Origin of the sequence: Pyramidobacter piscolens W5455, from assembly GCF_000177335.1 — a bacterium.
Classification (GTDB): Bacteria; Synergistota; Synergistia; order Synergistales; family Dethiosulfovibrionaceae; genus Pyramidobacter; species Pyramidobacter piscolens.
In genome coordinates this window covers 1-44,589 of the sequence record NZ_ADFP01000064.1, presented here as the reverse complement: position 1 = coordinate 44,589, position 44,589 = coordinate 1, and the positions used below count along the sequence as shown (strand labels likewise).

Here is a 44,589-nt window from a genome sequence, read left to right as displayed (position 1 = left end):
TTTTCATCGAAAACCACGATCAGACGAAGTGCACGTTCTCGCCCGCTTCGGCGCGCCCGGATCTGAACTGGCCCATGGGCTGGTCTTTGGCGGGGAAGCCGAGCGCCACGGTGATCATGACGCGGCGCTCGGCGGGCAGGCGCAGGAACTCGCGGATGGCTGGCTCGACGATCAGCGTGTAGGCGATGATGCAGCTGGCAAGGCCGTGCCCGGCGGCGGACAAGCACAGGGTCTGCGTGAACATGCCGATGTCGAGGAGATGCAGGGGGCTGGGCTCGCCGTCCATGCAGACGATGGCGGCGGCCGGCGCGTCGAAGAAGCGCAGGCAGCGGCCGATGAAACTTTTCGGCTCCCAGCCCTGGCGCTCGAGAACGGGCGCCAGGGCGCCGCTCAGTTCGCGGGCGCGGGCCTGCCACGCGGGCATTTCCCGCCCGGCGTGCATGGGCACGCCCCGGCCCTGACGAAAGGCTTCGTCCATCTTCGCGCGCAGGGCGTCGAGGCGTTCTCCGGCGACGACATAGGCTTCCCACGGCTGGGCGTTTTTGGCCGAAGGCGAAAACGTGGCGTATTTCAGCACCGACGCGAGCAGCTCCGGCCCCGGCGGCGTGTTTTCGAAGGCGCGGCAGGACCGGCGCGCGGCGATGCCGGCCAGCAGTTCTGTAGATTTTTCATCGTTCATTTCGTGATTCCTCCTTGGGAAATCAATGATTCCCTTGAAAAATTATAACGCCGGCCGGGAACGCCGGCAAGCGGACGTTCGCGGCCTCCCGGCCGAAAACGGCGCCGCGAAGCCGCTCCTGCCGCGGTCTATGCCGTCGCCGCCCGCCTGCGTCCGGCAAACCACGCGCCGACGTCGTACAGGGGCACGTTGACCATCCATTCCTGCTCCCGGTACGGCGAAAGCGACGTGCGCACGCTGAGGGCGGGGCCGTATTTGGCATGGAAGGCTCTCAGGCTCTTGGCCTGAAGGTTCTCCGCCGCGAAAAGCGTAAAATATCAACAAAACTCGTCCGTAAAAGTGTAAAAAACTACATTTTTACGGACGAGTTTTTGTTGGCAGTCTGTCATGAGTTCTCGCACGAAGCCGAACGAGAGGGAGAGTTCCCTTCGCGCCGGCGTAACCGGGGCGAGGCGCGTGCATTTTTGCCCCGACGTCTTTTCGGTGTCGTTTTGCCGTGTCGCGCGGGCTGTCTTCTTGCCGCCGCCTGCCGCAGGCTATATAATCGTGGCGGAGCGTGCGGAACTGCCTGCGCGGACGGCGGGATGTCTTGCGCCGGAGCGGGCGGAAAATTTTTTCGGGGAGATGAAGCTGAATGATGCGTTTAAGATACTGGAGCGCGTTTTTGGCGGCCGCGGCGCTGGGCGCTGCCGTCCCGGCTTCGGCCGCGGCGCTGACGAAAGCGGAAGTGGAGGCCCGCTGGCAGCGGCTGACGGCGGCGCAGGAGGCCCGCGCGGCGGGCGAGGCGAAGGCGGCGGAGCTGCGCCGGACGCTCGACGGTCAGATTCTCGAGGGCTCTTTGTACTCGCTGTGGCGGCGCTGCGTCCGGGGCGAGGGGCCGCAGCGGCTGCAGGCGGCGTGGAGCGTTTTGCGCGTCCACGTGCCGGGCGGCGACCCGAGCCGCTGGGACGAGGTGGGCTCGTTCGAGCTGCCGTCGGAAACGCCGCGGGCGTTCATGGTGATCGACGCGCTCTATGCGGCGCTGATCGAACTGCCGCGCCGTGAAGGCGGCGAATGGCTGGCGGCCGGGCTGCTGCGCGATTTCGCGCGCTCGCCGCACGGGCGTTACGATTTTCTCGGCGTCTGTCCGGCCCCGGTGGCCGAAGCCGTGGCGGATATCGTGGCGCGCACGGGGCTGAGAGGAAACTGGCGGCCGCGCCGGGTGGTGGGGCGTCTGCCGATCGCCCGCCCGGTGCGCGGCACGGTCACCGACTCTTATGCGCGCGGCGAGGACATGCAGTTCCTCGACGGCGCGGGCATCCCGGCGGGCAACGGATTTTACGCCTGGGACCGGCCCTCGGGGCGGATCTACCGCATCAGTCTGCACGATCGTAAGCTGTTTTTCATTCCTGGTTTTTGAACGTCGGAGAAGATGAGAAAGGGAGTTGCGAAATGACGGAGAACGAAACGAAGGCATCGGGCATCGCCGGCGACGCGGGCTACGCGGCGCCGCTGTACGAAACGCGCGCGGAGGTGCCCGAGGCGGCGCGCTGGAAGCTGGAAGACATTTACGCCGCGCCGACGCAGTGGGAAGCGGAGGCGAAGGAAGCGGAAGCGACGGCGGCGGAACTGGCGGCCTGCCGGGGGCGCGTGATGGATTCGGCCGCGTCGCTGCTGAAGGCGATCACGCTGGACGAGCGTCTGGATTATCTGCTGGGGCGGCTGTACTGTTACGCGGTGATGCGCAGCCACGAGGACACGGCGGCGGAAGGGCCGAAGGCGCTGGCGGCGCGCGCCACGCAGCTGAGCGTTCGGGCGGCCGAGGCGTCGGCGTTCCTGTCGCCGGAGATCCTCGCCGCCGACGAGGCGAAAATCGAGACCTTTCTGGCGCAGGAGCCGAAACTGGAACTGTACCGCCTGATGCTGCGGCGCATCCTGCTCGAGAAAAAACACGTCCTTTCCGCCGAACAGGAAGCCGTCATGGCGGCGATGGGCGAGCTGGCCGGGGCGCCCGACGAGATCTTTTCCATGCTCACCGACGCGGACATGCAGTTCGGCGAGATCGCCGACGAAAAGGGCGAAAAGCGGCCGCTGACGCAGGAAAGTTACGGCCGCTACATCTCTTCGCCGGATCGCCGCGTGCGCCGCGAAGCGTTCGAGGGCATTCACCGGACGTTTGCGAAGTTCCGCAACACGCTGGGCGCGACCTATGCGGCCAGCGTCAAGAAAGACGCCACCTTCGCGCGCCTGCGCCGCTATGCTTCGGCGCTGGAAGCTTCGCTGTACGGCAACGAGATCCCCGTGTCCGTCTACGACGGGCTGGTCGCGGCGGTGAACGGAAAACTGCCGGCGCTGCACGAATACGTGGCGCTGAAGAAAAAAGCCCTCGGCGTGGAACGCATGGAGCCGTGGGATTTGTACGCCCCTTTCACGAAGGAACTCAAGCGGACGTTCAGCTACGAGACGGCGCAGAAGCTGGTGCTCGAAGCCGTCGCGCCTCTTGGCGAGGAGTACGCGCGGGCCATGCGGCGCGCTTTCAGCGAGCGCTGGATCGACGTGTACGAGAACCGCGGCAAGCGCAGCGGCGCCTATTCGTGGGGCTGCTGGGGCGTGCATCCCTACATGCTGCTCAACTACGGCGGCACGTTCAGCGACGTCTCGACGCTGGCCCACGAGGGCGGGCACTCCATCCACACGTGGATGTCCAACGCCGCCCAGCCGCAGGTCTACGCCGGCTACACGCTGTTCGTCGCCGAGGTGGCCAGCACGGTCAACGAGACGCTGCTGGCGGAGCATTTGCTCGGGAACACGCGCGACCGCGAGGAGAAGATCTTTCTGCTAAGCCAGCAGCTCGAGCTGATCCGCCTGACCATCTACCGCCAGACGCTGTTCGCCGAGTTCGAACGCGACGCGCATGCTCTGGCCGAAAAGGGCGAACCTCTGACGCCGGAGCTGCTGAACCGTATGTGGAGCAAGCTGTACACGCGCTACTATGGCGAAGAAGTCGGCGCCAATCCCGATCTGGCCGCGGAGTGGTCGCGCATCCCGCACTTTTACAATGCCTTTTACGTTTATCAGTACGCCACCAGCCTTGCGGCGGCGCTGGCGCTGGTCGACCGCATCCTCGCCGGCGGGCGCGCCGAGCGCGACGCCTATCTGAATCTGCTGCGGGGCGGCTGCTCGAAAGACCCGATCAGCCTGCTGCGCGACGCCGGCATCGATATGAGCACGTCCGAGCCGGTGGAGCGGGCGCTGGCCGTGTTCGAGCGCAAAACGGCGGAACTGGGGGAGCTGCTGCGGTAAAACGGCTTGCGGCGGCCGGACGCCGGGATTTTAACGGCGGGGATCCATTGCAATGCATTTAACGAAAAACGTTCGGCCGGACGCGCATGTCCGGCCGTTTTTTTGTGCTAGAATACTGTCAGGCAAGGTCCAAAATTCAGATAAAGAGGGGAGTCCTATGGATAAGCTGAGTCCCGTGGGCGTTTTCGATTCCGGAGTGGGGGGCTTTTCCGTCGTCAAGGAAATACAAAAAGTCCTGCCGGGAGAAGATGTGCTCTATTACGGCGACAGCGCCAACATGCCTTACGGCAACAGATCGGGCGAGGAGATCCTGCATCTGACGCGCCAGATCCTCGCGTTTTTGGAGCGGCGCGGCGTCAAGGCGGCGGCCGTGGCCTGCAACACGATTTCTTCGCTGATCGACCGGTACCGCGACGATTATCCGTTCAAGATTTTCAGCGTCATCGAAGCGGGCGCCGCTTCCGTGGCGACGCTGGACGCCGATTGCGTCGGCGTGATCGGGACCGTCTTCACGGCGCGGTCGGGGGCGTACCATCGCCTCATCAACGCCGTCCGGCCGGAAATGAAGGTCTACGCCCAAGGCTGTCCCAATCTGGCGCGCCTGATCGACGGCGGCGACCTTCGTCCCGAATCGATCGATCCCGAGCTGCGCGCGGCGGTGGAACCGCTGTTGGCACAAGCGCCGATCCGGCACCTGATCCTGGGCTGCACTCACTATCCGTTGGTTTCCGGGTATCTGAACCGTCTTTATCCGCAGCTGACGCTGATCGACCCCGCTCATGAGCAGGCGCTGGCGGTGAAGCGTTTTCTCGAATCGCAGGGGCTGCTCAACGACGCCGGCTCCGGCAGCCTGGAGCTGAACACGTCCGGAGACGCGGCACAGTACGCCGAAGCGGCGCGGCGCTTCGGCCTGAAGGAGCCGCGCGCGATCAACACCGTCGCGGCCGCTCAGCCGCTTTAGACAGAGGGCAAAAATGCCCTCCGCGCTCTCGACGGCGCAGGGGGCATTCCTGGTGGCGCCCAAACGCGCCGCCGCAACGATTGTCGAGCGCGGCCGTTCCCGACGGCCAAATCAGAGGAGGCTGGTTTTTGTGAAGATGAGAAGAGTTTTTTCCGCGATGATCGCCGTGTTTACCCTGGCGACGGCCGCTTGCGCCGCCGACGTGGCCCTGACCTCGATCGGCCAGGGGCCCGATGCGATGATGGTGAAAGTGGTTATGCGCGCCCTGAAGGTGGTTCCCGATTATGATGCGCTGATGAGGCCCGAAGCGCTGCAGAACCAAAAGGTTCTGGTCGCCGTCGTCGGCGGGAGTTCCAAGGGGCTTGGCGCGGCGGGCATCGACAAGGAAGAAGAAGTGGCGCGTGCGAAGGCCCTGCTCGACGCGGCCGCAAAGAAGGGCGTGAAGGTCCTGATCATGCACGTGGGCGGCGAGGGACGCCGCGGCACTCTGTCCGACCTGTTCATCAACGCGGCGGCTCCTTACGCCGACGGCATGATCGTCGTCGACGGCGGCAACTCCGACGGGGTGTTCGACAAGTACGCCGACGAAAGGAAGATCGTCATCCAGACCGCTCCCAACGTGAAGGGGACAAAGGAACCGCTGGGCAAGTTCCTCGCCGACTGGAACGTGGCTCAGTAAGGCGCGCCCATGGAGTGGTTCTGGCCGGAAGGTTTTTATACCTTCCTTATGATCGCAGTTTTCGCTTTTGGCGCTTTTTGCTGGAAGCTGCCTATCGCCGTGGCCATGGCTTCAGCCGCGATCGTGGGCGCGCTGGCCGGCGGCGAGGGGTTCCCGCTCCGTCATTTTGTGGAAGGCCAGTTCGGCTATCTGAACACGATCCTTGTGATCGCCACGGCCATGATCTTCATGAAGGTCATCCTCAGGATCGGACTGCTTGACGCGCTGTCGGCATGGCTGATTTGCAGGTTCCGCCGTTTCCCGGCGCTGCTCAGTATCGGCCTGATGCTGATTGTCATGGTCCCCGGCATGATCACCGGCTCGTCCACGGCTTCCGTGCTAACCACGGGGGCGTTGGTCGCGCCGGTGCTGATGGCGCTGGGAGTTGACAAGGTCAAGACGGGAGCGATCATCTCCATGGCCGCCCTGCTGGGAATGATCGCGCCGCCGATCAGCATTCCCGCGATGATCATTTGCGCGGGCGTCGATATCCCTTACGTGGGGTTCGCGCTGCCGTTGCTGATCTGCACGATGCCTCTGGCGGTCGTTTACGCGCTGACGATGATTTACCCCGCGATCCGTAAATGCGAAGACACGCAGGCCCTTGAAGGGCACCTGAAAACGATGGAGCGCGAGAAGCTCGGTTTCCGCCTCGCTCTGCCCGTGATCGTGCTGGTTGCGCTGTTTGTCGTCGAGCAGGCGCTGGCTTCCGTCTGGCCGGGCCTTGGCATGCCGCTGATCTTCCTCGTTTCCGCGGCGGCGGGATTTTTCGCGGGAGTGAAATGGAACTTCGTCGACACGGTCACCGAGGCGATCGACGACTGTCTGCCCGTGCTCGGCATCCTCATGGGCGTGGGCATGTTCATCCAGATCATGACGCTGGTCGGCGTGCAGGGCTTTATTGTCGTCTCGACGCTGAGCCTGCCGAGCTGGACGCTCTATCTCGGCATTGCGCTGATCATCCCGCTGTTCGGAGCGGTCTCGTCTTTCGGCGCTTCTTCTGTGCTGGGAGTTCCCTGTCTGTTGGCTATGCTCAGCAAGGATTCCGTCGTCGTCGCGGCGGCTCTCAGCCTTGTGGCTGCGCTGGGCGATTTGATGCCGCCGACGGCGCTGGCCGGTATTTTCGCCGCGCAGGTGGTTGACGAGGAGAACTATTTCAGGATCCTCAAAAAATGTCTCTGGCCGAGCTTCATCCTCGACGTCTGGGGCATTCTGATCATCATTTGCAGCAACGATATCGCTGCTTTGCTCAAATAGGGAGGGAGAGCCTGATGACGCTAATCTACAGAGGAATCGTGCTCTTCGTGCTGATCTTCGTGCTGCGCTGCATGTTCAAAGAGCGCTCGTTCTGGAAGCAGGTCACCGGCGCGATGGTGCTTATACCGCTGGTCCTCCGGCTGCTCATGATCAAGTAAGGAGGCCGGTGCGATGGAAGAGAGCTATAAGGTCAAAGGCAGTCCTTTCACGGCTGTCGTGCTGTGCGCCTTGGTCGGACTGATCTGCTGGCTGACAGCGCAGTCGTTCATGTCCATGTGGAAGGCGGATGTCTTTTATCCGGCGTCGGGATTCGAACGGCATATGCTGTCCGAATGGGAACCCGCCTTGAAGGGGACTCACGGCGACACGCCCGTTTACATTCAGAAAGGGGCCGAAGAGGGCGGCACGGTCTTCGTTATGGGCGGCACGCATCCTAACGAGCCTGCCGGCTATATGGGCGCCGTCATGTACCTTGAGCGCGCGCGGGTGAACAAGGGGCGCCTGATTGTGCTGCCCTGCGCCAATATGTCGGCGTTCACTCACAACTCGCCGCAAGACGCGGCGCCCCAGCGCTTCCACATTCCCCAGGAAGGAGGAAAGGCGCGGGTGTTCAAGTACGGTTCGCGAGCCACCAATCCAATCGACCAGTGGCCGGAGCCCGACGTGTATATCCACTATCCTTCCGGTCAGAAACTCGACGGCGGTTCGCGCAGCAATCTGAACCGTTCCTATCCCGGCACGAGGAACGACGGTCTGACGCAGCTGGTCGGCCTCGCCATCGTCGAACTGCTGAACAAGGAAAACGTCGATCTGGCGTTCGACCTTCATGAAGCTTCGCCGGAATACCCCGTCATCAATGCGACGGTCGCCCATGAACATTCCATGGAGCTGGCCGCGATGGTCACGATGGAACTCGAGATGATGGGCATTCCCATGCGGCTCGAACCTTCGCCGGTGAACTTTCGCGGTTTGAGCCACCGCGAGTGGGGAGATCACTGTCCGAATGTGATCCCGATCCTGATGGAAGCCGGTAATCCGGCGCAGGGGCGTCTGCGCGGCCACACCGATGAGGCGCTGGTGCTCACGGGGCACGACAAGGCCTACATGAAAGCCGCCAAGCTCGGCGTGCTGTTCATCCCCTACGAGGATCGGCAGCCGCTTGAATTGAGGACGGCTCGCCACGTCGCAGCCATGAGCAAGTACATCGAACTGCTTGGCGACGTGCGCCCCGGCAAGGAAATCGTCGTGGAGGGCATCCCTTCGTATGAAGAGATCAACGAAAAAGGGCTCGGCGCCTGGCTGGCTCCGGCGAGGTAGTTGTTTTATGGAGTTGGGTTTCAAGGCTGCGGAGCGCTTTGCAGCCTCAAAATACAAAGGAGGGAATGGTATGAAGAAGTTGGGCGCAACGTTGGCATTGGCTCTGGTCGCCGCTGCTGCATGCGGGGCCGGCGCCGCGGAGGTTAAGGATGTTTACGCCGAACATGGCATGGTGGCTGCGGCGCACGAACTGGCGGCCAAAGCCGGCGTCGAGATCCTGCAGAAGGGCGGCAATGCTATCGACGCGGCGGTCGCCACGGCTCTGGCGCTGAACGTCGTGGAATTCAACGCGTCCGGTATCGGCGGCGGCGGATTTATGACCTTCTATTCGGAAAAGACGAAAGACGTGATCTGCCTCGATTACCGCGAGCAGGCTCCCGCTTCGGCCACCAAGGATATGTTCGCGTCCGAGCAGGCCAAGAAGGAAAAGTGGTCGGCCTACGGCGGCAAGTCCGTCGGCGTGCCCGGCTGGCTGAAGGGCATGACCTACGCGCTCGAGAACTACGGCACCATGACCTTTGCCCAGGTTGCCGAACCAGCCATCCGTCTGGCCGAGGAAGGTTTCGTCACCGACCCGGCCCAGAAGGGATTCATTCAGGACCATTTCGAGACGCTGAACCAGTTCAACGAACCCGGCACGCTGCCTTTCTTCGACGAGGTCGGACTGCCCATCGAGGGCGGCACGCTTCTGAAACAGCCGGCGCTGGCCAAAACGTTCCGCCTGATCGCCGAGAAGGGGATCGACGTGTTCTACAAGGGCGAGATCGGCGAGGCCATTTGCAGGGCCGTGGAGCGTACCGGCGGCAAGATGACCATGGAGGATCTTGCCAGCTATCGGATGTACGTTCGCAAGCCCGTCGTCGGCACCTATCGGGGCTACCGGATTTATTCCGTGCCTCCCGCGTCGTCCGGCGGCACGCATGTGGTCCAGCTGCTCAACATCATGGAAAACTACGACGTCAAGAACCTGGGATTCAAGTCCGCGAAGAAGGTTCATGTCTTCGGCGAGGCGACGAAGATGATGTTCGCCGACCGCAGCAAGTACATGGCCGACACGGCTTACGCCAAAGTCCCGCTGGCGGGGCTGCAGTCCAAGGAATACGCCAAGGAAGAAGCCGGCAGGATCACCGACGCGATCGTCGACAAGCCGGAAGCGGGCGATCCCTGGAAGTACGACACGGCGGAGAAGACTTCTTTCCTCGGCGGCATGGGAGACGAGCGTTTCTCGACTTCCAGCTTCTCAGTGGCCGATCAGTTCGGTAACGTCGTCACTTCGACCAACACGATCAACTTCTTCATGGGGTCTTCCGTGTTCGTGCCCGAGTACGGTTTCCTGATCAACGACGAGATGGACGACTTCGCTTCCAATCCGGAAAGCGTCAACGCCCCCGAACCCGGCAAGCGGCCTTTGTCCTGCATGAGCCCCACGATCGTGCTCGATCCCGAAGGGCGTCCTTTCATGAGCATCGGTTCGCCCGGAGCGACCCGCATCATCACCGCCGTGGCCCAGTGCATCATGAACGCCGTCGACCACGGCATGACGATGGACGAGGCGATCGAAGCGGCGCGCTTCCATAATCAGAGCGGCAACGAAATGAGAACCGAAAACGATCGCTACGACAAAGCGCTTCTTGACACGCTCGAACTGATGGGCTACAAGATCTCGCTGCAGGAACCGCTGTACACGGGCGGCGCCCAGGGCATCATGTTCAACTGGAACGCCAAGGGCACCGACAAGTTCCTCAACGGCGGCGCCGACAGCCGCCGTTTGGGAGCGGCCGTCGGCTTCTAGCGGAAAAACGCGATCCGGATATCGATCGATGAACAAAGCGCGGAGAACCGACGGTTCTCCGCGCTTTGTTGTTTGCGGCGGCGCCGGGATCCTTTGGGGAGCATGATTTCCCGTTGCCGAAAGGGTTTGCGGCAATGGAGCGAGGCGCCCCGGTCGAGGCTCTTTCATCTCCGCGCCGGGAATATTCCGGGCGTCGGTTTCGCGAGTCGTGGCGGAGACGCCGCGACGCATATAATACCGCGTGATTTTATAGAAGCTGACATTCTCGTGGGGAATGTTCTGTAAAATGTGGAACTCGCCGCGCCGTCGGGGAGGAATAACACGACAGGAAATCGCATAACGCCGCTTGAAATGTCTCTCATACAAGGGACGTTTGCTATTGTATACTTTGGTTCGGGGACTTCTCAAAGCCGGGTTAAAAATGTATAATAACGCCAAGGGGAAGATTCATTTCTCTGAAGATTCATATCTTATTCTGTGGAGGGGATACGGATGAAGAAATCAAGAGTTTTGGCAGTTGCGCTCGCGGGGCTTTTTGCCGCTTCGACGGCTTTCGCGGCCAGCCAGTTCATCATGGGCACGGGCGGCACGTCGGGGACCTATTATCCTCTGGGCGGCGCCATCTCCCAGATCATCACCGACCATTCCGACGGCAAGGTCGCCTGCGTAGCCCAGGCGACGGGGGCTTCCGTCGAGAATCTGAATCTGCTCAACGCCGGCGACATCGACCTGGCTCTGGTGCAGAACGATACTGCCGATTACGCCAAGCGCGGCGTGATGTTCTTCAAGGCGCCGCTGGCGAACGTGACCGGCATCTGCCGCATTTATCCCGAGCACATTCAGGTTGCCGTCAACGCCGACAGCGCCATCAAGTCGCTGGAGGACTTCAAGGGCAAGAATATTTCCGTCGGCGCGCCCGGCTCCGGCAACGAAGCGAACGCCCGCCAGATTTTCGGCGAGATCGGCCTGTTTGACGGCGCCAATTACGTAGGGTTTACGCCTCACTTCCTGTCCTACGCCGAGGCGACGTCGCACTTCAAGGATCGCCTGATCGACGGTTTCACCTTCACGACCGGCGCGCCCAACTCGGGCATTCAGGAGATCGTCACGTCTCAGCCGCTGCGGTTCCTCGAGATCAAGGGCAAGCTTCGCGACGACATCATCGCCAAGTATCCGTTCTTCGCTCCGGCCGTGATCGAGAAGGGCACGTACAGCGGCCTTGACCACGACGTCGAGACCATCGCCGTGCAGGCCTGCCTTGTGGCCCGCCGCGACATGTCGGAAGACGAGGCCTACGCCGTCACCAAGGCCATTTTCGAGAACCTCGAAGCGCTTGGCAACGCGCACGCCAAGGGCAAGAATCTGACGCTCGAGCACGCTCTCGACGGCATGACGCTTGACATTCACCCCGGCGCCCTCAAGTATTACAAGGAGGTCGGCCTGGTCAAGTAGGCAGGGCTCGGAAGTCTGGAGCTTTCCCAAGCGGAAGGAGTCGGAAGGCTCCTTCCGCTTTTTCAGGAAAAAGCGCGGCTTTTCATTCTGCCGGCGGCGTGCGGAGGAGAGGACGAGAGGACGAGAGGACGTGAACATGAAAAAATCCCTGGGGCGTGTGTCTCTTTTCATCTTTTCGCTTGTGGCTGTCGCGGGGATCCTGTTTTGCGTGCCGCAGCAGTATCTGACCGTGACGGATGAACGGGGAGCGGTGGTTTATCTGCGTCCGGTAAAGCTGGGAGAGCGCTACACGGTGCGTTTTATCCATTCGGTGGCGCGGCGCCCGGTGGACGAGATCTACGAGATCGCCCCGGACTGCTCCATTCTGCGCGAAACGGTTTACGACATGATGGGCGCGGGGCTGCCGACGGGGCCTCTGGATGGCCAGACGTTCACGGTCGAGGACGGCGCGTATCGCATCAGGGGCTTCCATCTGAGGCTCCCCGCCGTGACCTACCGCATCAGCAAGGTCGCGGCGGATCACACGCTGTTTGTCGGCACGGATGAATTCAAGCTGAAACATTGGGTGTCCGCTCCGGGGAAGCCGCTGACGTTCTCGGTCCACGAAGGAAATCTGTCCGAACTGCTGAAGTTTAAATGTCGGAACATGCTGTGGAGAGTATAAGGGGGTATGGGAATATGGATGAAATGAGGAAAGAGTCAGGCGCGACGGAGCTGCTGCAGGAGAAAAAGCAACTGAATGCCGACACGGTGGCCGGCGACCAGAGCGCAGTCCAGGAAAATCTCGAAAAGTACGACACGGAATCGCGTTATCGCCGTCCGGACGGCTTCTGGGGCAAGGCGATCAAGCTCATCTGCATCGTCTTTTCTCTGTTCCAGTTCTATACGGCCGGTTTTGGCGTGCTGCCGGCCCAGATTCAGCGTCCCTTGCACGTGTTCTTCACGTTCGTGCTGATTTTCCTGCTGTATCCTTCGTTCGCGTCGTTCTCCAGAAAGACGATGCATTGGCTCGACGTGCTGCTGGCCGCTCTTGCCGGTTCGACGATGATTTATCTTGTCGTCAATTACGAGGCGATTCTGTACCGCGGCGGGCTGCCGACGACGCTCGACCTGATCTTCGGCGCTCTGGCGATTCTGTTCACGTTCGAAGCGGCGCGCCGTATCGTCGGCCTGCCGATCGTGCTTGTCGCGCTGGCCTTCGTGCTCTACGCCCATTTCGGCAAGGTCATGCCCGGCTTCCTCGCTCACCGCGGTTTCAGCTGGACGCGCATCGTCAATCATATGTACCTGACCACTGAAGGGATTCTCGGCTCGCCCGTCGGCGTCTCTTCGACCTTCGTCTTTATGTTCATCCTGTTTGGCGCTTTCCTGAACAAGACCGGGCTGGGCAAGTTCTTCATCGATCTGGCCCTTGCCGCGGCCGGCCATCAGGCCGGCGGCCCGGCCAAAGTGGCCGTCATCTCGTCGGCGTTTTTCGGCACGATTTCCGGCAGTTCCGTGGCCAACACGGTGACGACGGGAACGTTCACGATCCCGTTGATGAAGAGCATCGGCTATCTGCCGCACTTCGCCGGAGCGGTCGAGGCGGCGTCGTCCACGGGCGGCCAGCTGATGCCTCCGATCATGGGGGCGGCGGCTTTCATCATGTCCGATTTCATCGGCGTGCCCTACATCACGATCGCCATTGCCGCCGTGCTCCCCGCCCTGCTGTACTACATGGCCGTGTTCGTCATGATCCACATGGAAGCCAAGCGCCTCGGTCTGCGGGGGCTGCCCAAAGAGCAGCTGCCCAACACGAAGAAGATCTTCCTGGCCGGCGGGCACCTGCTGATCCCGCTGTTCGTCATCGTTTACATGCTGATCAAAGGCTATACGCCGCTGAAGGCCGCGTTCTACAGCATTCTCTGGACGGTGGCCGTGGCCATGTGCCGCAAGAACACGCGCATGAGGCTGAGCGACATCGTCGCCGCTTTCGACGAAGGCGCCCGCAGTGCCCTTGGCGTGGCCGCGGCCTGCGCCTGCGCCGGCCTCGTGATCGGCTCCGTGACGCTGACCGGCATCGGCCTGAAGCTCGCCAACGGCATCGTTTCGCTGGCCGGGGGGCACCTGTTTTTCACGCTGGTGCTGACGATGGTCACTTCGATCCTGCTCGGCATGGGGCTGCCCACGACCGCCAAGTACATCGTGCTGGCCTCGATGGCCGCGCCCGCCATTCAGAAATTCGGCGTGCCCGTGCTGGCGGCGCACATGTTCATCTTCTACTACGGCATCATCGCCGACCTGACGCCGCCGGTGGCGCTGGCGGCCTACGCCGGCGCCGGCATCGCCGGAGCCAACCCGATGCGCACCGGTTTTACCGCCCTGCGTCTGGCCGTAGCCGGATTTTTGATTCCCTATTTCTTCGTCTACAGCCCCGAGCTGCTGATGATCAACGCCTCCGTCGCCAACACCACTGTGCCGGCCGCGACGGCGATCGTCGGTACGGTGTTGCTGTCCTTCGCGGCGGCGGGGTACTGGCTGCGCAATCTGAATTTGTTCGAGCGCGCCGTGATCTTCGCCGCTTCGCTGCTGCTGATCCAGCCCGGCTGGATCACCGACGTGGTCGGCGCCGGCGTCGGCGCGGCGATGTATCTGCTTCAAAAGATGACGTTGAAAAACAAAGCGTAACTGTTGCGTTCAATCCGGACCGGCTGCTGGGCAGCCGGCCCGGATTTTCTGTCGCAGCCCCGGCGCGGAAATTTCACCCTCTCGGGTGATGCGGGCGTCTCGTTTCATGGTAGGATACGGATGGCGGCGGCGCGCCGGAGCTCCGTGCGACGCGAAAAAACACCAAGAATATGCCGTTTTAGATAGTATTTTATTTAATATTATGCATTGAGGAAAAGGTTTCGGAATGATAAGATTCAACTCGGTAGTGCGCCTTTCGTAAGGAGGGCTGATGTGGTTCTTGCCGCAGGGCGAGACGAATATTTGAAAGGTGGAATATCTTATGAAGAAATTCCGTTCCGTTCTGGCCGCTTCGGCGGCGTTGGCGCTCCTGGTGTCTTCTGCGTTCGCTGCTCCCCGGCCGGGCGATCTGACGACCGGTCTGGTTGGCGGCGGCGACTGGGCCGCGTTCGGACTGCGCGACGCGCAGGCGCTGCTTAACAAACCGGCGGATTCTCTGCTGATGCGCGCCATGAAAATGCTGCCCGCCGAGCAGGTGAAGAACTACGCCGACAAGGCCGGCAGCTTCGACGTGCGCATCGCTCTGAAGTCGAGCCTCGACGAGGTCGATAAGCTGGCTCTGGCGATGGAGATGAAAGCGCCCCTGACCGCCGAGGATTTTGCGGCCGCCGGCAATTTCAAGGCCCCCGAGTTCACGGTGACCGCTCCCGAAGGCACGACCGTCACGCCGCTGGGCACGGTTGACTCCGAGGACGGCTCCATCGGCCTGATTTATTTGGCGACGCTGGAGCGCGACGGCGCCAAGTACCTGATCGGCGCGAGCGGCGATCCCGCCAACCTGGCCGTGATGGCCGGCGCTCCCGAGAACAGCGCCGTGGTGACGGCCCGCACGCCCGCCAACGTTTGGGCGCAGATGCAGATCTCGGCGGAGACGCTGGCCAAGATGGACGCGCCGCTGCCGCAGCCGCTCAGCCTCGAACTGGGGCTTGACGACACGGCGACGTCCGTGAAGGCGATGCTGTGGAGCAACCTTGTGGACGAGATCGGCGCCCTGATCGGCAAAGATCTGCGCGCCGTGCTCAACGGCGGCGCCGCGGCCAAAGCGCCGCTGGTCTGCGGCTCTTCGCCGCTGGCCGCTCTCGTGAACCTGTCCGCTTCCTTCCTGCCGGAGAACTTCAAGCTCGCCGACCTGATCGCCGACGCGGACATGCTCAAGGAAGCCGAGTCAGAAATCAATGGAGCCATTGGCGCCGTCGGCCTTGAGTGGGCGGACGTCGTCAAGATCCTGCGCGGCAACGTCACGCTCGGCGTGGCCGGCAAGCTGGCCGCTCCCATGGTGGGCGAAATCCCCGGCCTGTACCTGCACGTTTCCGACATCGACGCCGCCAAGGCGGCCGCGCTTGCCAACATGCTCGCCGAGCAGGGCAAGATGGTGGCCGGCGAACCGGCCGCCTACGACGCGGACGGCTGGAAGGGCTTCGCGTTCGCCGCGCCCGTCTCGGTCCTCGTCGCCAGCGGCGAAAAGGGCCTGCTGATCGCCGGCATGAACGCCGATCAGTTCGGCCAGGCCGCGGAAGCGGTTTCCGGCCTTGCGGCGGCGCTCGAGCCCCGCAACGTGGCGCTCGGCTTCGACATCAAAGTCCTGCAGCCCGTGCTGAAGAAGCTGTTCACCGACTTCGGCGACAGCGTCATGCCGGCGCTGGGCGGCGACGACGCAAAGGGCATCGTCTCCATGGTGCTGGATAACATGGGCATGGTCGACGCGATCAACCTGGTCAACGCCGACGCCGATACGCTCGTGCTCGAAGTGACGCCCAACGCCGAAATGGTGGGCGCGTTCCTGCCCGCGGCGCAGTAAAAACGTTCCCTCAGCGCGTTTCAAGAAGCAAAAAGCAAACGAACCGCCCCGCTGAAATTTCAGCGGGGCGGTTCGTTTGCTTGGCGCGCCGTTTATTTGATCTGTTTGCCTTCGGCGTAGAGCTGGACGATGTTGAGGATGACCTTGACGCTTTTTTCCATGGCGCCGACCACGGCGTACTCGTACTTGCCGTGGCAGTTGTAACCACCGATGAAGAGGTTGGGCGTGAGCAGGCCGCGGAAGGAGAGCTGCGAGCCGTCGGTGCCGCCGCGGGCGGCGATGATTTTCGGCGTGACGCCGGCCATCTCGTAGGCCTTGAGCGCGGTGTTGACGATGTCCATGCGCTTCTGCAGCGGCACGGCCATGTTGTAGTACTGGTCGTGCATTTCCAGCTCGGCCAGTTCGCGGCCCCAGCGTTCGTTGAGCTGGCGCACGAGCAGCCGGAAATGTTCCTTGCGCGCCTCGAATTTGGCGGTGTCGTGGTCGCGGATGATGTAGGTCATTTCCGCTTCTTCCACGCCGCCTGTGATCTCGGTCAGATGGTAGTACCCCTCGTACAGTTCCGTGTGGGGCGGCGTCTCGGCGGGCGGCAGCGAGGCGGCGAACTCCATGGCCACCATGGCGGCGTTGATCATCTTGTTCTTGGCGGTGCCGGGATGGACGGCGACGCCCTTGATCTTCACGTGCGCTTGGGCGGCGTTGAACGTCTCGTAGGAGAAGGTGCCCGTGCCGCCGCCATCGACGGTATAGGCGAAATCGGCGCCGTATCTGTCGAGATCCCACAGCTTGGCGCCGTGGCCGATCTCCTCGTCGGGGCAGAAACAGACCACGATCTTGCCGTGCTTGAATTCGGGATGCCGCGTCATGTATTCGACGGCGGTCATGATCTCGGCGACGCCGGCTTTGTCGTCGGCGCCGAGCAGCGTCGTGCCGTCGGTGACGATCAGCGTTTCGCCTTTGTGGTCGTTCAGCTCGGGGAAGGTTTTCGGCGACAGCACCACGTTTTCCGCGGCGTTGAGCACGACGTCGCCGCCGTCGTAGTTTTCGACGAGGCGGGGCTTGACGTCCTTGCCGGTCACTTCGAGGGCCGTGTCGATGTGGGCGCAAAAGCCGATGGCGGGCGCGCCTTCGCAGTTGGCGGGCAGGACCGCGCAGACGTACGCGTTTTCGGTGACCGTCACGTCGCCGAGGCCGAACGAACGCAGCTCTTCGCCGAGAGCTTTGGCCAGATCGTGCTGGCAGGGCGTGCTGGGCACGCAATTCTGCCCTTCGGCCGACTGCGTGTTGATTTTGACGTAACGGATAAAACGATCAACCAGTGAAGACATATAAAGATCCTCCTTCGAAAGATCAGCGAAAAATTGGCGGCGCGGAACTATTCTACCGCAAAAAAACGGCGTCATCAAAAAAGGGCCTGTGCGCGTCACAGGCCCTTTGTCGGAACGTATTTAACGGGCGTACTGGATCTTGCCGGTGAAATGGCAGGCCACGAAATGGTTCGGCTCGTACTCGTTCAGCTCGGGCGACTGCTGGCGGCAGACGTCTTGGGCGAAACGGCAGCGGCCCGCGAAGCGGCAGCCCTTGGGCGGATTGACGGGGCTGGGGACGTCGCCTTCGAGGATGATGCGGTCGCGCTTCTGTCCCACCTTGGGGATGGGAATGGCCGACAGCAGCGCCTGCGTGTAGGGGTGCAGCGGCTTCTTGAAGGTCGTCCTGTAGTCCGTCAGCTCCACGATCTTGCCCAGGTACATGACGGCGATGCGGTCGGACAGGTGTTTGACCACGCTGAGATTGTGGGAGATGAACACGTAGGTGTAGTTGTTCTCCTTCTGCAGCTGGTTGAGCAGGTTGAGCACCTGCGCCTGGATGCACACGTCGAGGGCGGAAACGGGTTCGTCGAGGACGATGAACTCGGGATCGAGCGCCAGCGAGCGGGCGATGCCGATACGCTGGCGGCGGCCGCCGTCCAGTTCGTGGGGATAGGCGCCGATCAGGCGGCGCGCCAGACCGACCGTGTCCATCAATTTGGTGATGCGGTCGTTCATTTCCTTGCGACTGGCGCAGAACTTGTTGACGATCAGCGGTTCGGCGATCAGCTCGGAAACGGAGAGGCGGGGGTTCAGACAGGAATAGGGGTCCTGGAAGACGATCTGGACCTTCTTGCGCATTTCCTTCATTTCGCCCTTGCTCAGGCCGACGATGTCGCGTCCCCAGAACTTCACTTCGCCGGACGTGGGTTCCAGCAGGCGGATCATGGCGCGGCCCAGCGTCGACTTGCCGCAGCCGGATTCGCCGACCAATCCCAGCGTCTCGCCGCGGTTGACGAAGAACGAAACGTCGTCGACCGCGTGGAGCAGACCGCGCGGCGTGTTGAAGTACTTCTTCAGGTGGTTGACAACTACCATTGGCTGGGTGTTCAGCTGTTCAGTCATAGTCATCGGCCTCCTTTAGTCGTTCTTCAGCGCCGCCGTGCGCACGGGGCAGGCGACGAAATGTCCGGGAACCACTTCGGTCATTTCCGGCGCGTTTTTGGAGCAGTCCTCCGTCGCGTAGGGGCAGCGGGGATGGAAACAGCAGCCCGAGGGCAGATTGGTGGGATCGGGCATCAGGCCGTGGATGACTTTCAGCTCTTCCTGCTCCGATTCGAGGTCGGGCAGCGAGTTGAACAGCCCTTCCGTGTAGGGGTGCAGGCGGTTGTTGTAGATCATTTCGGTCGTGCCGTACTCGACGACGCGCCCGGCGTACATGATGGCCACCTTGTCGCACATCTCGGCGACGATACCCAGGTCGTGGGTGATCATGATCATGGACGTCCTGAACTTTTCCTTGAGCTCGTGCATCAGTTCGAGCACCTGCGCCTGAATCGTCACGTCCAGAGCCGTGGTCGGTTCGTCGGCGATCAGCAGTGTCGGGTCGCAGGCCAGCGCGATGGCGATGACGACGCGCTGCTTCATGCCGCCCGAGAACTGGTGCGGGAAGGCGACGCCGCGCTCGCGGGGGATGCCGACCAGCTCGAGCATGTCGCCGGCGCGTTTGAGCGCGTCGGCCTTGGTGCCTTTCTGATGCAGCTCCACCATTTCGGCGATCTGCTCGACGACGGGGACGACGGGATCGAGCGAAGTCATGGGATCCTGGAAGATCATGGCGATCTTGCCGCCGCGGATGGCGCGCATCTGGCTTTCGGGCTTGCTGAGCAGGCTTTCGCCTTCGAAGACGATGTCGCCGGAAATGATCTTGGCGGGCGGCATGGGCAGCAGGCGCATGATGCCCAGCGCGGTGGTCGTCTTGCCGGCGCCGGTTTCGCCGACGAAGCCCAGCGTCTCGCCGGGCGCCAGTTTGAGGTTCAGACCTTCGACGGCGTGGACGCGGCCGCTCTCGGTGACGTAGTGGATCGTCAAATCCTTGATCTCGAGGAGCAAATCTTTGTTTTCGGACATGAGCGGCTCCTCCTTAGCGCTTCAGCTTGGGATCCAGGGCGTCGCGAAGACCGTCGCCGAGGAAGTTCAGGGCCAGAATCGTGAGCATGATGGCCAGGCCGGGATAGAGCGTCAGATGCGGGAAGTCGCGGATGTACTGACGCCCGCCGGAGAGCATGGCGCCCCATTCGGGATTGGGCGGCTGGATGCCCAGCCCGATGAACGACAGCCCGGCCGCGTTGAGGATCGCCGAGGCGACGCCCAGCGTGGACTGGACGATGATCGGGGCCATGCTGTTGGGAATGATGTGGCGCAGGATGATGCGCAGATCGGACGAGCCGACGGCGCGGGCCGCTTCGACGTACTCCATGCCGCGGATCGAGAGCACCGAACCGCGCACGATGCGCGCGTAGTTGGGAACGGCGGAAATGCCGACGGCGATCATCAAGTTATACAGACCAGGACCAAGGGCTGCGGCGATGGCGATCGCCAGTAGCGTCTGAGGAATAGCCAGCAGCACGTCCATGACGCGCATGATCACGTTGTCGAGCGTGCCGCCGTAAAAGCCGGCGAACGCGCCGAGCAGGCCGCCGACGACCAGCGAAATGCCGACGGCGATGAAACCGACCTGCAGCGACACGCGCGCGCCGAAGATCAGGCGGCTGAGAATGTCGCGCCCAAACTCGTCGGTGCCGAGCCAGTATTGGGCGGACGGCAATTCAAACATATGGAGAAGATTCTGTTTGGCAAAAGGATAAGGCGCCAGCCAATTGGCAAAGACAGCGCAGAACACCAAAAGCAGGATAAAACCCAGCCCAAACATAGCCAACGGACTCTTGCTCAGGCGGTGCATGACTTCAGCGAAGGGGCCGCGCTGTTTGCGTACTTGAGTCTCTGTGACGTTCAATTCGGCCATCGTATGAGCCTCCTCTATTTGTATTGCGCCTTAATACGCGGATCGACATAGGCATAGAGAATGTCAACCAACAGGTTGACAATGCTGAACGCTGTTGCGACGAAAAGCACGGCGCCCTGAACCATAGGATAATCGCGGGCCATAATCGATGTGACCATCAGACGTCCCAGTCCGGGAACGGCAAAGATCGACTCGGTCAGCATTGCGCCGGAGAGCAGATGCCCAAACTGCAGGCCGACAATCGTCATGACGGGGATCAGCGCGTTATGCAGCGCGTGGCCCCAGATGACGACGCGTTCGGTCTGTCCCTTGGCGCGCACCGTGCGGATGTAGTCGGCGCGGATGACCTCGAGCATCGAGGAGCGGGTCATACGCGTCACCATGGAGATAGCCTGTGCCGACAGCGCAAACGAGGGTAGGATCATTGCCTTGAACGTGTCGAAGCCTGACGAAGGAAGCCAGCGCAACTTGACGGAAAACAGCAGGATCAGCAGCAAGCCCAGCCAGAATACCGGCATCGACAGACCGATCATGGCAAAAATCATGGTGATCGTATCGAACACCGAGTATTGCTTGATGGCGGATATAATTCCGCACGGAAGGCCAATGATAACGGCGATGATCATTGCAAAACCGGACAGTTTGATCGTCGCTGGAAAAGCGGCCATCAGCTCTTTCATGACAGGGGTCTTGGAGGAATAGGAGCGGCCGATGTCGCCTTTAACGACAGCCTTGTAGATGTATTTGCCGAAACGGATCCAGAAGGGGTCGTTCAGGCCTTCTTTTTCTCTGAACTCCTGAATTGCCTGCTCCGTTGCAAGGTCGCCAAGCACCATCTTGGCCGGATCGCCGGGGGTCAGGTACAGCAACAGAAAGACGCAAAAAGCTACGCCGACAAGCACTGGGATGAGAAAGAGCACGCGGCGAAAGATGTAGCGTAACATAATCTGACCTGCCTTTCGTAAAAATAGGATCGGGGCGAAAAGAACCCCACAGAGGAACGTTGTTCCAGAGGAAGTGACTCACAATCAAAAAAACAGGGGAAATTGGGAAATTTCCCCTGTTTACTCTCACAGGACGCCACAGCAAAGGCTGTGATCTCTGATATCGATATTAGTCCTCGAAATACACGTCACGGAACGAATGAGTTTCATTGCCGGCGGGCTTGAAACCTTTGACGTTCTTCTGCGAACCGGCAACCGACTCGTCGTTGTGCAGGAAGACCATCGGACAATAATCGTTGATCTCCAGCTGAGCCTGCTTGTAAACCTCGGCGCGCTCCGGTCCGTCGGGCGTCTCGCGGCCTTTGGCGAGAAGTTCGTCAAGCTTGGGGTCGGAACTGAAGGTGTAGTTGGAACCGGCGTTCGTCTCCAGCAGACCGCTGATGGCGAAGTTGGGATCGGGCACGGAAGAGACCCAACCCAGTTCGAACATGTCGTGCTTCTTTTCCTGCAGGCCGTTCAGATAAGCGCCCCACTCCAAAACCTTGATCTCGGCCTTGATGCCGACCTCTTCAAGCTGAGCCTGCATGATCTGCGCCATGTCGATGCGTTCCTTGCGCTCGTTCGTCCAAATCTCGCAGTTGAAGCCATTGGGGAATCCCGCTTCGGCCAGAAGCTTTTTGGCCAGCTCAAGATCCTGCTTGTGCTCAGGCACCTCGTTGCCGATCGAATAAGTGATGGCGATGGGGACCAGCGTGGTGGGAACCATACCGACCTTCGCCAGTTTTTCCCACACGGCCTTGTGGATCAGCGTCGTATCGAGGGCGGCTCTGATGGCCTTGCGGACGCGAACGTCGCTGAAGGGGGCCTTTGTGCAGTTAAAGCCAAGGTATGTGATCGAGGACTGCGGCTCTTTGTAGAGCGTCAACTGATCGTTGTCGCGGATGCGGTTGATGTCGTTGCCGATGATGGGATAGGCAATGTCGATTCCCTTGGTTTCAAGCTCGATCGTGCGGTTCGTGGGCTCGGGGATCGCGCGCACTTCGAGATACTTGTAGGAAGGCTTCTTACCCCAGAAATCGTCGAAGCGCTCCAGAACGTACTTATTGCTCTTCTGCCATTCGACAAACTTGAAAGGCCCCGTCCCTACGGGAGCGGATCCCGGGGTGCCATAGCTGTCGCCGGCGGCCTCAGTCGCCTTTTCGTTGATGATGGAGCCCCAGCTGTGGGTCAGAGAGCCGAAGAAAGAATAATCCGGCTTCTTCAGAACGATGACAACGGTATAGTCGTCGAGAACTTTGACGTCGGCCACATTCTGCGAATAGGTTTTGATCTTCGCGCCCTTGTCGGTGGTCGCGCGCATGATCGTATATCTCACGTCGCTGGCCTTCAGCTCCTCGCCGTTGTGGAACTTGACGCCCTTGCGCAGGTTGAACTTGTACTCGGTGGGAGAGAGAAATTCCCAGCTCTCCGCAAGGCCGGGAACCAGTGTGCCGTCGCTGTCTCTGAAAATCAGCGTGTCGTACAGCTCGAAGCAGCAGCGCGAGCTGGGAACGTCATTGTGGCCGATAGGGTCCATCGTGGTGGCGTCGTACTGATCGGCGACGATCAGACGATCCTTGGCCGCGAAAGCGGTGCTGGCCGCCACGCCGAGAACGAGGGCCGCGAGAGCCAGAATGGTGCTTTTCTTCATGTAATGCCATCTCCTTCGATAGGATAAGAGCACTGAAAGCCAAACTGCCGTCCCGTCTCCCGCCAGCGCCCGCCGGGGACGGGATGGCGACATCGCGTCGCCGCCGCGCGGTCTGTCCCGCAGACCGCTTTGTTTCTCGATCCGCTTTCCGTCTTGTTCGTGTCCAAAGAAACGATCGCCGACGGTGCTCTTCCGAATGTTATTTATTGTTAGGAAAGCACGGCGAAAGACAGAAAATTTTCATGTGAATAATTATGCCTTATTCGGGGCTCGTCGTCAAGAAGATATAATTTTTAACTTGTCAAAGACAAGAAGTCAAAATTGCGCGAATATTTTCAAGGAGACTCCCGACGCTTTGAACCTGCTTCTTCGATGAACTCTTTCCCGCTTCTGAGGCGTCGGCCGTCCATATTTACGGGAATGTATCTGTTTGTCTTAACTAATCAATGGATTGTTCAATAACTTTGTCAAGAGTCCGCTTCGAAATCATGCCGGGCAATGACCGATCGTCAATCGGAAAAGCAATCTCCCGTTTTTAAAGGCCGTCTCCGCGGATCGGAGCTAATCCTAATTCTTGTAACATGGTTTTCTGGACGCTGCGGGGGAGTCCTGTCGCACAGGACTCCCCCGCAGCGCCCTTGCGTTCGGCTTTTTAATTAAGAAATAGTATGAAACGGTGAAGCCGTCGAGAGCCAGGGACGGCGCGTTCTTCAAGGGAATTTGACATTCTGCCAACTTATAAATTAAAATGAGTTGTCACGATCTCTGAAAAATTTTTCCGCAATGGATATTGCCGTACAAAAACCACCAGAAGAGGGGATTTCCATGAGGAAGGGGCATGGGCAGCCCGTTTATTCCAAAATCGCCTTTGATCTCGCCGTCAAAATTGCCAGCGGCGAGCTCAGGGAAGGGACGAAGATCACCGGACGCTCGTTGATGGGGACGCAGTACAAGGCGTCTCCGGAGACGATCCGGCGCGCGCTCTGGCATCTGAACGACGTAGGGGTCATTTCGACGCAGGACAACGTCGGTTCGACCGTCGTGTCCCGAAGCCATGCCGTGGAATATGTCGAGCATCGCCGGCTCGACAACGATCTGCTCGCTCTCAGAGCGCGGCTTGACGCCATGATCGCGGCGCGGGACGAGCTTAATCGAGACATCGACGCGACGCTTGGGCAGATCCTTGAACTGACTCAGCGTTTCCGGGACAGCGACCGGCTGCACATGTTCACGTTCAGGATCGGCGGAACTTTCCCCGCTCTGGGGGTCAGCATCCGCGATTTTCAGTTCCGGCAAAAAACCGGCGCCACGATCGTGGCGATCAGGCGGGACGATGAAACCATACTGTCGCCGGAGCCGTCGACGGAATTCAAGGTCAACGACGTGCTGATCGTCGCGTGCGGGGTGCAGCATATCGATAAAGTCCGCGAACTCATGGAGGACGGCGTTCCCAAGGCCCGCTGCAAAAGTTGAAGGGCGACGGGACGAAGCCATTTTTTCGGAGAGTGACGCGCTTCTTCGCGAACTCCTGGGCGCTGGGGAGGGGCCGCTTTCGGGGCGGTCTGTCTCCCGTCGCCATCGGCGCTCCGGAGGATCCGAAACCCATGAAAAGGAGGACATCATGAAAAAGACGACAAGATCGCTGCTGCTCTTGGCAATGCTCCTGCCGTGTGTGTCGGCGGGATGCGCCGCCGGCGGCACTGCGACGGGGAAAGAGAAAACCGCTCTCACATTCGCCGACGTGGGCTGGGATTCCATCAAACTGAACAACGCGTTGGCCGGATTGATCGCGGAAAAAGTTTTCGGGTACACGTGGCAGGAAACGCCGGGTTCCACGCCGATCTCCCATGAGGCCCTGCTGAAGGGAGAAATCGACATTCACATGGAGGAATGGACCACCAACATTCGGTCTTACGCTCCGGACCTGCAGGCTGGCCGTTTCACCGAACTGGGCGTGAACTTCGACGATAACCGCCAGGGCTTTTACATTCCCAAGTACGTGGCCGACCGCTGTCCCGATCTGAAGAGCGTAAAAGATCTGGCCCGCTATGCCGAACTGTTCCCCGACCCGGAGGATGCCTCGAAGGGCATCATTTACGGCGGTATCGTTGGCTGGGAGATCACGGAGATCATGAACAAAAAAATAGCGGCCTACGGGCTGGACAAGAGTTACAACTATTTCGCCAGCGGCAGCGACGCTGTGCTCATCGCGGCGATGGTCTCCGCCTGGGACAAGAAGGCGCCGATCGTGGCCTATTACTGGGAACCCACGTGGCTGCTGGGAAAATACGATTTCGTCCTTCTCGAAGACGAGCCGTACGACGCCGAACGCTATCACGAGGGATACGGCGCCTGCCCTTCGGTCACGGTGACGGTGGCGGTGAGCAATGACTTTGCCGCGTCGAATCCGGAATTCTGCGCGTTTCTTGCCAAATTCGAGATGAGTTCCGCGATGATCAGCGAAGCTTTAGCCTATATGAACACCACCAATGCCGGCTACGAAGAGGCCGCGGAGTGGCTGTTGACGAAGTCGCATCCCGAACTGCTGGATCGATGGCTCTCGCCCGAACAGGCGGCAAAGGTGAGGGCGGCTCTGTGACAGCGCCGCTTTGTGCGTTCCGAAAGGGGGTAGATCATGGATTGGCTGTTCACATTCCCGGAATTCTTCAAACTGAACACGACGGCGGTCGACACGACGGTGCGTTCTTTCGCCGTGAACGCCGAAACCTTTCTTGACCTGATCAAAGGCGGGCTCAACAGCTTCGTGAGCCTTGTCCTGCTGTGCCTGAGGCACGTGCCGTGGCCGCTCTTCCTGCTGCTGGTCGCGCTCCTGGTCTGGCGCGCCCGCCGGAGTCTCCGCAGCGGCGTCCTGTACGCCGCGCTGGTCGCCGCCATCGGCTTCGCCGGACTGTGGCAGATGATGCTGGTGACGCTGTCCGTCGTGCTGGCCAGCGTGATGATCGCCCTTGTGATCGGCATTCCGATCGGGATCCTGATCTCCGGTTCCGATCTGGCGAATAAAATGCTCCGCCCCGTTTTGGACACCATGCAGACGATGCCGGTGTTCGTCTATCTGATCCCCGCGCTGCTGTTGTTCGGGACGGGCAACGCCTCGGGCGTGATCGCCACGGTCATTTACGCCGTCGTTCCGGTCATCCGCCTCACCAGTCTGGGGATCCGCCAGGTGGACAAAGAGGTGGTGGAAGCCGCCAGGGCCTTCGGCTCCACACGGTGGCAAACGCTGTTCAAGGTGCAGATCCCCCAGGCCAAACCGACGATCATGGCGGGCGTCAACCAGACTCTGATGATGGCCATGGCCATGGTGGTCACGACTTCGATGATCGGCGTGCGCGGGCTCGGCATGGAAGTCTTGAATGCCGTCAACCGGATCGAGATCGGGCGCGGGCTCGTGGCTGGAAGCTGCGTCGTCGTCCTGGCGATCGTGCTCGATCGGGTGACGCAGGGGATGAGCTCCGGAAAAGGTGCGGACAGTCCCAATGGAGACGGAGGACAGGCCCATGACAGCCCTTCGAAATGACGTGATCCTGAGGATGGAGCACGTGACCAAGCTCTATGGTCCGAACTGCGCGGAAGTATCCAAGATGATGTCGGCGGGGGCCGACAAGGATACGGTTTACAAAAAAACGGGGTGTACCGTCGCTTTGTGGGATGTCAGCCTGGAGGTTTTCAAGGGGAGCATTTTCGTGATCATCGGCCTTTCGGGATCGGGAAAATCGACGGCGGTACGCTGTTTCAACAGACTGACGACGCCGACGAGCGGAAAGGTCCTCTTCGAGGGGCGCGATATTCAGTCGATGAGCCGCAGGGAGCTGCTGAACCTGCGCCGCGAAAAGATAGCGATGGTCTTTCAGTCGTTCGGGCTGATGAGCCACAGAGACGTCCTGGGAAACGTCACCTACGGCCTGGAGGTGAAAGGGCTCGGGCGCGAAGACCGCGAACGCCTCGCCAAAGCGAGCATTTCCATGGTGGGACTCGACGGCTGGGAACATCAGCCGTGCGAGCGGCTCTCCGGCGGGATGCGCCAGCGGGTCGGCATCGCCCGGGCGCTGGTCAGCGATCCCGAAGTGCTGCTGATGGACGAGCCGTTTTCCGCGCTGGATCCTCTGGTGCGCCGGGACATGCAGTTCGAACTGCTGCAGATCCAGCGGAAACTGAAAAAGACGATCGTCTTCATCACGCACGACATCGACGAAGCCTTCAAGATGGGGGACAGGGTCTGCATCATGAAGGACGGGAAAGTCGTTCAGATCGGCACGCCGGAACAACTGAGCACGCAGCCTGCCGACGAGTACGTGCGGAACTTCGTCAACAGCGCGGACAAGACGAAAGTGGTGTCGGTGCGCAACATCATGATCACGCCGTCCAGCATCGTCCGCCTGGACAACAGCGTGGATTACGCCATCCATGAGATGCGGATGAACGGTTTGTCTTCCGTTTTCGTGATCGACCATGATCTGCGCCTGTCAGGGATCCTCTCGATCAGGGAGGCGATCGAGGCGCGCCGGCAGGGGCAGCCGATCGCTCAGGCGCTCTGCCGGAACGTGCAGACCGCGACGCCCGATACGCTGATCGCAGACGCCATCTCCCTCGCGGCGGAAGCGCCGTTCCCCATCGCCGTTGTCGACGAGGAGGGGGTTTTGCTCGGCATCGTCACCAAGGCCAGCATCCTGTCCTCTCTGATGTGACGCTATTTTCTCGATAAAGGGCCGCTCTCGGCAAACCAATGCTTTTTATCAAGAAATAGTATGATACGGTTCTTCGATGTTTGTTGCGGAGCCGCTTAATTTAAAAAGGGGCTGCCTCTTTCCCGCGCGCGAGCGCGAGAAGAGGCAGCCCCTTTTTTTTGTTGAGAGGAAATTTTTTTGAGCGAAAGCGACCGGCGCGGGTCAGTCGAGCGGCGCCAGGTCGGGGAGCTGTCGGCCGGGATTGTCGTCCAGCGTGTAGACCGAGAAGAAGATCGCTTTCTGCCGCCCCAGCGAGTCGGTCACGGAAAGCCGGTGACGTCCCGGCGCCATCGGCCAGAGGCAGGGACGGTCCGCCGTGCCGCGGCCGGCGTATCTGCCGTCGACGAACCAGAAGAACTCGCCGGTGCCTTCGGCGCGGAAGACCAGCTTGGCGTCTTCCTCGTGCATCAGGTAAGCGGCGTCGGCCAGCGGCGAGGCGACCGTCAGCTCGGTCCGCTTTTCGCGCGCGCTTTCCATGTAGACGGACAGCTCCTGCGGCCAGACGACCACCACTTTGCCCTGTTCGAGCTGGTGCATGGGGCAGACGCCGGACGGCGAGACGCCGGGAATGAAATATTCCCTGACGGTGCGCGGGCAAAGGTCAGTGGGCGGCAGTCCCGAAAGCGAGCAGACTTCGCGCTGCGCCACGCCGGCCGGCGGCGCGCCGAATCCTCCCGGCGGCAGGGCGCGGAACGCTTTCAGCACGGCGGGCGCGGCCGCGCCGAGGCCGACGAGTTCGGGATGCGGTTCGCCGCGCGGATCCCCCAGCCACACGACCAGCGACCAGCGGTCGTTCCAGCCGGCCGTCCAGGCGTCGCGCAGGCCGTAGGAGGTACCGGTCTTGAAGGCGATCTGCCCGCGCGACGGATCGACGGATCGCAGCAGCGTCGGCATCCGCGCCGGATCGGCGAGGACGTTGGTGGTGATCCAGGCGCTTTCGGCGGAATAGACGTCGCGTTCCGAAAGCGGCTCTTTTTCGACGAAGCGGCTCTCGATCAGCCGTCCGCGGCGCGCCAGCGCGGTGACGGCGCGGGCGAGCTGGAGCGGCGACACTTCGCAGCCGCCCAGCACGAGCGAGTCGCCGTAGTGCGCGGCGCTCTGCGTCAGCGCCGCGAAGCCGAGATTGCGCAGTTTCTGCAGCAGGCGTTCGCCGCCTTCCGCGCGCAGGATGCGCACGGCGGGGACGTTGAGCGAATCGACCAGCGCGTTGGCGGCGCTGACGGGGCCGCGATAGATGCGGTCGAAGTTGCGCGGCGCGCGTCCCGAAAGCGTCAGCGGCGTGTCGGCCATCAGCGAGGCGGGCGTGAGCGCGCCGTCCTCGAAGGCCATGGCGTAGGCGAACGGTTTCAGCGCCGAGCCGGGCGAACGCAAAGACGAGGCGCAGTCCACCCAGCCGGCGGGAGCGCCCTTCATGCCCCAGCGGGCGTTGGGCACATAGGCGCGCACGGCGCCGGTGGCGTTCTCGATCAGCACGCCGGCCGCCGTGACGGCGTCGTCCTGCGAGGCCAGCGCGTCGAGTAGCGCGGCGCGGAGGATCTTTTGCGCGTTGCGGTCGAGCGTGGACGTGATGTCCTTTTCCTCCGTGAGACTGATGACTTTCTGGCAGGAGACCCACTCGTCGGCCGGCAGCGGCGAGAGCTCTTCCGGCAGCGGTTCGGCCATGGCGGAGCGCGCCTGCCAGTCGGTGATCTTGCCGCGCTCGCGCAGCAACGAAATAGCCCAGTCGCGCCGCTGCCGCGCCGCTTTCGGATGCAGGTCGGGGCGGTAAGCGGTCGGCCCTTTGACCATCACGGCCAGCAGCGCCGCCTGCGCGATGGTGAGGTCGCGGGCCGAGCGCCGGAACCATGCCAGCGAGGCCGCCTCGACGCCGCGCAGGTTGCTGCCGAGGGGGATCATGTTCAGGTAGATCTGGAGGATCTCCTCTTTCGATTTGATCTTTTCCAGCTGAGTCGCCTGGGCGAACTCGCGCAGTTTGGTTTTCAGATTGCGTTCGGCCGGCCAGCAGAGGCGGATCACCTGACTGGTGATCGTCGAGGCGCCGGAGCGCACCTTTCCGGCCAGAAGATTGTCCCTGGCGGCGCGCAAAACGCCCCGCCAGTCCACGCCGCCGTGCGACCAGAAACGACGGTCCTCCACTTCGACGGCGACGAGCGGCATCCAGCGCCCCATTTCAGAAAGAAGGACGGGGAGACAAAACTCCCCGTCCTCCGACATGGTCACGCTGAGCATCGTCCCCTTGCGGTCGCGGACGACCGTGGAGCGGGGCCAGGACGAGAGGCGCGTCTCGATCGGCTCGAGCCGGCCGAGACGGTTCCAATAGCGCCAACCGGCCGCGGCGGCCGCAAGCGACGCGCAGAGGAACAATCCTCCCGTCCAAAGCGTGAGCTTATGAAATTTCATCGGGATAAACGCTTACTGGATCGTCACCGTTTCGGATTTGCCGAGGTAACCGATGCCCTTGTTGCCCAGAGCCTCGACGGAGATCGGCGGTACGGAGAACGTGCCGCGGTAGACGGCGCGGAGCGGCAGTTTCCATTCGAAGTTCTTGCCCTGCCCGTCGATGTGGAGCAGCAGACGGTCGAAGCGCAGGTCGGAGCGGACGGAGTAGCCTTCGCCGGCGGTCATTTCGCCGGCGCTGACCGCTTCGAATCCGGCGGGCAGCAGCGCGCTCAGCCGCAGCGCCGCGGGACGCGACGTGGCCGTGACCTTGATCTTCATGGCCGCTTCCTGGCCGAAGGCGATGGAGGACAGATTGAGAACTTCGCCCGACTTGGCGTCGACGAAGCTGCGCTCCACGCGCAGGCCGCGGCTGTAACTGCGCGGCTCCTTGTCGGGCACGCCGCTGGCGGTCCAGGAGTACCAGATCGAACCGGCGCCGCGGGCCTCGAGCTTCATGGTCCCGCCCTTGCCGCCCCGCCAGATCGCGGGCTTGCCGTCAAAGACCGCCACCTCGTTGCCGTCGGCGTCGAACAGTTTGGCCGTGACGGGGCCGGGGACGACGTGAGTCGAGAACACGCCGAGCGCCATGATCATGCTGCCGGCGTCGCGGGCGTTGCGGCGTCCGCTGCCCTTGGCCAGTTCCGCGGCGATGCGGGCCGCGAGATCGCGGCTGGGCGCTCCGCCGGGTTCGATGGCGTCAAGCGCCAGCATCCTGAATCCGGCTTCGGGCAGCGACAGCTTGGCGTCGGCCGAAGAGGATTCCGAACCGGCCAGCGCCTGGGCTTTTTCCTGATCGCCGGCGAGGGCGTAGCTGGCGGCCAGCAGCGCGCGGCCGGAACCGCTCAGGTCGCCGATGCGCTCCTCGAGCCAGTTCATCCAGCCCAGCGGCGCTTCGCCGCCCTGCGCGAGCACATACGCGCCGTAGGCGCGGGCGTTCATGGCTTCGCGAACGTTCTTCTCCGGCAGCGGCTCGGCCATGTAGCGACGCAGCCACTGCGTTCCGGCGTTCAGGCCGGACGGGTCGATGACGCCGGCGGCTTTGACGGCCGTCAGCAGGTGCAGGGCGGCCACCGAGCCCCAGGCGTCGGTGCCGTCGCCGCGCCAGGCGCTCCACGAGCCGTCGTAGAGCTGGTAGCTCGCCAGACCGGCGAGGACGGTGTTCATGGCGATGCGGTTCTCGATCGGGTTGACCAGATCCTGATCTTCGTCGCTGAGCAGGCTGGGCATGTTCAGCGTGATCCAGCCGCGCGAGACGAGACGGTCAAGGCCAAAGCCCCACGTATCGACCGTCTCGAGCAGCGAGACCGCGTCGACCACGGGCGCGCCGGAGATGGTCAGCGTCAGGCTGCCCGTGCCGGGGTACCAGTCGTCGGGCAGGACGACCTCGGTCGAACCTTCGCCGGCGCTGCCGCCGCCGACCACGGAAGTCAGCGGCCAGCCGGGACGGATGGCAAGGCCGGTTTCGGACGCATAATCGCGGCCGCCCAGCGAGACGGAAGCCTTCAAAGCGCCGTGTTCGCTGGCGCTGCGAGCCGTCAGCGTAGGGATCAGCGACGTCAGTTCGAGACGCTTGTTGGCCGTCAGCGCGATCGTATCCTTCCACTCGCTTTGGCCGTTGAAGTTCAAGTCGAGCCCTTCCGCGGGAGTCACGACGGCGGAGGCGCTGCCGCCCTGTTCGGCGGTGACGTTCAGCGCCGCCTGGAGCTGGTCGCCGGGCGCGGCGAAGCGGGGCAGCGTCAGGTCGATGACCACGGGGCGGGCGATCTTCGACTCGCTTTCGGCGCGTCCCAGAGCCACGCCGTCGACAGCGATCGCTTCGACGCGAAGTGCGCCGGCGAACTCGGGCACCTGCGTGGTGATCTCCGCCGCGCCGTCCTTCAGCTCGACGGCGGGCAGCCAGATCGACAGCGGCTTGTAATCGGAAGCGCGGACCGGCGACATCATGTCGGCGTTGGCCATTAGTTTGGCACGGTACATCTCGGCGTCGTCGCCGCCAGCAGGGTGGAGCAGCGCCGTGCCGCGGGCCTCGATCGGCAGCAGCGAGTCGTAGATGTCGCACATCTTGCCGTCCATGCCGCGGCGGCGCGTGAAGTACTTCCATGGATCGGCGTTGTCGCTGCCGCTCAAAAGCAGGATACCGCGATCGACGAGGGCGACGGACACGGTCCCCTTGGCGGGCTGTCCCTTGGCGTCGGTGACGCGGATTTTGGCGCTGAACACGCCGGGTTCCGCCTTGGCGGGCGCCTCGACGGAGACGTTCAGACGGCGGTCGCTGAGGTCGAGCTTGAGCGGCAGAGCGCCCAGCGCGCGGTACGGCGGCTTGGTGTCGACGCTTTCAGGACGAACGACCTGGATCGTGATCCAGCCGTTGGGAAGCAGCTCTTCGGTGACGGGCACGTCGACGGTCATTTCTTTGTCGGTCATGTCGAAAGATTTGATCGTCATGGGCCGGTCGCTGCCGACGGCGAGAATGGCGCGTCCGGCAAAAGGCGACTTGACGGTGATCTGCGCGCTGGCGCCGGGCAGATAGCTTTCCTTGTCGGACTTCAGCTCGACGCGGTCGGGCATGACGGCGCCCATGGAAGCGGAGCCGGTCCAGTTTTCCCACGCCCAGAGGCGCAGCGAGGCGCGTCCATCGGCGTGAGTGAAGGTCAGGCGGTATTCGCCCTCGTCCTTGGGCGTGAAGACGTATTTGCCCTTGCCGTTCAACGTGACCTTGTCCGTGACGGGCTCGGAGAACTCTTCCTGCCAGGTCATGCGGCTGCCGCTGTCGTCGCTGACCATCACGTAGCGGCTGGTGACCTTGCTGATCTCGACGGCCACTTCGCCCAGGTTTACGGGCTTGTCGTCCGGATCGACGGCGACGAGGCCGATCTCGGCGGAGCTGTTGGGACGGACTTCGGCCTTGGGCGCCATCACGCCGATCAGCGCTTTGGTGGGATAGATCGGCACCGAAACCGTGCTGCCGGTCCAGCGGCCGTTGGCCTCCATGACGTTGAGACGCAGATGGGCGCGGACGATCGAAGGGGCGTTCAGGTCCTCCTCGGGCGTCCAGACGGCCTGGGCGGCGCCGTTCTCGTCGAGCTCTCCGCTGGCGATCTGGCCGGAAGAGCGCCCGGCGTCCTTGCCCATTTCGGAGCCGAAGACGTAGCCGGGGTTCGCCCCGGAGACGTAGGCTTCGGGAACGGTGGTGTAATCGAGTTCCCAGGCCAGTCCGGCGCCGCTGCCGCCGAAGAGGTAGCGGGCGCTGAGTTCGAGCGTGGCTTCCTGCCCGGGATAAAGCGCCTTGGGCGCCTGAAGCTTCGTTTCGATCTGAGGCGGACGGAACTCCTCGATCTGCACGGCGCGTTCGGCGACGACGGTCTTCGTGCCGGGAACGGTCAGCCGCAGCGAATAGGAGCCGCTGTCGACCGTCGCCGGGATCGGCACGGAAACGACGCCCGTGCCGTCGGCGTCAAGCTTCATAACGCCGGAAGCCAGGTCGATGCCGCGGGCGCTCAGAGACCAGTTCAGCGGGAACTCGCCGGGCAAGTCGAGCACGGTGCTGCGCACGATCGCCTCGGCCTCGAGGGTCTCGCCGGGCTGCCAGAGGGCGCGCGGCAGGATCCACATGCCGTCGTAGGCGTCGTTCCACGGCGCGCCGGAGATATCGACGTCGCGTCCCGAAAGCTGATTGACGCCGAGCTTGACGAACGACAGGCGCCCTTCCTTTTCAACGGTGACCAGCGAAGGCTGAAGGTCGTCCTGCCAGCCTTCGGCGACGCCGAAAGAAACCAGGCCGTCGGCATCCGTCGTTCCGTTCAGGAGCAGCTGATTTTTGCTGGAGTAAACTTTCACTTCGGCTCCGGCCAGCGGCTTGCTGTCCGAGATCGAATTGGCCCAGATCTGCAGGCCGCGCTTGTACATGCGCGCCGACAGCGCCGTGTCGGTGATGGTGAGGAGCATTCTGGCGCTGTCCCACGTGGAGGGATCTCCGTTTTTGGCCTCGATCAGGTAGACGCCTTCGCCTTCGCAGCCGAGGCCGGCCAGATCGAGGGCGCGGCGCGCGGTCTCGTTGACCATGCCGCCGACGGCGTATTTCTTGGAACCGAGGGGCTTGGCCCAGCTGGTGAAGCTGCCCTCGTCGCCAAGATCGAGCGCGGCGATCGGCACGTTGTTGTTGTAAAGCCGCCACGCCGAAACTTCGAGCGTTCCGATGTTGGCGCTCTCCACGGCGACGCGCGGCGCTTCCGCGGGCGTGAGGAACATGCCGGCGGCGGGGAAGCGCACGAAGGAGGGCATGTCGGGGAAGATGAATGCTTTGGTGAAATCTTTGGCCATCGGTTGGGCGTCCTGTCCGGTCAATCCCTTGCGGATCGTCAGCGTGACGCGGCTGCGGGGCGCGAAATCGCCCTCGATGTTGAAGCCGTCGTAACTGCTGGTCAGCGTGAAGGGAACGGCGGGAGACAGCTCGATGAATCCTTTGGCCTTGGCCAGATCGACGCTGTTGTTCAGGCCGACGCGGATACGCCCGCGGCCGGATTCGTTCATGAAAGCGTTGGAATCGGTCACCAGCGTTTCGGTGGACACGTTCAACGTCGCTTCGAGCCCGCCTGCCTGCGGCAGGTCGCCCTTGTCGGGCAGCAGGCCGCCCTCGACGAGGACTTTGACGCTCTTGCCGTAGATGGAACTGGTGCGGACGATGATCTCTTTGGCCGGTGTCGCGCCCTGAATGTTGTAGCTCACGGAGTTGCCGGCGGCGTTGAAAATTTTCAGGAAACCGCGCAGACGCACGGGCGAGACTTCGGCGTTGAAGTCGAGGCGCAGCGTCAGCTCGCGGTCGGGCGACGTGCCGATGATGGTCACGCGGTCGAAACTGAGCGCCGGGCGGTGGAACGTGAAGCTCTGACGCCCGGCGACCAGCGCGCCGCCGGCGGTGCGGAGCCCGCCGGGGCCGAAGTCGGCGTCATAGCGCGTGGCCGGCTGCAGATTGGCGGACGGCGTGAAGACCAGCTGATTCGTCTTCACCCACTTGGCCGTGCCGGCCAACGCCGGACGGAACTTGAGCGGCACCGCGCCGCCCGTGAGGGGCTTGTTCAGCTGGTTGCTTTTCACCACGTCGCCGCTGAAGACGACGGTGAACTGAGGGCGGTTGGCCGTCACTTCGCCCTCGGGGGAGAAGCTTTTGACGGTCACCTCGTTGGCTGCCCAGCCCGCGCCGGCGAGAATCAGGCCGCACAGCAGGGCGCTGAAAATTTTGCGCATGGAAAGACCTCCTTCAAAGATTTTATGATGCGGATTTTATGATGCGGAAAACGAGCTTACGACTGAACGGAAGCCCGTTTGACACCAAGAATGTTCCACGTGGAACATTTTCAGCCGACGTGCGAAATCCTCCGGCAAAGCGGCGGTCGACCGCGTCGAATCGAACGTCCGTGCCGGGCCTTGGAAGGACGACCGCACGGCCGACGGCGCCGATCTTTTGTTGATGAAGTACCAGGCGCCGCCGATGACCGCGGCGGTCAGAAGCACGGCGACGGCGACGCGGAGCGCCGAGATCGGCGACTTGCCGCCGACCCGTCCGGTCTGCCCGTTGACCATGAAGTTGTAGACCTTGCCGTTGTAGCGGAACGACGACAGCCATACCGGCAGCAGCAGGTACTTGAACTTGAGGTCGTCGTAACTGGTCTGCACGTTGACGTTGGCGACCGCGTCGGCGCGGCATTCGGAGCGGATCTTCCGTTCGATCTGGCTTTCCAGATGACGGTCGATCTCTTCCCGTCCCTGGTCCCAGCCGTCGTTGAGTCCGAGCGAGTAGCGCTCGGCGGCGTAGCCGGCCAGGTATCGCGGGTTATAAGCCACGTTGGCCTCGGTGTCGAACGGCAGGATCTCGTTCAGGATCGAGGCGTCGTGGCGCGTCGTGGCGAGCACGGTGTGGTCGTTGACGAACTCGCTGTAATCGCCGGAAGTGTAGTACCAGTCCGTGACCGTGCGGGTCTTGCCGTCGGCCTCCCTGACCGTGCGGTAGATGCCGTAGCGTCCGTCGTACTCGGATTCGGTCTGCGTGTCGAACGTCCAGTAAGGCAGATAAACGCCGTGGAACGCGTCGGGGCGCGCCTTCTGCTTGGCCAGCGACGGGCAGAACAGTTTGCCGGCGATCCAGCGCTTGAAATTCGCGCCGGCGGTCTTCTTGTCGATCGTGAACGGGCAGACGCCGCCGGGAGCCATGGTGTCGTCGTCCCGTACTTCCATGACCTGGTTGGAGCCGCAGTAAGGGCATTCATTGGCGACTTCGAGCGCGTCGTAGATCGTCTCCGCGCCGCAGGACTCGCAGAGGACCCGTTTCTTGGCGGCGCCCCAGTCGTGGCTGGCGCGGTCTTCGGCGTCTTCGAAGTCGATCTCGCGGGCGGCCTCGCCGGCCGCGATCTCTTCGGCGTATTCGCAGTAGGGGCATTTCATGCCGCCCGTGGCGGGGTCGAACTCCATGACGCCGCCGCACTGCGGGCATTTCTTGTCGGTCTCGTCCTTGGTTTGGACCCGTACAGGTTCCTGCTCGTCCTGAAAGGCCGTTTTTTCTTCCATGAAGTTTTCTCCTTTCGAGCGCGATGCGGAAACTTCGCGGAAAATTCTTTATCTGGCGACGTTGTCGTTTTCGTCGAAGGGATCGCCGCACTCGGGGCAGAACTTGGGCGGATGATGGGGATCCCTGGGTTCCCAGCCGCACTTGTCGCACTTGTAGAGAGGTTCGCCGGCGGGCTTTCTGGCGCCGCATTCGGGGCAGAACTTGCCCTTGTTGACGTGGCCGCAGGTCGGGCAGGTCCAGCCTTCGGCCGAAGCCGGAGCGGGCTGGGGCGCGCCGCATTCGGAGCAGAATTTGCCGCGGTTGTCCCCGTGCCCGCACTTGGAGCACTTCCATCCGGCGGCGGGAGCGGGCGCCGCGGTCTGCGCGGGCTCGGCGGCCGCCTGAGCGGCCTTTTGCTGCGCGCTCATGGCGAACAGGTTGGCCGCGTTCATGCCGCCGGCTTGAGACGCCATGTTCATGCCCGCGAAGGCGAACATCGGCCCGGTGGCCGTGTTGGAGGCGGCGGCGCGCATGGCGTCGGCCTGCGCCTGGCCGAGATGGGCGGCCATCATCTCGGGATTGCGGAGCACCGCGCCCATCTGCAGGTCTTTGATCCGTTTCTCGTCCTCGGCGGACGCCTTGACGGAGTTGATGCCGAAGGCCACGATTTCGATGCCGCGCAGCGCGCCCCACTGCTCGGAGAGCAGGTCGTTGAGCGTCTTGGCCATTTCCATGGTGTGAGCCGGCAGCGAGCTGTAACGCACGCCCATCTCGGAAATCCTGGCGAACGCCGGCTGAAGCGCCGTCAGCAGCTCGGTCTTGAGCTGGCTGTCGATCTGATCGCGCGTGTAAACTTCGTTCACGTTGCCGCAGACGTTGGCGTAGAACAGCATCGGATTGGTGATGCGGTAGGAATATTCGCCGTTGCAGCGGATGTCGATCTCCACGTCGAGGCCGATGTTCTTGTCGACAACGCGGAACGGAACGGGGTTGGCCGTGCCGTAACGGTTGCCCATGATCTCCTTGGTGTTGAAGTAATAGACGCGCTGCTCCTTGGGCGCTTCGCCGCCGAAGGAAATGCGCTTGCCGATGGTCTTGAAGCTTTCCTTGAGGCCGTGCCCGAGGCCGCCGGAGAAGATGCTCGGCTCGCTGGACGTGTCGTAGACGAACTCGCCCGGTTCGGCGCAGAGTTCGACGACTTTTCCCTGATCGACGACGATCATGCACTGGCCGTCGGCCACGGAGATGATCGAGCCGTTGCTGATGATGTTGTCGCCGCCCTTGTTGTTGCCGCGCTTGCCCTTGCGTTTGTAGCCGCGTTCGACGAGCACGTCGCGTTCCATCGCGTCGCAGTAAAAGTACTCGCGCCACTGGTCGGAAAGCACGTCTCCCATGGCGCCGCCGATCGCTTTGAAAAGTCCCATTCTCAGCACCCCTCTCAGATTTCTTTCTCAAGTTTTCCCGAGAAATTATTCTTTATTAACATCATCGTAAGATTAACATAAAAAGCCGTTTCATGCACGGGATTTTTGTCGGCTTTCGAGGCTTTTCCGCTCAAAACGCGCGTGGAAAAAAAGACAGCCTGACCGACGTTCTTGCCGCCATCATAAGCGCGCCGCCGCGAAAAGGCATCACCCGAAGGGGTGAAAGTCGCGGCGCGGACGAACGCGGCGCGGCGGAAAGACTTTTTCCCGTCCCGCGCGGGACAACGAAAAACGCCCCGCGAAACGTTTCGGTTTCGCGGGGCGGGAAGAACCGTCCCCTCACTGGAGCGTGAACGGCAGTTTTTTGTAGATCACGACGACGCCGCCGGAAAAGCCGCGCGTCAGTTTCCCGTCTTCGAACTTGAGCTCCGCCTGGGCGAGCGGACTCTTGAGACTGAACGTGTAAACGCCGCCCTCGTTCTTCCACGCGCCGCAGTCGCGCCCGTCCGCGAAGACCGCGCCGTCGGAGCGGATCCAGATGGGGCGGGCGTTGGCGCGATAGTTGTCGCTGGCGATGCCCTTGGGCATCTCTTCGCCGTTTTTCGTCACGCGTGCGGGCTCCCAGCGGCCGATGACCGGTTCGCTCTCGGCCGCCGCCGCTTCGGCGGCCAGCAGCTCGCCCATGAAGACCGACTTGAAGCGGCGCTCTTCGCCCTGACGCGCGTAGATCACGCGCGCGCCGTCGGCGGCGAGGTTTTCGATATGCGCGCCGCGCAGGACGAACTGGCAGTTTTCGAACGTCATGACGAAGCGGTTGTTTTCGAGCTTCCACGAGCCGAACTTCCTGCCGTCGAACAGCGTGCCGTCGGGGCGCACGGAAAGCGGCTGCAGCGGAACGCGGGCCAGCCGGGCGGCGCGCTCGAGCTCGTCGCCCATGGCGTCCGTGCCGCCGGCGATCAGTTCCACCGGCGTCCATTCGCCGACGGCGACGGCGAGCAGCTCGGGATCGCTGGGGAACTCGTTGGGCAGCTTGCGGAAGACGAAGTGATAGCCGTCGGCGTCGCGGAAGTTGACGAGGCCGTTGTTCTCGACCCAGAGACGGCCGCTGAGGTCGCCGAGCGTGTAGCCGCCTTTGTCGTTTGGCTTCCACGTCTCGTCGCGCGGCTCGAAGCGGTAGGTGCCGTCCGTGCTGAAGGTGACGGTGCGCAGGCGGCCGGCGGCGGCTTCTTCCATTTCGGCGCCGGTCAGCGTGCGTCCGTTCACGCGCAGCTCGTCGGGGACCCACGTGCCGGCCAGTTTGCCGACGGCGACCAGGCGCGTCACCGCGGCGGCGTCTTTCTGCTCCTGCGCCTGGCGGCGGATGGCGGCGAAGCGCGCGTGGTAGCGTTTGGCGGGGCCGTCGGCAAAGGCAACGCTTTGCAGCATGGCCATGATTTCCACGTCGGGGAGGATGCCCTTGCGCAGCAGCTCGCCGATCTGTTCGGGCTTCAGCGCCGTCTGCGCATCGGGGCCGAGCAGCGGACGCTCCAGGATGGAGATGTTCATGGCGTCGCGGAATTCGTTGCCGGCCGGTTCTTCCTTGCGGGGCCAGTCGGCCCACAGGATCATGTCGTACTGCGTGCCGGGGACGCGCTTGTCCTGATATTTCGACGGCGTTACATAGAACTGGAAGGGAACGTCGTCGATTACCAGGGATTGCAGCGGCGCGCCCGCCTTTTCCGCGGCGGCGGCGATCTTCCGCTGAAACTCTTCGGGCGAGTGGGAGTAGAGGATCTCCTGCGAGAAGCGCAGCGTCTTGGTGGTGATCCTGCCGGTCGGGGCCTTGAAGTCGAGCCAGCGGTCGGTGTCGAACGTGCCTTTCTTCCAGCCCTGCGGAAGCAGGAGCGTGGCGATCTTGCCCCGGTATTCGCCGCCCGACTGGATCACTTCGGCCACGGTGACGGCGCTACTCGCCGCGGCCGAACCTGCGGCAAGGAGCAGCGACAGAACGAGCGCGCGCGAGATTTTCATTTTTTGTGCCTCCCCTTTAATATTTCATCGTGTGCCAGCCCGGCGAGCCGCCGTAGGCGACGTCGAGGTGCGCGACGGCGTCGTTCCAGATGCGGCGCAGCTCGGTCAGGCTTTTGCGCAGGCGGCGCGTGTAGACGGGACCGCCGCCGCTGGTGACGGAATCTCCCGTATTGAAGGCGGTTGTGGCGACGTTCTTCCAGGTGCGCAGGCTGCCGCCGATTGTGTCGCCTTTGTTCAGGTATTCGATGATCGTCAGCGCTCCGTCGAGCAGATCGAAAGTGTGGAGCAGGATCTTTTCGTCGGCGTCGACGAGGTGCTGGATCTCGGCGTAACCGGGCAGTTTCAGCACGGCTTCTTTCGCCTGGTTGAACGCGGCGTGAGCTTTCTCCCATTCTTTCTTGAGCGCTTCGAACATGCTTTTCTGCTCGTTCAGTTTCGAATCGCTGCAGGCGACAATCTGCGCGTCGAGGACGCGGATCTCGTTCTCGAAGTAAGGCTGGGCGCGCAGATTTTTATGCGCGTATTCGTTCAGGCCGGCGTAGATGACGACGTCGGCGAAATCGACGTTCCAGGGATAGGGACCGCTCGCTTTCACGCCCTTCAGATCGACGTTGTTCTTCAGCTTTTGGGCGGCTTCGACGAACTTGCGGTAGGCGGCGTCGTAGCCGTTCATGTGCCCTTTGTAGGTCGGCCCCATCTCTTCGAACCACTGGAAGGAGTCGTCCAGTTTCTTGGCGCGGATGACGGCCGAATTGGCGAGGAGGATGACGAACATGTCGCGGAACGTGGTGCGGCGGAGGGCGGTATCGTTGTAGCGCTGAAAAGCGTCGGCCGTCTCCCGGCAACGTTGGATCTCCGCCGGCGTGCCGATGAAATTCAGCGCGGGCGAGAGCGTCGTCGGCGAATACATGTAACTCACGTACTGTTTCAGCTTGGCGACGCGATCGGGGTAGAGAAAGGCGTCGCCCTTGACGAGCATGGCGCGGACGCTGAGTTCCTGCGCGATGGAGTTTTTGCAGAACGCGAAGTCATATACGACCGGTTTTTCTTCGCCCGTTCTCGTCGCCGGTTCCTGCGCGGCGGCGGGCAGCGCGGCGCTCAGGCAGAAGATCAGAACGGCGGTCAGCCTTTTTGCGGAAGGAAACATTTTTCTTCAGCTCCTCTCGGGGATTAAAAGCGCGGCTGGTAATCGTAAACGTACCAGCGCCCGCCGCCTGAGCGGCGCAGACGGTGCGGATGCGGCGAGCCGACGACTTTGCCGTTTTCGTTCCAGGCGCGGGTCTCGACGACGGCTTCTTCGATCTTCGTGCCGCTGACTTTGTTCAGGGTTTCTTTCTGACCGGCGTCGAGGAAGAAGTTCTCCAGGTCGTTTTTGTCGTCGAAGCCTTTCAGCACGCTGATCTTCGCCTGGCCGAAGGTGACGTGCACGTACTCGCCGTGGAAGCGCCCCTGATGCAGGTCCCAGTGGTAGCGAAGCAGTTCTTGGCCGGTGTCTTCCTTGTAGCAGTCGGGATAGATGCACTCGCGGTAAAGGTCGTAGTTCTTTTCCTTGATGGCGGTGACGTAGATCTCCATCAGCCGTTCGGGGGAGACGTCCGCGGGAACGGCCGTGACGCTGTACCAGCTTTCCTTCCTCTTCGCCACGATGTCCTCGCCGGCGAACGCGCCGCTTGCCTCGCCGTCCGGCGTATGATAGGCCATGACGTGGTCGGGAACGTACAGGGCCACGGGCGTGACCACCCAGCCGTACTGGAAGCCGCCGACTTTTTTCTCGCCGGCTTCGGGGATCTCGGCGGTGATGTCGGTGATTTTGCCGAGCACGGTCCAGCTTTTCGCCTCTTCGAGTTCGGTGTCCACCTGGCGGCGGAAGCGTTTGGCGGCCTCGTAAGGCCCGAGCCAGGCGCGGCTGCCGATGTCGACGAAGTAGTAGCCGGCGGACGGTTTGCCGGTGAAAACGTACTCGCCGGTCGCGCCATAGAACTGGTGCTGCGGATACTGCACGTCGTCGAGCACGACGTATTTGCCTTCTAGGTCGCTGACGGCGGTCTGCTTGGCGTCGGGCGCGGGGAAGGGCTTGTCGATCAGCGTGTCGCGATATTCGGCGAGCTTTTCGTCCCACGCTTTTTTACCCAGAGCGGCGATCTCGCGGCGCAGTTTTTCTTCCGTCTGCAGGTAAGCCGTCATCTCGGGGGTGATTTCCATGAAGTCCCCCTTGCTCTTCATCAGCGCGCTTTTGGTGCGCTGGAACAGCTCTTCGATCTGGGGATCGTCGGGGTACTGGAGCTTGAGCGCCTGCACGCGGCTGAGCGCGTCCTGTTTGCCGCGCCAGACCATCTTTTCGCCGCCGCGCTGGCGTTCCACCTCTTTCTCGAACTCGCGCACGTAGTATTCGGCCTGTCCGATCAGGTGCTCCTTGCTGGTCGCGCCCGCGGGCGCGGCGCTCAGCGCGCCCACGCAGACGGCCGCGGCGGTGAAGAGCAGCAGCGATTTCCTTTTCGTGTTCATTCGCCGTGAGACCTCCTCGTAATGGATTGGATAAATGTCAAGATTTATAATCTTAACAAATTTTGTGCTAAATATGTTATCATGAACGAATTGAAAAATCACCCTGCATAAATTTTTGAACTCTGATAAAATAGCTTTCAGAGAAGCGATTCGATTTTTTCCGTCGCGTTGTGTCACAAGACGCAACGGGCGCCGCGGCGTGCGGCGCGGCGGGGAAAATGACGGACGCGGGCGGAGGCGAGGAAGATGACCCGGATCATGATCGTCGAGGATCAGACCATGGTGCGCGACGCGCTGAGAAACAGCCTGGACGGCATCGAGGATTTCAGCGTCATCGCCGCCATTGCCGACGCGGCGCTGGCGGAACTGTACTGCGAGAGGACGTCTCCCGATCTGGTGCTGATGGACGTGTGCACGGAGAACGATTCCAGCGGGCTGGACGCGGCGGCGGCGATCAAAAAACGCTTCCCGCGGGTGCGCGTGGTGATGATGACGGGGCTGCCGGAGGTGACGTTCGTCGAACGGGCCCGCGAGGCGGGAGCCGACAGCTTCGTCTACAAGGATCTGGACGTGAACGGCCTGGCCGGCGTGATCCGCGACACCTGCGCGGGCAAAAGCGTCTATCCGGGACGACGCGAGGAAGTTCTCAACTTCGGCGAACTGACGCGGCGCGAACGGGAAGTGCTGACGCTGATCTGCGACGGGCTGTCGCGCCGGGAGATCGCCGAAAGGCTGAACATCACGATCAACTCGGTGAAGACGCATTTCTCGAACATCCTCTCGAAAACGGGCTACGAGAGCGTCGCCAAGCTGGCGATCTTCGCCGTGTCCAACGGTTTCATCAACACGAAAATATAGGACGGAAGCTCCGGAACGGCCGGAGCTTCTTTTTTTATGCCTCGCGCTCTTCCGGCGGCAGTTTTACGGTCACGGTGAAGCGCGGCGAAGTTGCGATCTCCAGCGTGCCTTCCGCTTCGGCGGCGAGGCGGCGCATGCCGGCGAGCCCCTGGTTTTCCCGCAGCGGAGCGGCGGCGTCGTAGGCCGTTCCGTCGTTGACGACGCGCATGACCAGCCCCCGCGCGTTCCGTTCGAGGCGCGCGGCGACGCGGGCGGCTCCCGCGTGCTTGACGGCGTTGGTCGACGCTTCGCGCAGGATCTTGATCAGTACCGCGGCCTGCCGCTCGTCGCAGGGAAGTCGGCCTTCCACGGTCAGCTCGACGCCGATGAAGCCGAACGACCGCTGCAGGTCGGCCAGCAGCCGCGCGGCGGGCGCCGTGACGTCGGCGCGCAGGTCGTCGATCAGGCCGGAGATGAGCGGCAGAAAGCGTCCGAGATCGCGGAGATTCTCGCCGCCGCGCTGCAGGTACTGCTGCATCAGATAGATGCGGTGTCCCGCCATGTCGTGGATGCGGCTCTGCAGGCGCGCCAGCTCCTGCTCCCGCTTGACGGCGGCGAGCGCCGCTCCGGCTTCGCGCAGCTCTTCGGCGCGCGCGGCCAATTCTTCGTGAAGCTTTTGCAGCTCGCGCGTGAGCCGGTCGGTCTCGGTCACGTCGGCGGCGAAGATCGCGCTGAACGCGCGCCCTTTCACGTCGAGCAGGCGGCGCGAAAATTCCCACGACTGGCCGCCGGCGCGGAACAGCAGCGCGTCCGCGAGCGTGATCCGCTCGACGCCCTCGCGAAGAGCGCCGCCGTTCAGCGCCTGCCAGAACGCCTCGCCGTCGCGCAGCGGCCGGGCCGTGAGCGTCTCGGCGAGAAGCATCATCTGCCGGTTGGCCAGCACGGGGCGTCCGGCGGGATCGCTGAACAAAATCCCGTCCGGCAGCCGGTCGAGCGCTTCCTTGATCGACGCGCGCGTGACGGAACGGCGGCGTTCGCGCCGCTCGCGCGCGTCGCGCCATGCGGCTCGCAGCGCGAAGAACAGCAGCCCGAGGACGAACAGCGGCGCGAAAAAGCGCGCGCGGTCGAAGCAGGGCAGC

32 protein-coding genes are annotated in these 44,589 nt (G+C 62.4%); 17 read left to right on the top strand and 15 right to left on the bottom strand.

Going from position 1 to position 44,589, the window contains the following annotated elements; translation table 11 throughout:
* Positions 1–19: 19 nt before the first annotated feature.
* Positions 20–679, bottom strand: a complete 660-nt coding sequence (locus HMPREF7215_RS05925) for a nitroreductase (RefSeq protein WP_009164808.1) — start codon at positions 677–679, stop codon at positions 20–22.
* Between the two features lie 634 nt (positions 680–1,313).
* On the opposite strand from HMPREF7215_RS05925, the gene HMPREF7215_RS05920 reads away from it, so the two are divergent.
* From HMPREF7215_RS05920 to HMPREF7215_RS05870, 12 genes are all read left to right on the top strand, one after another.
* Positions 1,314–2,078: a hypothetical protein gene (locus HMPREF7215_RS05920; RefSeq protein ID WP_009164807.1), complete on the top strand. Its 765-nt coding sequence runs from the start codon at positions 1,314–1,316 to the stop codon at positions 2,076–2,078.
* 32 nt (positions 2,079–2,110) lie between these two features.
* Positions 2,111–3,961 carry an oligoendopeptidase F gene (pepF, locus tag HMPREF7215_RS05915; protein ID WP_009164806.1) on the top strand — a complete coding sequence of 617 codons (1,851 nt, stop codon included), beginning with the start codon at positions 2,111–2,113 and terminating at the stop codon, positions 3,959–3,961.
* Positions 3,962–4,118: 157 nt separating this feature from the next.
* On the top strand, positions 4,119–4,922 hold the full coding sequence (gene murI, locus HMPREF7215_RS05910) for a glutamate racemase (RefSeq protein WP_009164805.1): 804 nt from the start codon (positions 4,119–4,121) through the stop codon (positions 4,920–4,922).
* Positions 4,923–5,058: 136 nt separating this feature from the next.
* Positions 5,059–5,601 carry a DUF6305 family protein gene (locus HMPREF7215_RS05905; protein WP_040550666.1) on the top strand — a complete coding sequence of 181 codons (543 nt, stop codon included), beginning with the start codon at positions 5,059–5,061 and terminating at the stop codon, positions 5,599–5,601.
* Positions 5,602–5,610: 9 nt separating this feature from the next.
* Positions 5,611–6,897, top strand: a complete 1,287-nt coding sequence (locus tag HMPREF7215_RS05900; protein WP_009164803.1) for a TRAP transporter large permease subunit — start codon at positions 5,611–5,613, stop codon at positions 6,895–6,897.
* A 14-nt stretch (positions 6,898–6,911) separates the two neighbouring features.
* Positions 6,912–7,055: a hypothetical protein gene (locus HMPREF7215_RS13175; RefSeq protein WP_009164802.1), complete on the top strand. Its 144-nt coding sequence runs from the start codon at positions 6,912–6,914 to the stop codon at positions 7,053–7,055.
* Between the two features lie 13 nt (positions 7,056–7,068).
* Positions 7,069–8,214 (top strand): succinylglutamate desuccinylase/aspartoacylase family protein, encoded by a 1,146-nt coding sequence (locus tag HMPREF7215_RS05895; protein WP_009164801.1) that lies wholly within the window; start codon positions 7,069–7,071, stop codon positions 8,212–8,214.
* Between the two features lie 70 nt (positions 8,215–8,284).
* The gene (ggt, locus tag HMPREF7215_RS05890) at positions 8,285–10,006 is read left to right on the top strand and encodes a gamma-glutamyltransferase (protein ID WP_009164800.1); all 1,722 of its coding nucleotides are present in this window, start codon (positions 8,285–8,287) and stop codon (positions 10,004–10,006) included.
* A gap of 492 nt (positions 10,007–10,498) precedes the next feature.
* Positions 10,499–11,458, top strand: coding sequence for a TAXI family TRAP transporter solute-binding subunit (locus HMPREF7215_RS05885; RefSeq protein ID WP_009164798.1), 960 nt, complete (start codon positions 10,499–10,501; stop codon positions 11,456–11,458).
* A gap of 136 nt (positions 11,459–11,594) precedes the next feature.
* Positions 11,595–12,122: a DUF1850 domain-containing protein gene (locus HMPREF7215_RS12400; protein ID WP_009164797.1), complete on the top strand. Its 528-nt coding sequence runs from the start codon at positions 11,595–11,597 to the stop codon at positions 12,120–12,122.
* Between the two features lie 14 nt (positions 12,123–12,136).
* Complete coding sequence (locus tag HMPREF7215_RS05875) at positions 12,137–14,125, top strand: TRAP transporter permease (protein ID WP_009164796.1); 1,989 nt, start codon at positions 12,137–12,139, stop codon at positions 14,123–14,125.
* A gap of 322 nt (positions 14,126–14,447) precedes the next feature.
* Positions 14,448–15,983, top strand: a complete 1,536-nt coding sequence (locus tag HMPREF7215_RS05870) for a hypothetical protein (protein WP_040550651.1) — start codon at positions 14,448–14,450, stop codon at positions 15,981–15,983.
* Between the two features lie 92 nt (positions 15,984–16,075).
* Here the strand turns inward: HMPREF7215_RS05870 and pepT are convergent, their stop codons facing one another.
* From pepT to HMPREF7215_RS05840, 6 genes are all read right to left on the bottom strand, one after another.
* Complete coding sequence (pepT, locus tag HMPREF7215_RS05865) at positions 16,076–17,311, bottom strand: peptidase T (RefSeq protein WP_009164794.1); 1,236 nt, start codon at positions 17,309–17,311, stop codon at positions 16,076–16,078.
* Positions 17,312–17,431: 120 nt separating this feature from the next.
* Entirely contained in the window at positions 17,432–18,415 is a 984-nt protein-coding gene (locus tag HMPREF7215_RS05860) for an ABC transporter ATP-binding protein (protein WP_009164793.1), read from the bottom strand.
* Between the two features lie 15 nt (positions 18,416–18,430).
* Positions 18,431–19,420, bottom strand: coding sequence for an ABC transporter ATP-binding protein (locus HMPREF7215_RS05855; protein ID WP_009164792.1), 990 nt, complete (start codon positions 19,418–19,420; stop codon positions 18,431–18,433).
* Between the two features lie 13 nt (positions 19,421–19,433).
* Positions 19,434–20,315 (bottom strand): ABC transporter permease, encoded by an 882-nt coding sequence (locus HMPREF7215_RS05850; protein ID WP_009164791.1) that lies wholly within the window; start codon positions 20,313–20,315, stop codon positions 19,434–19,436.
* Positions 20,316–20,329: 14 nt separating this feature from the next.
* Positions 20,330–21,259 (bottom strand): ABC transporter permease, encoded by a 930-nt coding sequence (locus HMPREF7215_RS05845; protein ID WP_009164790.1) that lies wholly within the window; start codon positions 21,257–21,259, stop codon positions 20,330–20,332.
* Between the two features lie 169 nt (positions 21,260–21,428).
* Positions 21,429–22,949: an ABC transporter substrate-binding protein gene (locus HMPREF7215_RS05840; RefSeq protein WP_009164789.1), complete on the bottom strand. Its 1,521-nt coding sequence runs from the start codon at positions 22,947–22,949 to the stop codon at positions 21,429–21,431.
* An 825-nt stretch (positions 22,950–23,774) separates the two neighbouring features.
* Between HMPREF7215_RS05840 and HMPREF7215_RS05835 the strand changes: the two genes are divergently transcribed.
* The 4 genes from HMPREF7215_RS05835 to HMPREF7215_RS05820 all read left to right on the top strand — a co-directional run bounded on the left by HMPREF7215_RS05835 (position 23,775) and on the right by HMPREF7215_RS05820 (position 27,655).
* The gene (locus HMPREF7215_RS05835) at positions 23,775–24,422 is read left to right on the top strand and encodes a TrkA C-terminal domain-containing protein (RefSeq protein ID WP_009164787.1); all 648 of its coding nucleotides are present in this window, start codon (positions 23,775–23,777) and stop codon (positions 24,420–24,422) included.
* A 148-nt stretch (positions 24,423–24,570) separates the two neighbouring features.
* The gene (locus HMPREF7215_RS13595; RefSeq protein WP_009164785.1) at positions 24,571–25,548 is read left to right on the top strand and encodes an ABC transporter substrate-binding protein; all 978 of its coding nucleotides are present in this window, start codon (positions 24,571–24,573) and stop codon (positions 25,546–25,548) included.
* A 36-nt stretch (positions 25,549–25,584) separates the two neighbouring features.
* Positions 25,585–26,487, top strand: coding sequence for an ABC transporter permease (locus tag HMPREF7215_RS13590; protein ID WP_009164784.1), 903 nt, complete (start codon positions 25,585–25,587; stop codon positions 26,485–26,487).
* A complete protein-coding gene (locus HMPREF7215_RS05820) occupies positions 26,468–27,655 on the top strand; it encodes a quaternary amine ABC transporter ATP-binding protein (protein ID WP_009164783.1) in 1,188 nt (395 codons plus the stop codon). Before HMPREF7215_RS13590 ends, HMPREF7215_RS05820 begins: the two co-directional genes overlap by 20 nt.
* A gap of 201 nt (positions 27,656–27,856) precedes the next feature.
* Here the strand turns inward: HMPREF7215_RS05820 and pbpC are convergent, their stop codons facing one another.
* From pbpC to HMPREF7215_RS05780, 7 genes are all read right to left on the bottom strand, one after another.
* Positions 27,857–30,094: a penicillin-binding protein 1C gene (gene pbpC, locus HMPREF7215_RS05815; RefSeq protein WP_009164782.1), complete on the bottom strand. Its 2,238-nt coding sequence runs from the start codon at positions 30,092–30,094 to the stop codon at positions 27,857–27,859.
* A gap of 12 nt (positions 30,095–30,106) precedes the next feature.
* Positions 30,107–35,377, bottom strand: a complete 5,271-nt coding sequence (locus HMPREF7215_RS05810; protein ID WP_009164781.1) for an alpha-2-macroglobulin family protein — start codon at positions 35,375–35,377, stop codon at positions 30,107–30,109.
* A gap of 36 nt (positions 35,378–35,413) precedes the next feature.
* On the bottom strand, positions 35,414–36,694 hold the full coding sequence (locus tag HMPREF7215_RS05805; RefSeq protein WP_009164780.1) for a TFIIB-type zinc ribbon-containing protein: 1,281 nt from the start codon (positions 36,692–36,694) through the stop codon (positions 35,414–35,416).
* Positions 36,695–36,742: 48 nt separating this feature from the next.
* A complete protein-coding gene (locus tag HMPREF7215_RS05800) occupies positions 36,743–38,098 on the bottom strand; it encodes an SPFH domain-containing protein (protein ID WP_009164779.1) in 1,356 nt (451 codons plus the stop codon).
* A 339-nt stretch (positions 38,099–38,437) separates the two neighbouring features.
* Positions 38,438–40,108: a hypothetical protein gene (locus HMPREF7215_RS05790; protein WP_009164776.1), complete on the bottom strand. Its 1,671-nt coding sequence runs from the start codon at positions 40,106–40,108 to the stop codon at positions 38,438–38,440.
* 16 nt (positions 40,109–40,124) lie between these two features.
* Positions 40,125–41,255, bottom strand: coding sequence for a hypothetical protein (locus HMPREF7215_RS05785; RefSeq protein WP_009164775.1), 1,131 nt, complete (start codon positions 41,253–41,255; stop codon positions 40,125–40,127).
* Positions 41,256–41,278: 23 nt separating this feature from the next.
* Complete coding sequence (locus tag HMPREF7215_RS05780) at positions 41,279–42,613, bottom strand: hypothetical protein (protein WP_156797448.1); 1,335 nt, start codon at positions 42,611–42,613, stop codon at positions 41,279–41,281.
* Positions 42,614–42,859: 246 nt separating this feature from the next.
* Between HMPREF7215_RS05780 and HMPREF7215_RS05775 the strand changes: the two genes are divergently transcribed.
* Entirely contained in the window at positions 42,860–43,471 is a 612-nt protein-coding gene (locus HMPREF7215_RS05775) for a response regulator transcription factor (protein ID WP_009164773.1), read from the top strand.
* A 34-nt stretch (positions 43,472–43,505) separates the two neighbouring features.
* On the opposite strand, the gene HMPREF7215_RS13585 is transcribed toward HMPREF7215_RS05775, so the two are convergent.
* Positions 43,506–44,589 (bottom strand): sensor histidine kinase (locus HMPREF7215_RS13585; RefSeq protein ID WP_009164772.1); only part of this gene is annotated, 1,084 nt, incomplete at its 5' end.

What these genes read in the sequence shown, in the direction of transcription:
- HMPREF7215_RS13590 (WP_009164784.1), top strand. Translation starts at nt 25,585, where the DNA reads ATGGATTGGCTGTTCACATTCCCGGAATTCTTCAAACTGAACACGACG.
- HMPREF7215_RS05835 (WP_009164787.1), top strand. Translation starts at nt 23,775, where the DNA reads ATGAGGAAGGGGCATGGGCAGCCCGTTTATTCCAAAATCGCCTTTGAT.
- HMPREF7215_RS05810 (WP_009164781.1), bottom strand. Translation starts at nt 35,377, where the DNA reads ATGCGCAAAATTTTCAGCGCCCTGCTGTGCGGCCTGATTCTCGCCGGC.
- HMPREF7215_RS05895 (WP_009164801.1), top strand. Translation starts at nt 7,069, where the DNA reads ATGGAAGAGAGCTATAAGGTCAAAGGCAGTCCTTTCACGGCTGTCGTG.
- HMPREF7215_RS05780 (WP_156797448.1), bottom strand. Translation starts at nt 42,613, where the DNA reads ATGAACACGAAAAGGAAATCGCTGCTGCTCTTCACCGCCGCGGCCGTC.
- HMPREF7215_RS12400 (WP_009164797.1), top strand. Translation starts at nt 11,595, where the DNA reads ATGAAAAAATCCCTGGGGCGTGTGTCTCTTTTCATCTTTTCGCTTGTG.
- pbpC (WP_009164782.1), bottom strand. Translation starts at nt 30,094, where the DNA reads ATGAAATTTCATAAGCTCACGCTTTGGACGGGAGGATTGTTCCTCTGC.
- HMPREF7215_RS05925 (WP_009164808.1), bottom strand. Translation starts at nt 679, where the DNA reads ATGAACGATGAAAAATCTACAGAACTGCTGGCCGGCATCGCCGCGCGC.
- HMPREF7215_RS05800 (WP_009164779.1), bottom strand. Translation starts at nt 38,098, where the DNA reads ATGGGACTTTTCAAAGCGATCGGCGGCGCCATGGGAGACGTGCTTTCC.
- HMPREF7215_RS13595 (WP_009164785.1), top strand. Translation starts at nt 24,571, where the DNA reads ATGAAAAAGACGACAAGATCGCTGCTGCTCTTGGCAATGCTCCTGCCG.
- HMPREF7215_RS05850 (WP_009164791.1), bottom strand. Translation starts at nt 20,315, where the DNA reads ATGGCCGAATTGAACGTCACAGAGACTCAAGTACGCAAACAGCGCGGC.
- HMPREF7215_RS05845 (WP_009164790.1), bottom strand. Translation starts at nt 21,259, where the DNA reads ATGTTACGCTACATCTTTCGCCGCGTGCTCTTTCTCATCCCAGTGCTT.
- pepT (WP_009164794.1), bottom strand. Translation starts at nt 17,311, where the DNA reads ATGTCTTCACTGGTTGATCGTTTTATCCGTTACGTCAAAATCAACACG.
- HMPREF7215_RS05805 (WP_009164780.1), bottom strand. Translation starts at nt 36,694, where the DNA reads ATGGAAGAAAAAACGGCCTTTCAGGACGAGCAGGAACCTGTACGGGTC.
- pepF (WP_009164806.1), top strand. Translation starts at nt 2,111, where the DNA reads ATGACGGAGAACGAAACGAAGGCATCGGGCATCGCCGGCGACGCGGGC.
- HMPREF7215_RS05875 (WP_009164796.1), top strand. Translation starts at nt 12,137, where the DNA reads ATGGATGAAATGAGGAAAGAGTCAGGCGCGACGGAGCTGCTGCAGGAG.
- HMPREF7215_RS05775 (WP_009164773.1), top strand. Translation starts at nt 42,860, where the DNA reads ATGACCCGGATCATGATCGTCGAGGATCAGACCATGGTGCGCGACGCG.
- HMPREF7215_RS05885 (WP_009164798.1), top strand. Translation starts at nt 10,499, where the DNA reads ATGAAGAAATCAAGAGTTTTGGCAGTTGCGCTCGCGGGGCTTTTTGCC.
- HMPREF7215_RS05820 (WP_009164783.1), top strand. Translation starts at nt 26,468, where the DNA reads ATGACAGCCCTTCGAAATGACGTGATCCTGAGGATGGAGCACGTGACC.
- HMPREF7215_RS05785 (WP_009164775.1), bottom strand. Translation starts at nt 41,255, where the DNA reads ATGTTTCCTTCCGCAAAAAGGCTGACCGCCGTTCTGATCTTCTGCCTG.
- HMPREF7215_RS05855 (WP_009164792.1), bottom strand. Translation starts at nt 19,420, where the DNA reads ATGTCCGAAAACAAAGATTTGCTCCTCGAGATCAAGGATTTGACGATC.
- ggt (WP_009164800.1), top strand. Translation starts at nt 8,285, where the DNA reads ATGAAGAAGTTGGGCGCAACGTTGGCATTGGCTCTGGTCGCCGCTGCT.
- HMPREF7215_RS05840 (WP_009164789.1), bottom strand. Translation starts at nt 22,949, where the DNA reads ATGAAGAAAAGCACCATTCTGGCTCTCGCGGCCCTCGTTCTCGGCGTG.
- HMPREF7215_RS05870 (WP_040550651.1), top strand. Translation starts at nt 14,448, where the DNA reads ATGAAGAAATTCCGTTCCGTTCTGGCCGCTTCGGCGGCGTTGGCGCTC.
- HMPREF7215_RS05920 (WP_009164807.1), top strand. Translation starts at nt 1,314, where the DNA reads ATGATGCGTTTAAGATACTGGAGCGCGTTTTTGGCGGCCGCGGCGCTG.
- murI (WP_009164805.1), top strand. Translation starts at nt 4,119, where the DNA reads ATGGATAAGCTGAGTCCCGTGGGCGTTTTCGATTCCGGAGTGGGGGGC.
- HMPREF7215_RS05790 (WP_009164776.1), bottom strand. Translation starts at nt 40,108, where the DNA reads ATGAAAATCTCGCGCGCGCTCGTTCTGTCGCTGCTCCTTGCCGCAGGT.
- HMPREF7215_RS13175 (WP_009164802.1), top strand. Translation starts at nt 6,912, where the DNA reads ATGACGCTAATCTACAGAGGAATCGTGCTCTTCGTGCTGATCTTCGTG.
- HMPREF7215_RS05900 (WP_009164803.1), top strand. Translation starts at nt 5,611, where the DNA reads ATGGAGTGGTTCTGGCCGGAAGGTTTTTATACCTTCCTTATGATCGCA.
- HMPREF7215_RS05860 (WP_009164793.1), bottom strand. Translation starts at nt 18,415, where the DNA reads ATGACTGAACAGCTGAACACCCAGCCAATGGTAGTTGTCAACCACCTG.
- HMPREF7215_RS05905 (WP_040550666.1), top strand. Translation starts at nt 5,059, where the DNA reads ATGAGAAGAGTTTTTTCCGCGATGATCGCCGTGTTTACCCTGGCGACG.